The sequence below is a fragment of the Streptomyces sp. NPDC025618 genome (assembly GCF_055558795.1).
In genome coordinates, this window is sequence record NZ_JBVHLW010000047.1 from 1 (window position 1) to 42,751 (window position 42,751).

Sequence of the window (42,751 nt, forward strand, 5' to 3'; positions counted from 1 at the left end):
CTCATGACCCGCCGCCTCACCGGCGAAACCACCCTGAACTGGCGCGGAGCCTAAACCCCAGGACCAAACACGAATCAACGGACCAAACGCTCAGTGAGATGGAACTTCCCGAGACGGTGTACACCGCCTCCGCCTATCAGCGGATACTCATGGCCGCCGTGGACATCGTCTGCTGGACGAATGATTTGCACTCCGTGGAGAAAGAGACCGCCTGCGGCATCACGACCAATATCATTCTCGTGCTCGCCCACGAGCGGTATATCAGCTCACAGCACGCCTTCGCTGCTGCCCGCGAATGCATCACCGCTCGCATCGACGATTTCCTGGCAGCGGAAACCCGCCTGTTCATGTGGAGTACCGATGCCGACGCAAGCCTGCGGGAGATCATCGAGCGCAATGTGCGGGGACTGCGTGACTGGATCGCCGGATCCCAGCAGTGGCACTCGGAGGTGACCTCGCGTTACGCACTTCCGGGTGGAACACCACCAGTGGTCGAAGACCTGCTGGACACCCGCTCCGCTGGATGACATCCGCGGGACACCGCCCCGGGACTGCATCAACCGGTCTTCCGGTTTTTGAGGTCCTTGTCGTCAAGGTCGGTGGTTGAGAGACCGGGTCAGTTCACGGTTGGCGGCCCGGGCGGCTTGCAGTTCATCGGTCCGCTCGTCAAGCTCGCCCTGCTTGTCGGCGAGGTGCTGTTCCAGCATCGTGATGCGTCGCTGGAGCTGGTCGATGTCGGCGGGTGCCCCGAGACCGGATTCACGCCAGACGGTCTCGCCGAGGGTGTGGGAGAGGCGTTTTTCCAGCTGGCGGACGCGTGCGGAGAGGCGTTTGTTACGTTCGAGGGCGTTGGCCAGGTCGGTTTGGAGTGAGGCTCTGAGGTGCCCCCGGTGGTGTGGACAGTCTGGCAATGGATCTTGTGGGTCCGAGGAAGGGTGTCCTGGTGGGACGTAGGTCTCCGTATCCGGCGGAGTTCAGGAACGATGCCGTCGCGCTGTACCGCGCGGCGGGTGGGAAGCGCACGTATGCGGCGGTGGCGGCGGATGTCGGGGTGACCGGCGAGACGCTGCGGAGCTGGGTGCGCCAGGCTGACGAACAGGCCGGCCGTGACCACAGCCGCGGTGACCAGACCGGGGAGAGCCGGGACGAGGAGCTGACCCGGCTGCGTGCGGAGAACGGCCGGCTGCGCAAGGCGGAGAAGGAGTGGGAGCACGAGCGGGAGATCCTGCGCCGGGCGGCGGCCTGTTTCGCGAAGGAGATGAAGTGAAGAACCGCCGCTGGGACTTCGTCTCCGCCCATGCCGAGGCCTTCGGTGTCCAGCGGATATGCCGGGTCCTGGCGGTCTCGCGCTCGGGCCAGCTGCCGGTCCAGCCGGTCCAGCTGGGCAACCTGCCCCGCCAGGGCACGGTCCGGCCGCGCTTCGTCGTCCATGGGTTCCCTCTCGATCTGCCGCCCCTGGGCAGGCCCAGGGGCGGTGCGGACAGGGGTGGAAGGCGCGACGCGTCCGGCCGGATGCCCTGCGATCACCGGCAGGAGCCAGCTGTGGTGACGGGTCCCGTCGGCCGGACGCGGCGCCGCCATCAGAGTTGTCCCGTCGCGTCGGTGCAGGTAGTGAGAGGTCCCCGCCCCTCAAGGGCGGCGCCGCCGCCCTTGAGGGGCGGACAGGCCGCCCTGGAACAGAGGTTTGACCACTGTTCGGGGCAGGCAAGCAATCTTCGTCAGCACCAGCGGCGCAACCGGCGCCGCCAGCGTGCGCCCCCTGGGGAGGGTTCCCGTGAGAGCCGAGACGGCGAAGCGATCAAGGCCGGTCCACGACGTCTCCTGCGGCCGGGCCGTGCGCGAGCAGGCCCTGGGCCGGGCCGGATCCCCCGACCCCGTGCCAGCCCTCGTGGTCGCGATGATCGCCGCCGACATCGAGGCCCACTGCGGCCACCGGCCCCTCAAGTGCCGCCGCCTGGCCATGGGCTGGACCGTCGTCCAGGCCGTCGCCGCCGCCCACCAGTTCGTCACCGACGATGGCCTGCCCAAGGTCGGGCTGTCCGAACGCTCCTGGAAGGACTGGGAAGCCGGCGTCCTGCCCAGCCCCGACTACCAGGACCTGCTGTGCCGTCTGTTCGCCGCCAAACCCGTCCTGTTGGGCTTTGCCCGCGACTACTCACCCGCCCCCGCTGATCCACTTTGGAACGGAACCGCGCCGGGTGCGACACTCCCCGCAGGGCAGGCAAGTGCCAAGGGAACCAGCCCCGCCGACACGGTGGAGGTGGGAGAGACGAAACGTCGCGACGCGGTGAAGCTCGCCGGACTGGCCCTGGCAGCCCCGGCGGCCGCAGCCCAGATCCTGGAACAGGCTGCTGCCGAGGCCATGGAGTTCACCCGGCAGGCCGAGGCGACTTCACTCGGCTCCGGCACCCTCGACCACCTCGACCTCGCGGTCACCGAGTTCAACCGCGCGTACTCCCTCAAGCCGCCCAAGGCCGTCTTCGACGCCGTCCTGGACTACCGCCGCAAAGTCGACCGCTTCCTGAAGGACGACCACACCCACCGTCAGGAACGCGACCTGCGGGCGTTCGCCGGATGGCTGTCCGAACTCTTAGCATGGCTGGCCCACGACCTCGGGAACGCAGCCACCGGCCTGGCGTTCGCCACCGACGCGTTCGCCCAGGGCCAGCAGGCCGGACACGGCCAGCTGTGCGCGTGGGCCATGGACGCCGCCGCCTCCATCAATCTCTATGAACAACGACCCGCCAAAGCCCGTGAAGCCGCTCTCAAGGGCCTCCTTGAGGCGCCGGCCGGGCATCCGCTGACCGTGCGGCTGCATGCCCAGGCCGCCCGCGCTGCCGCTGCCGACGGCGACGCCGAAGGCTTCACCACCGCCTTCCACGCCGCCGAGGACGCCTATCGGGTCCTGCCGCCCCGCTCGCCCCGCCGCTTCGGCATGGACGTCCTGCCGCTCGCGGACTACGCACTCACCTCGTATCCGGCGACCTCGTTCATCTGGCTCGGCCAGGCCGAACAGGCCCGCCAGCACGCCGAACACGCGCTCGCGACTTATGAGGCGGCCCCCGCGGCATCCCGCTCGCCGAGCCGGGAGGCCATCGCCCGCATCGACCTCGCGCTCGCCCATGCCCAGCTCGGCGACCCGGACGACGCCGTGGCCCTCGGGCATCAGTCCCTGGACTCCGCCCGGGTCGTCGACTCTGTCCGCCACCGGGCCGGGGACCTCACCACCTTCCTGACCCGCCGCTAACCCCGCCAGGCGGCCGTCGAGGGCCTGCGCGAACGGCTCGCCGCCGTGAATGCGGCTGCCCGCCCCGCCCTGTCCGCAGCAGCACCGTCCGGAGCGTGAAGGAGACCATGATGGCCGACACCACCCCGCCGCCCGCTGAGCACACCCTCAACATCCGCAAGCCCTACTTCGACCTCATCGCCAGTGGTGCCAAGACCATCGAGGTCCGCGTCGGCTATCCCAAGATCCGCAAAATCTCCTGCGGATCAGCTGCGGGGCCGACACCCTCACCCGCCGCGTCACCGAGGTGAAGGAGTACGAGTCCTTCAAGGCCATGCTCGATGCCGAGGACGCGGCCGCGATCGGCGGCCCGGACATGACCCACGACCAGCTCACCGCCGCCATCCGCGACATCTACCCGCCTGAGAAAGAAGCCCTCGGCGTCTTCGCCCTCCACCTCGCCCAGGCCGACCACTGAGCCGGACCGTCCCCCCTCCTCGAGGAAGGGGGGGACGTACCAGTGAACGTACTCAGTCGCGTACGACTCCGTCGTGCACCACCGCGTACGGACTTATCTGCTCAGCCGCCTGTTCGAGCCGGGCGTCCGGTCATCGGCGCTGAGGCAGAACACGCACGATGCCATCGCTGTCAGCTGACTCCCTCAGCTGGTGGTTCTCCACTTCTAGGACGTGGACCACCCTGGCGAACTGCTTCGCTTGTTCCTTCAGCGCGTCGCGCTCCGCACGTACCTTTTTGAGCTGGTCTTCCAGTTCACGGTTCCGCTGCTGTAGGCGATTGGAGACCACTGGGCGGATGTCCTGGGCTCTCACCAGGGCATAGAACAGATCCTTGAGCGTCGTGTGTTTGTGGGTGAGCTTATTGCGCCTCAGCCCGGCCTCCTCGGCCAGCGACTTCGCCGTCAGATGTCCGTCGGACCGCAGCGGGACGCCGACCAGCAGCCTGACCATGGCGTCGGTGATGGCCTGGATCTCCGCCGCGTCCTGAGCACTGCGGGGCTCGGCTGCCGCCGCGGTCTGGGCCGGGTCGTTTGCGGCGGCCGGGGTGCGCGCCCCGTAGACGGCCGTCGCCGCTACCTCATGGGCGACCTCGACGAGATGCTGGAGCAGTACGACGAGATCATCAAACTCTCAGAGAGTGATCACGTCACGGTCCAGATCAGGCGCGCGAAGCCGTTCGGCTACCGGTTTCCGAGCGACTTCACCATCCTCGATCTGCCGGACGGTCTGCCCACGGCCGTGCAGGTGGACAACGCGTGGGGCTCTGTCTCCATGTCGGACAAGCCGCGTGAGGTCGGCCGGTTCTCCCGGAAGTTCTCGGCACTCCAGGCGTCGGCCCTGATGCCCGAGGACACCCCGGGGTTTCTGCAACAACTATCGCGAGAGATCAGGAATGAATAGTGTTCATGCCACTCCGTCCACTTTGGTCGCATCTGAAGGTGCCTGGTTCAAGTCCTCCTACAGTGGCTCGGGTAACGCCTGTGTCGAGCTCGCTGACCTAACAGGTCAGGTCGGCATCCGCGATTCCAAATGGAAGACGGGCCCCGCCCTTGTGCTGGCGTCTGCAGCCTGGGTCGCGTTCCTCACCGAGGTGCAGCGTGGCGGTCGGCTCGCCGACGGCTTCACCAACTGATCACCTGAACCGGCGCGGTGTCCTCCCCAACCGAAGTGGGGAGGACACCGCTTTGTCCGGACCGGGCCAGTTTAGGGTGCGGCGAGAAGCCTGTTACAGGTTCAGTGGGGGTTTGGTTGGCTGGCGCCGTGGCGGCTGAGCAGTGCGGCTGCGGCCTTCGTTGCTTCGACGACCGGTTCCGGCGCGGTGGGCATGATGGCTGCCGGCTTGAGGAGGAGTACGGCGCCCATGATGATCCCGTCCCACATGACGGGTGCCGCGACGGAGTTCCAGCCGACCATGCATTCCTGTTGTCCCAGGGCGTAGCCGAGGTCTTGGATGTCGGTCAGTGAGGCGGTCAGGGCGTCGTTGTCGGTGTAGACGCCGGGTCCGGCTTCGTCGGGTACGGGCTCGGCGAGGACGCGCTGCTGGAGCTGTTCGGGCAGGTAGGCGAGGATCGTACGGCCCGAGGCTCCCGTGCGCAGTGAGCGGGTGACCGACAGGACATCGCGTGGGGTCATGCCGAGCTCGGCGAGGTCGCTGTCGCCGACGGCCATGTCCACGCACTGTCGTGCGGCGCCGGAGAAGGGCGCGACCATGTAGAGGAAGGCCATGCCGCCGTCGGTGGCCACCCGCAGTTCTCGCAGGGTCTGGTGGACCAGGTCGTTGTCGAGTCGGTGGTCGAGGGCGGTGAATGCCAGTGCGGCGGCCTGGGCTCGCAGGCGGTACCGGCCGCGCCGGACCCGGTCGAACACGCCCTGGTAGATGCCGGATTGCAGAATTCGGCTGACGACGGAGTCGTCGAGGCCGGTAGTCCCGGCTATCTCGGCGGGGCTGTGGTCGGAGCCGCCGAGTTCGGCAAATGCCTGTTGCACGAGGAAGACGCGCTCCGCGTGGCCCGAACTGCTTCCGCTGACGTTGGTGACCATGGTTTGTGGTTCCTCCCCGGTGGCAGAGTCGTGCTCCTCTCGCGGTAGCACGACGTCCCCGTCCGTAACGGCCGCGAATAGGAAGGTCGCTCAGGGCGGTTACGGAGGGTGCTGCTGATACTACTGAGACTGGGCGGTGTCGAGGGAGATTTTCCCGGTGTGGGTGCGGGAGGCGAAGTCATGGTGGGCGCGGGCGGCTTCCTCCAGTGGGTAAGTGGTGCCGGGCAGCGGTGTCAGGGCACCGGAGCGGACCGCGGTGAACAGGGCTTCCACCGAGTCGGGGAGCGCGCTGCGGTCTGTGTAGAGGTGGGGGAGCCAGAAGCCGGCGACCGTGATGGAGCGCTCCATCAGCGCCCTGGTGGTCACGGTGGCGATGTGACCGCTGGCGTACCCGAATACGGCCAGTCGGCCGCGGGGGGCGACGGCGGCGAGGGTGGCGTCGAAGGTGCGGCCGCCGGTCATCTCCATGGCGGCGTGCACCGGGCCACCTGCCGCCTCCACGATGCGTTCGGTCAGGTCCTCCGAGGTTGAGTCGACGGCCGCGTATGCGCCCAGTTTCACGGCGAGGTCGCGCTTGTCCGCCGTGCTGGCGAGTGCGATGACCTTCGCCCCGGCGTGGGCGGCGAGCTGAACGGCGAGTGAGCCGAGCCCGCCGGCGGCGGCGGGGATGACGACGGTCTCGCCGCTGACGATCCGTAGCGACGTGTGCAGCAGGTGCCAGGCGGAGTTGCCTTGCAGGGCCAGGGCGACAGCTTGGTCGTCGGTGATGTCGTCGGGCACGTCCCAGCTGACGCGTGTGTGGACCAGTGCCTTCTGCGCGTAGCCACCGCCTCGGATCAGCCCGGCGATACGGCGGCCACCCGGGCCGATCGTCCCGACGACCTCGTTTCCGGGGATGTAGGGCAGCGGCACGTCCGCGAGATAGCTGTTGTCCCTCGCGTGGAGGTCCGCGAAATTCACGCCGGCGCGTGTCACGTGGACGAGGTGGTGGCCGCGACGGGGTTCGGGGTCCGGGGCTTCGGCGAGCCGTAGGACTTCCGGACCGCCGAATTCCGTCATGACGATTGCGCGCACAGGTGACTCTCCTCGGGGTGGCGGGTGTTGTGTGCACGCACAGGATATTCGCTGTCCAATTCGCAGCCCTTGTCGGCTCATTGGAGTCTCGTCTTCTCGTCACCCGAGCAATGGGGGTGCGCTCCGGCTCGTTTGCTCGCCTGGCGAGATACGGTGCGTGTTCGCGCGTATCCCCATGGTGAAATGGTGCTTGCATTCCCTTGATTCGTGAGTTGGAATGGTGGACCCGGAAGATCTTCCAACGCGAAGTCTTCCGATTCCAGGGCGTGTTCCGGCACACGGATTGTCGCGCCCGCCGAGAGCCCTGAGTTCCGTGCCCGCGCGTGGGAGGCCGCTGCCTGATGCCGTCTATGGGAAAAATAGCCAGACTGATTCTCAACCTCCCCGCGCCCCGGGAGGAGCAGACTGCCCGCACTTCGGATGCCGTATCGTCCGGGACTTCGCGGGTGGCGGAAGGTGCTCAGGCATGGGTGACCGCTGGCAAGCGCTTACAACAGGAGGCAATACCAAAGGGATTGCCGTTGCCTCGGCCCAGCCGCGCGCGGCCGCCGGATGTTGGTCGGGTCCCGTGGGCGGTTGAGAAGGAGAGCGGCGGCGCGAAGTTCGCGGCCCGCTTCGGCAGGGCTGTCTTGTGGCTGGTGGTGGGGCTCGCCGTGGTTACCGGCGTACGGACGTGGTTCTGGCCCCAGGGGAGTCCGTCACCCCCACCGGCGAAGGAGGAGACCGCCCCGGCGTACCCCGTACAGGAGGCCCAGGCGGTTGCCGCCCGCTACGCGCGCACATTCCTCACCTGGGACGAAGGCGCGCCGGAGGCGAGAGCGAGAGAGCTGGCACAGGACCTTCCCCCGGGAACGGACGCGTCCGCGGGCTGGAACGCCAAAGGACATCAGGACGTACTGGCCGCCCAGCCAGGGGCCGTGACACCGCAGCAGGACCCGACGCGGGCACGTGTCCACGTGGACGTTCTGGTGAACACTCCCGCTGGGGAATCCAAGGAGAAGAAGGACAAGTCCCTGGTGCCCGGGCAGCGGTGGGTCGGGCTCGAGGTGCCGGTGGTCGCCACCGGGGGACGGGTCGTCGTCACCGGGCAGCCCGGCATCGTGGGCATCCCCCGGAGCGCGCCGTCGGTGCCGGAGCAGGCCGTACCGGATGCCGACGCGCCGTTCAGTGACGCGACCAGGGGTGTCGTGGAGGGGTTCGTCGCCGCGTACGTGAACGGCACCGCCGATACCGTCACGGCGCCGGGCGTGTCCGTCGCGCCCCTGCCCGCCGGACTGACGCTCGTCGGCTTGCAGAGCTGGACGGCGGACAAGGGCAGCGGCGACACCCGTACGGGAACGGCCATCGTGGTGTGGGGCCTCTCCGGCGCTGAGATCACGCAGACCTACCGCATCGAGCTGACCCGCGTGTCCTCGGCGTCCGCCGCGCGCTGGCAGGTCGCGCAGATCCAGGGCGGCGCGGCATGAGCCGAGGCCGCCTGCATTTACCTGAGGGGAACCACTGATGGGCAATCAGACCCTGGCCGCGCTGACCAGCGGGGTGCAGCTCAAAGACTGGGTCATCACCGTCGCCGGGAACATCTTCCTGATCATCTTGATCGTCCGGGGGATCGGCCACTACGCGAAGCGCGAGTGGGGCGGGCTCATCAGCCACCTGATGGCCGGTGTCGTGGTCGCCGGATTCGTGTACGCGTCGGACGTCACCAAGACCGTACTGGTGGACGTCTGGACCAAGGTTGTCGGCACATGAGGGTCGGGCACACTTACACCCGGCATTTCGATCTGGAGACCCGGCAGCACGAACTGCTCGGCGTGGATCTGGGGGAGGGGCCTCCGCGCCGTCTGTTGGTCACCGGGTGCGTGATCTACGTGGTGTGGGTCGGCGTCCTGTTCCTGGTGTTCGGGTGGCCGTCGAGGATCTTCTTCGTCCTCTACTTCGTGCCGCCCGCTCTGATCGCCTACTACGGTGCGCAGCGCAGCAAGCGGATCGACCGCCGCCGGAACCTCACCCACTGGGCCCTGACGGCCCGCTACCTGACAGTCGGTCACCGGCCGGTCATCAACGGCGGACGGCGTGCGGCGGAGCGTGCCGAATGGCTTCCGCTGCGGGCCCGGCTGGGGGAGAAGGCCGGGCGTCTGGCGGAACTACCCGGCATAGGCGGTGCGGAGGGCCTGCTGGGAGGCGACGAGCCGAAAACGGCAGCCGGGCGGGCTGTGACGTTCGATATCCGTCCGCGCCTGTACGGGCCGGACGTCGTTTATCGCGCCCGCCGTCGCGGCTGCACCAAGCAGTCATAAAGGGAGGACGGGCATGAGGCTGTGGAAAGGAATGGCGAGGCTGGCCGGGGTGGCGGGGGACCGCTCGGCGCCGCCTCCGCGCTATGTCGCCCTCGCGGACGGGCTGATCGTGACGGAGACGCACGCCCAGGCGTGGTACGTCCTGGGCAGCTCCAACACGGACCTGATGAGCGAGGGCGCGCGCGATGCCGAGCACGACCAGGTGGCCGGGGCGCTGGCGCGGCTGCTGGCCGGGTACGACTGCCACTTGAAGGTGGTCTGGTCGCCGCTGGACGCGGAGGACTACCGCACCGAGGCCGGCCGGCTGTTCACGGCGGGAGACTTCCCGGCGTGGGCCGGTGCCCGGGTACGCCGGCTGCGGGACCTGGGGCTGTCGACCCGTCATCTGCTGCTGGGGGTGCGGATCGCCGAACGCTCCGGCCAGGCCACCGCCCGCGGCCGTGCCGGAGCGCAGAGCGCGTTCGGTATCGGCGCGTCCGCCGTGCCCGCGCGGGAGCTCGCGCACCTGGACGCGCTGGCCCGGCGGCTGGGGCGCCAGCTGGAGACCACGCCGTGGAAGGCACAGCCGGCCACGGTGGAGATGCTGGCCTGGTCGATCGCCCGTGAACAGCACCGCGGCACGGTACTGCCCGCTCCCGACGGGGACGGGGTGATCAGCGGGGCGAAGATCGCACAGCTGGTGCGCGGCCGCGTCCTGCCCTACCCCGACCACGTGCGCCTGCTCGACGGCCGGGGCGATGCCGTGGCCTGGACTGCGGTGCTGGCGATGACGGGTTTCCCCGAGCAGATGGAGTCGCCGGGGGCGGGGGAGTGGCTGCGGGCCGTCTCCGAGATCACCTACGTACCCGAGTGGGAAGGGGAGGACGTCGACCCGGAGGTGACGTTCCTGCCTGTCAACCCCGAGCCCTCCGTGCGGTTCACGGTGATGCACCGCCGGGACGCGCTGAAGAAGATCGACGAGGCGCGCCGCCTGGCCAAGGAGCAGCGACAGAGCGCCTCGGAGCACTCCGCGGGGGAGACGGGCCAGGAGATTGAGGAGACCGAGGAGACGATGGAGAGCCTCTCGCGCGACATGAAGCGGGAGGACATCACCCTCCTGGAGGACCACCCCCGGCTCGTCGTCAGCAGCGACGCCTCGCTGGAGGACCTGCGGGCGCGGGTCGACGCGGTGATCACGCACTACGGCGGCATGGGCATCGAGGTCAGTGTCCTGGAGGAGGAACAGCGCGAGGCGTGGCTGGAGTCACAGCCCGGCGACAGGGTCCGCATTCCCGATCTGATGCACACCCGCACCGTCGGCGCGCTCGCGGGCAGCTGGTTCTGGGGCGGTGCGTCCGTGGGCGATGACGAGGGCCCGATCATCGGCTTCCTCACCGGTACGACCCCCGGTGTCGTCCGGAACGACCTCACCGGTGGCTCCGACCGCGGGGACGCGACCACGACCGCGTTCATCGGCCGGTCCGGCAGAGGCAAGACGACCGCGATGATGCTGTCGCTGCTGGACGCCGCGTTCCGCGGATCGTTCGTGCTCGCCCTGGATTTCAAGGGCGACATGGGAGGCCTGGTCTCCGCAGGCCGGCACTACGGCCTGAACGCCCAACTGATCGAGACCGGGGCGCAGTTCGCCGGGGTCGCCGACCTGTTCACGCTGCTGACCGGCGAGGGCGCCGAGCGCGCGCAGACGGAGGTACCCGCTCAGCTGGGCATCGCCCTGCCGCAGCACCTGCGGATGCGCGGTGCGGAGACACCGATTCAGCTGGCGGTCAACGAGGTGATCGCCGCCGGCGACCCGCGTACCTGGAAGGTGATCGAGCACCTGCGGCAGTCGCGGGACGCGCTCGCTCGCGAGGCCGGTGACGCCCTGCTGGAGCTGTCCCGGACGGCGCTGGGAGCCCCCTTCATGGGCAAGCCCGCAGGCGGTGCCCTGTTGTCCCCGGAGCCCGGGCTGTGGGTCGTCCAGGTCCCCGGCATCACGCTGCCGTCCCCCGACGACGAGCGTGAGGACTGGTCCGTACACCAGCGGCTGAGCGTGGCGCTGGTCCACTCGCTCCTGGCGTACGGGATCAGCATGGCGGGCCGAAAAGACCTGCGTGGCCTGCGGAAGATACTTGCTGTACCCGAGGTGCACGTCCTGACCGCCACCCGCGAGGGCGCTTCCTTCCTGCAGTACGTGGCTCGGGTCGGCCGCGCCTTGCGGACGGCCCTGGTCGTGGACACCCAGGACCCCGAGTCACTGGCCGGACTGACCGGCTTGCTCGAACAGCTCACAACTGTCTTCGGATTCCAGCTGACCTCCGCGGAACAGCAGGACGCACTCGCGGCCCTTCTCGACCTCCCCCAAGGTCCTCACACGCGCGCTCTGATCCAGGCCATCGGCGTCGACAGCACCCAGGAGATCCGCCACGGCCACTGCATCATGCGCGACCGCCGGTTCAACAGCGCGACCGTGCAGTGGGACATCCCGTCCATGGAGCTGATGCGGCTGCTGAGCACGACTCCCGTCTCGGACGACGGAGACAGCGTGGACCTGACCGAACAACCCGAGGAAGAGGCAGCATGAAGCGCACCTTGACCGCCGCCGCGACGGCTGTCCTGCTGGCCGTCGCCGGATGCTCGTCCGAGGACAGCGTGCACGACGACAGTGCCAAGCCCTTGGCCGATGAGCCGAAGGCCATGATGGCGGTCGCCGTCGCGTACCAGCAGGCCCTGATGAACCACGACTGGACGCGCTCCTGCCAGATGGAAACCTCTCAGTACCGCTTCGGGCGCACGGTCCAGGAATGCGTGGCTGCTTACAGCCCTCACCACGACACCGCACCGTCGACCGGATCACCCGAACCGGAGAACACGGACACGGCACCGTCCGATAGCGCGGCCTCAGCCGGCCCGGTGACCGCGGAGCCATCGTTTGTGGACGTGCCTGGCAACAGCGAACACCAGGTCGGCACCGGCGTCATGGTGATGTTCACCGCCGTGGGGCCGAAAACTTCAACGACCTACCGGTACGCCGTACGACTCGTCAAGAACGGCAACTCCTGGCAGGTCGACCAACGCGAGACCGTGTTCGACTCGGACATCGCGCACGGTGACCCGGTCAGGTCCGCCCTGGGGAAGACCAAGTGAGGCCTTTTACATGGCGGCTGCCACGACTGCGGAACCTGGCCGTTCCACTGCTGGGAGTGCTCGCCACGCTCATGCTGTGCGGATCGGTGGCCAACGCGGCGGACAGCCCGCGCAAGGAGCACAAGACCTTCGAGGTAACGGGCGTCGGCGGCCTCCTGCCGTCCCCGGACATCCCCATACCCGGGGGAAAGGAGGCGGGCACCTTCTTCGAGACCTACAACAACGACGACCTCTACGACCTCGACACCGAATACGGCATGTTGGACACAGATGACTTCGTGGAGGTCTTCGCCGACATCTTCATGAGCCTGACCGTGACCGTTGGCCGTGCGGCAGTGGTCTGTGTCCAGTGGGCATTCAAGATGACCTCCCTGCCCGGCATAGAGAAGGCCATGACCACGGCGATATCCGGCTCGGCCGGAACAGTCACCGAAACGCTCCTGCCTTCAGCCCTGGTCGTCGGCGCACTCGTCGCCTGGGGGAGTCACCGAAAGTCCGGGTCCTCGCTGGGGCAGCTCGGCTGGGTCTTCGCCTCCGGAGTCCTGGCTGTCTCCCTGCTGACCGCACCCAATACCTGGGTGAGCGCTCTCGATTCCACCCGCACCATCGGAACTACGGTCGCGTTCAAGGCCACTGACGCCGGACTCGGCAAGGGTACGCAGGAGCCGATCGCGCTCGGCCACGAAGTCCAGTACACCAAGGACGAACGCGACACGATGCTGCGCAAGAGCGCTGACGCGGTCTGGCGCACCTACGTCGCCACGCCCTGGTGCATCGCCGAGTTCGGCAGCAAGGGTGCGTGCAAGGAGTACGGGAAGGAACTGCTCGACCAAGGACCGAGCACGAGCACGCGCAAGGCATGGCTGAGCCACAACGTCAACGGCAACCCCGACGGCGGTCAGGACACGCTGAAGTGGCGGGAAGGGCACCGGCCTCTGGGCCGGATGATGGTGACGTTCGCCGCCCTGCTCGGTGTGACCCTGTTCGCGGCACTGGCGATCATGCTGGCCTTCGCGTCCCTGGCCAGTCTGCTCGGTGCGCTGATGCTGCTGGTCTGCGGGGTGTTCTTCGCCTGCCTGTGGGTGATCCCCGGACGCCCCCGGCAGTGGGGCACCAAGTGGTTCGACCTCCTGCTGGGCTTCGCTCTGCAGAGCTTCATCAGCACCATGGTGCTGGGCTCCGCGATGATCATGACGAGCGTCACGACCGGCACGCTCGGTGAGTACGGGTACTTCGCCGGGGCAGGGCTGAGCATCTGCTCCGTCATCGCCGCTTTCAGGATGCGCAAGCTGATGGAGTCGATCGTCAGTGTCTCCAGGGCCATGGGGCCCGGAGCCGCCATCGGCGGTTTGCTCACCGCGCGCGGCGCGATGAGGGGTGCCGGGAAGATATGGCACGGAGCCCGCCGCCTCGGCCGCCGCATCCCTTCGAGGCCGCCGTTGAGATGGCCGGCCGCCGACGAGGCCGGCCCTGATTCCGGCCCCGGCCGTGTCTCTTACGCTCCTTTCCCTGGCAGCGGTAGGGGAGGGGGCGGTCGCGGAATCGCCGGATCGGGGATGCCCCGCAGGCCCCTGCCTCCTCCGCCCTCCGCGCAAGGAGCACGCGCTCCGTTGCCTCCCGGCAGCGGCGGACGCGAGGTGAGCCCGGCGGCGAGCAGGCCGGAACTGCCCCCGGCGAGCGCGCCCGTACGCGGCCGCAGCGTCGCGGACGGCCCCGGAACAGGCACCCCAGCACCGCGGCGCCGTGCCATCGAACCCGCCCCGGCCCGGCCGCGCCCGGCCTTGCCCGCAGGCCCGAACACCATCCCACCGGCCCAGCCCGCTCCGGCCGAGGCATCCGCCGGACGCCCCTCGCCGACACTGCGGCCCGAGGCCGACGCCCCGCCCGCCTTCGGCTTCCAGCGCCTGCCGCGCACCGGCGCCACCGCGCCGCGTGTGATCCGGGGTGAGGTCATCCGCAGCACCCCGGCCCGTCCGGGCGGACCCACCGGCCCGAACCCCGCACGCCCCGAGCTTGCACGGCGCCGCCGTCGCACGTCCATGCCTGGCCCCCGGAACGGGGGCGGGGGCAGGTGAGCAAGGACGACGACAGCAAGGTGAAATCCCCGCTGGAGTGGCGGGAGATGCTCAAGACCGGCTACGACTACCCTGAGGCGACACAGAAGGGCAGACGCGGCGAGCGCCGCCGCGCCCGCAAGCAATACCGGCAGCGCGAGCGGACCGAGCTCCAGCGGGTGCTGGAGGAGGAACGCCGTCGCGAGCCGATGACCGCGGGTGGGGCCGTGCTCCTACTCGTCGTGATCCTGGTCATCGGCTGGGCCTCCGCACGTTGGTTCCTCCACCAGGACGAGCAGCCCACGGAACCCGCCACAGCCTCGGGCACGCCCGCCGGCCCCGAACCGGCCGGACCTCACAGGACCCCGGGCACGACGATAGTGCCGCAGCCACCCGAGCCGTCAGCTGTTACCGAGCTCAGCAGCCCGGAGAAAGCCACCGAAGGGTTCGCCCGCGCCTACCTCACGATGAACCCGCCCGCGGACAAGACCCACGAGACAGTGATCCGCCGGGCGGCCCCGTGGATGACGGACGCCCTGGTCCGGAACCTGGTCATGACCCCCGACCGGGCCTGGAACGAACTGATCTCCAACGGAGGCATCTCCAAGGTCACTTCAGTCATGGTCAAGAACACCGAACACGGCATGCCCATCGACACCCCGCTCAGGGCATGGCGGACCGTGACCGTCGAAGCCGCCATCGACGGCTACAAAAAGTACCAGCAGACATACGTCCTGCAGACCGAGGCGACGCGCAGCAGCGACAACACCTGGCGCGTCGCCCGAGTCCTGGGGGTGTGAGCCCGTGGACGGACGCCAGGCCATGGACATGGCCGCAGGAGCGGCAGGGCGCGCACTGCTGATCAAAATCATCGTCCCCGTCGCCGTCCTCGGCCTGTTCGGCCTGATCGCCATCGGCCTGGTCGCCGGGATGTCCGGAACGAAGGCCCACGCCGCATCCGGATGCGGGAAGCCCGGCCGGCCCGACACCGAGTACGACACCACCGGCGGCGCAGCGACCGGCAGCGACCACGCCCAGCAACTGGCCAACGCCAAGACCATCGACCGCGTCGCGACGGAAGGCGGCCTCCCCGGACGCGCCACGCTCATCGCCCTGATGACCGGCCTCGCCGAATCATCGCTGCTGAACCTCGACCACGGAGACCAGGACAGCCTGGGCGTCTTCCAGCAGCGCCCCTCATCCGGCTGGGGCACCAAAGAACAGATCAAGGACGTCACCCACGCCGCCACCATGTTCTTCTTCGGCGGTGACACCGGAGACCCGCCCGGCCTCACCGGCATCAAGGGCTGGGAGAACAAGACGCTCAACGACGCGGCACAAGCCGTCCAGCGCAGCGCCTTCGCCGACGCCTACGCGGGCCAGGAGACCGAAGCGCGCAACATCGCCGAGGAAGCGGGCATCAACCTCGACCGCCCCGCCAGAGGCGACAGCGGCCGCCCCCGCGACGACGCCTCGTCCATCCCCTCAACAGGACAGCACGGCGCTCACGGGGCAACTCCCGCCACCTGTACGGACAGCAGCCCGGGCGAGCCCGGCCAGGCATTCCATGACGGCCAGGCATCCTGGCCCGGTAACGTCAAGAACCGACGGTCCACCCAGGACGCCATCCGGTGGGCACGGCAGCAAGCCTCCGGCGGCAGCGACCAGTGGTACCGCATGTGCCTGGCCTTCGTCGCCACCACGTACGGCTGGACCTCCTCCGGGACCACCTACGCCCAGGACCACTACCTGGACGTGATGCCCAAAGACATGCGGCACGACAAAGACCGCAACCCCCCGGCCGGAGCCCTCATGTTCTGGACCACAAGCAGCCGAGCCGGGCACGTCGCACTCTACATCGGCGACGGAAAAATAGCCTCGAACGACATCGAAACCCCAGGCCGCATCAGCATCGTGCCCGCAACAGACATCGAAACGAAGTGGGGCGCCACATACCTGGGCTGGAGCCCTCCGTACTTCCCGAACGGCGGATGACGAAGAAAGAAGAGCACCATGCCTTCCACCGACCCCGACCAGGTACCGCCCACCCCCCTCTACACCATCACCGTCACGGCATCCGGCAACACCACCCTCGACGGAGAACCGGTCCACGCAGAACCGGGCCAGGAGCCGCGCGTCGCCGCCCTCGCCGAAATCCGCATCAAAGCAGCCCTCTGCGACCGCACCGTCCGCGTCAACGCCAAAGAACCCGACGGAACCATCTGGCCCCTCCTCGTCGACACCGACGGCACCGTCACCGCCCTCAACACCCCGCACCCCACCCCACCCCGCACAGCCACCGACTGGCAGGCACCACTCCCCGTACTCCACCAGCCGCACTACGAGCACCTGCTCACCGCCATGAGGGCAGACGACCTCGACACCGCCATCACCACCGCAGCAACCCTCGAAACCGCACTGACACAAGAGCACGGCCCCCGCCACCCGCACACCCTCAACATCCTCACGCTGCGCACCTGGCTGACCCTGCGACGACAGCCCGACACGCGCGACACCCTCAAACTCCTGCTCCGCACCGCCGAGCACCGCCACAAAGCCCAAGCCCTCCCGCCGGAAGACACCACTCGCTGCGCCCGCAACGCCCACGCGGTGTGGAGCCGCCTGGCCGGTACCGACCCGACCGCAGCTGGAGCGCTGTACGCGGAGGTCCTGCGCGTGCTGGACCTCGTGGGGGAGACGGGCAGGGCGCGCGCCGTACGGGCCTGGGCCGACACCGCCGTCACCGGGCGAAGGGCACCCGGTGGCTGGCGTGCGAAGCAGAGGAGAAGCGCGCGATGACGAGAGGCCACATCGACAAGCGGGTCGAGGAGTTGGCCGAAGCCCTGGGCCTGGGACTGGGCCGATTCCTGGCCGGACGCGACATGGACGGGATCCGCCGGACCGACGCCACTTTCCTCACGTCCGGCAGCCATGTCCTGCCCGAGACCGAGGTCAGCGTCTCAAGGTCGGCCTACTGGCCGGGCTGGCAGCGCCTCGCAGCCCGCCTGATCACCCTCGGCCTGACCGGTGGCGGCAGCTACAGCTACTGGCAGGACCCGCAGCACACCCTCCAGGCCCTGGAGTACGGCGGCACCGCCGCGGCGGGCGCGGCCGCGGCCGGCGGCATCGCATACGCCGTGTGGAGCACGGAACGACGTGAACTGATGCGTGAGTGGGTGAGGCCCCTGCACCTGGCTCTCGCGGGCCCGCTGGGCATACCCGAGCAAAGCGATCCCCGCCGGTACCTGCACATCCCGCTGAACTTCTCCGACGACGACGCCAGGATCCGCATCGACCTCCCCGTGAACCTCAAGTTCAACGAGACAGCCGTGGCCGAGCTGATCGTCAAGAAGCTCGCCCTGGAAGGCGTCTCCTTCTCCTGGAGATACGCGGGCAAAGCCCCGTACGTCCTCGTCAAAAAGGCCCAGCGACCACCGGACAAGCTCCTCTTCAAAGACCCGCACGTACGCGAACTCGTGCGCCGCGCCCCTGAGCCCGCACCGCTGATCGGCCTGGGCAGCGGCAACAGAACCGTAGCGGTCAACCTCGACGACGACTCCCCGCACGTCCTCGTGGCCGCGGGCACCGGCGGCGGCAAGTCCGTCATCCTGCGCACCATCGCAGCCCAGCTGATCCGCAACGGAGCCCTCACCTACATCCTGGATTTCAAGCGGATATCGCACCCCTGGGCCCGCGGAGTGCCCGGCGTGACGTACTGCCGGGACATCTCCGAGATCCACTACGCCCTGATCCACCTCGGTGCGGAGGGCCGCCGCCGCATCCACCTGGCCGACCAACTGGGCGACGACGCGGACCACTCCCAGGTCGGCCCCAGGCTTGGCATTCTCCTCGAAGAGGTCAACGCCACCATGAAACAGCTCGCCCGCTACTGGGAAAAGATCCGGGAAAGAGCGGATCCCAAAACCTCCCCGGCCATCGACTCCCTCGCGGAAATCCTGTTCATGGGCCGCCAAGTACGCCTGCACGTCCTGCTCGTCGCTCAGTCCGCCACCGCCCGCGCCCTCGGCGGCCCCGAAATGCGCGAGAACTTCGCCACCCGTATCCTGGCCCGCTATACCCAGAACGCCTGGCGCATGCTCGCCCCCGAAGTCCACCCCGCCCCCAAAAGCACCCGCCACGCCGGCCGCGCCCAAGTCGTCCTCGGCGGCATCGCCCACGAAACCCAGATCCTCTTCATGACCCACGCCGAAGCCCACGCCTGGGCCATCGGCGCCACCAGTACCCAGACCCCAGCCGTGCCCCTCAAGAAAACCCGGCCTGTGCTGGCCGGCACCCCTGCCACACCGCCTGGCGGAGCCGCTTCCACAACGGAACCGGTGAACGATACGGACGCGCCCGTCATAGCGGTCTCAGCCGTAACTCTCACATCCCTAGCCGCATCGGTGCCGCCCGCCGACGAAAACTCCACGACCGTACCCGCGCATGCGGCAGAGGCCACAGATGAGGGGAGCCCGACCTCCATAGAAGAAATGGCTGACGACATGGTCGGTTTGCGTCAAGCTCAGCAGGAGTTCCTCCCCGATATCACTCTCACCACGCTCCGATGGGCGCGGGCCAACGACCCTGAATTTCCGGCCGCGTCCGGAAAACGGGGCGCGGAATTTCTTTACCAGGCATCGGACTTGCGCAGATGGGCCCGTAACCGTCCTCATGGCCATAGGGATCCGACCGGGACCAATACGGAAGGCCGTGTAGGCCCGTGATCTGAGAGTGCGGCGGAGACTGCTTGTGACGGTGGGGCAGCCGGAGCGGATCCGCCTGTTGTGGAGGTAGCACAGGCAGGTGCTCCCGCCCGTCCTCCGAAGGCGGTCCGCGATGAGGCGGACATCGTTGCGGGGTGCGGTGAAAGCTCACCCCAGCGGCTCGGACAGCAGAGTGCGGGGTTGTGAGCTGTGAGGCTCACAACCCGTTTCCCCTGGGAGACAGCGTGACTTGTGAGACTGTGAGCTGTGAGCGGCCCCACGGGTCACACCCCAGCCGCGGTGTGACCACCCCCTATGACAGCATCACGGATGGGGGCACGCCAGCAGGACAAGCGCGGAAGGCTGCTGGCCGTCAGTGCGGTGATGGTGCTCTCGGCGGCCTCCGGTCCCTCTGCCGGACCCCGCCGCCGTATCCGTCGCACTCTTTCGAGTATCAGCGGTTGTATGCCGAACAAGCTCGTGTCGTAATGCCACGGTGAAGGTCGCCGGCACGATGCCCTGTGGAATTCCCTCACCCAGCATGGTGAATTCCAGGGGATCTTGGAGGTTCCTGCCGCCACATCAGGGGTTCAAACTCGCCGGCCTTGATGCCCAGCGCTAAGGTGTGCAGTTCGCGCGCCTGTCCTTGATGACCTGATCAAGGTTGTCGACCTCCTCGGCCGGAACGCCTCGCTCACCGTTCGGCTCGTCGATGCTGAGCGCCAGTTCTGCGACTGAACCCCGGCATCGCCCGATATCGTAGAAGCTGGGACTCCGCGTATATGAACCTGGAATTGAGTGCACTATCGATCTAGGTCGCGCCCAATTGCCGGATCTGATCACCAGTGTACAGGGTGAAGCGGTGTGAGGAAGTGGCCTGCATATCCACGGGGCCCACAACTCCGTTAGCCGCACCACCTGTTGACGGTTCAGTTCCGGAACTGTTTCCCCGCCCCGGGGTCCGGGGAGCCCAACGGCACAAGGTCCGTCCGCTGCGGCTCATCACACACCCTCCGCATGACCGGCCCGCTGTCCACACAGCCGCCGGGCAGCGGCGGCATCAACAGGCGGTCGACCCCTACACCCAGAGAATTCCGGACCGGCGCGACGATGGAAGCAAACCCGACGGACGCGAACTCTCCCCATGCCACTGAACGTAGAGAATTCTCCGTGATCATAAAATCGTGCCCGTCCTGGCGCTGACTTTGCCGAGTCCATGACCCTGTCGGCGGATGCCTCAAAGGCAGCCACGACAGCGAATGCCGCCTACGGGGCCCAGCGGGCGAGCGCCGTCGCCACGGCTTCCTCCGGCGTCGCGGTGTGGACCAGCCCTGCGACGGGGGTTCCCGTCTGCTAGGTCACCTGCCACCCGGCGAGGCAGACCACGGGGATCTCGCCGCGCCGCGCGGCGAGCGCGATCTCGCTGAGGGTGCCCCAAGAACCGCCGACGGAGATCACCGCGTCGGCGCTGGCGACGATCACCGCGTTTCTGCTCTCTCCCATGCCGGTGAGGATCACGGCGGACAACACGTCGGGCGCTGCCGCCTGGTCCGTGTCCGGGCGGATTCCGACCACCAGTCCGCCTTAGTGATGGTCTGTAAAGTTTTCGGTGTAACTGAGTTGGTTTGTCGGTTAGATGTGGCTGCTGAGAGGCGTCCGTCGAAGGCGATGTCGAATGCCTGGAGGGCCCGCTTCCAGCGGCTGGTCCAGCGTTTGCGGCCCTTCCCGGTCGGGTCGAGGCTCATGACCGCGAGGTAGACGCACTTCAGTGCGGCGGCCTCCGAGGGGAAGTGGCCGCGGGCCCGGACAGCCCGGCGGATGCGTGCGTTGACGGACTCGATCGCGTTGGTGGTGCAGACGATGCGGCGGATCTCGGCGTCGAACTGGAGGAAGGGCACGAACTCGGCCCAGGCGTTCTCCCAGAGCCGCACGATCGCGGGGTACTTCTCGCCCCAGGTCTCGGTGAACTCCAGGAAGCGGGTGGTGGCCGCGTCCTCGGTCGGGGCGGTGTAGACCGGCTTGAGGGCCTTGGCGATCTGGTCCCAGTCCTGCCGGGTCGCGTAACGGAACGACGCCCGTAGCAGAGGGCGGGTCGACCCGACCGACGACCACTGGGGCGACACCCGCTCCATCATCCGGCTGGACCCCGCCTTCCCGCTCGAGGTCGTCCAGGGCCTGGAGGAGTTCTCCCACCTCATCGTCACCTGGCGGTTCCACCTCGCCTCGCCCCAGGAAATCGCGCTGCACGCCCGCAGCCCCAGGAACAACCCGCGCTGGCCGGCCACCGGCACCTTCGCCCACCGCAACCACCGCCGCCCCAACCAGCTGGCCACCAGCTTCCCCCGCCTGCTGGCGGTCGACGGCCTCGATCTCCACGTGGCCGACATGGACGCGGTCGACGGCACGCCGGTCATCGACCTCGCGCCGTACTTCCAGGAGATGGGCCCCCGCGGCTCGCTCCGGCAACCGGACTGGCCGGGAGAGATGCTGGAGCACTACTGGGACACGTCGGCCGGACACTGAGAGCCTGACGCTGTCGGGGATCTTGGGCGAGCGCCATTCTGAGAGATCATCGGGCTGAACGAACGGTTCCCGTGGGGTGCTGTGACAGGGGTGGAGCCGGTAGCCGGTCCTCGGACCGGTCTCGGACAAGATGATGGTCACTACCTTGAGGAGGATCACTTCAGCCTGCGGGGTGGGTGGCGACGCGCCAGGACCGGGGCCGGGAGATGTGCTGCCAGTCGAGGAATGTCGACGATCACGAAAAAATACGTGACGCTTATGCCGCATCAGCTGGGGAATTTCGTGATCGTCGACAAGCAGGCGCCTGCATCGTCTCCAGCGACCCCTTGGAGCTGGTCTGTATGTCGAAGACGGCTGGCAGTTCACCGTGTCCGGGACCATGGACTACTACGCCCGAAGGTTCTGGACCTGACGGCCAAGGGGCTCGACTGTGCACCCGGACTCCTCTCGCACTCATGGGGCAGCCTGCGCGACCACGGCAACCTGGGCGGCGTCGCCGTCCTGCACATCCTCAGTCAGACCCACGACGACCAGCCCCGCCACGGCAGCCGAACCCTCGTGCTCGGTGTCGGCCCCGGCCTCACCGGCGCTGACATCACCGGCCGATGGCACGCACCTGCCTCCTCCTGACCCACGCTGCGGAACTCAGCGACCGTCATCTTCCCTGGGCGGCCACCGAGCACCGCATGCCGGACGATGGTCCGCTCACCGGGCCCAGAATCGGCCGGTCGGCTGTTCGCGGGCGGTACCCCACCTGGAGCCGGGCTTCTTCCCGATACTCCTGCGGTGCGGGCGGCTTTGCGGAAGAATCGGAGGGCCATTTCGGGAGGGTGCAGGCTGTGGAGCGCATTGATGTCGCGTACGCCTTGGTTGCTGACGAGGCGGCGCGGCGGGTCTTGTTGGTCCGGAATCGGGATACTTGGAGTCTGCCGGGTGGGCGGCGTGAGGACGGCGAAACGCTTGCCGAGGCGGCTGTGCGGGAGACGAAGGAGGAGACGACCGTCGTCGTGGACGTCGGACCCGTTGTGCACGTGAGTGAGCGGGTCGGGCCGGTAGCGCACGACGTCTTCACTGTCTTCCGTGCGGCCTTGCTGTCCGGTGTGCCCTCGCCCAGCCCCGATGACGAGGACGTGTCCGAGGTCGCCTGGGTCCCTGTTGAGGAGGCTGACGCGCTGATGCCGTGGTACCCCGACGGGGTGGCGGTGCTGCTGGAGTGCGGTGGCGCTGGGTACAGCACTGCCCACGGGTAGCAGGGCTCTGGGGCCCTACAGCGGACGTGCGGGGTAGGCGTGGGCGCCGGCGGGGACGAGTTGGCGGAGGCGGGCGGCGGCCGTCGGCAGGCGCCTGCACACCCTGGCGGCAACCACCGCACAGACCGCCGGGTTTCCAGGGGTCAGATCATCGAGCCGGACGGTTGGGCCACGACGTCACCCGCTCGTGGCTGTCCAGCCCGCCGGGGAAGGCCACCCCCAGAGCGTCGAGCCGGTGCGGCAGCCGCGAGCGAAGCCGGCCCCACAGCAAGATCAGCCGGAGGGAGTCTGCGGGGCAGAACAACGCCTCGCGGCTTTGCGACCCCCGATCGCGCACGCTCGCTACCCTCCGATTCCGCTGCACACTGTAGCCAGATGACTGCAGATCAGGTAATTTCCCTGCCAGTAGTCGTGGTTCCGAAGTCTCATCGCCCGCGGTGCGCCGCGGGCTTCGTGCTGTGCAGCAGTGTCCGAGGACCAGGGCGATCACCTCACCCAGGGGACCGGCAAACCGGTACCCTCGAACCTGGATATAAGGGAAAAAACATGGCAAGCGGCACTGTGAAGTGGTTCAACGCCGAAAAGGGCTTCGGCTTCATTGCTCAGAACGGCGGCGGCCCGGACGTCTTCGTTCACTACTCCGCCATCAACGCCTCCGGCTTCCGGGAACTCCAGGAGAACCAGGCGGTCAACTTCGACATCACCCAGGGCCCGAAGGGCCCTCAGGCGGAGAATGTCACCCCGGCCTGACCGAACACCCCGGCACCCCGCACCCCACGGTGCGGGGTGCCCGGCCGGTTCAGGCGGGCGTGGTGGTCTCCGCGATGAGCGCGGCGAGGGTGGGCATGCGCTGGGGGCGGTGCTGGAGCAGGTGTACGTGGCAGCCGCCGCGCAGCACCGTCTCCACGCCATCGCAGTGCATACCGTCTCGGATGAGGCGCATGAGGCGGTCGGAGCGAGTGGTGCCGCGCAGCCAGTCCACGCCGCCCAATCGGGCCGCGTAATCCAGCGCCCACCACACCATGAGCCGGCTGAGGCCTCCGCCGCGGCATCTGGGGTCGGTGAACAGGCTGATCACGCCCAGCGTGGGTTCAGTAAACTGCTGGGTGGACCAGCCCTGTTCCGGGGTCGTGCCCAGCAGTGCGGTGCATCCCAGGAGACGCTCGTCCTCGCGTAGCAGCCACACGATCGGCCGTCCCTCCTCGGTCTGGTCCAGCAGGTCGATGAGCGTGGTCCCGGGGGTCTCGACGTCGGTGCGCAGCTTGTCGCCGAGCTGGAGGATCCGGTCGGAGATCAAGTCCGAGACCGCCCGCCGGTCGGCTGCGGTGCCCGGCTGCATTTCGTAAACCGGCGCTCCCCTCGGCGCCCGGACAGGGGTGTTCAGGGCGGGCGCCGGCGCGGTGGAGTGGTCGGTGTTCTTCATGCGGAGGCCTCCCATGCGGCGGCGAGATCCACAACGGTGACGTCGCACAGCCGGCGGATGAGTTGCGAGGCGAGGAACATGACAGCCGTCGGGTCCCCATAGGGCACGGTGACGTACCCGTCCGTGACAGGCTCCAGGCTGAACGTGCCGGTGAGCTGGTAGTGCGTCCCGGTCTCCCCGTAGAGGCGGGGCCGCCTGGACCTCAGCGGCGGCTGTGCGGGGGCGCCGGTCAGGCAGCCGGCTGCGTCGCGGGACTGGGAGGAGCAGCGTGCCCACAGCACACCGCGGCTGTCGCGGTCGCCGGGGCCCTCGTTCACGTAGCTCAGTCCCGTCCGGGGCAGCACTCCGAGTCTCGAAGCCACCTCGCCTTGCTCGCCCTTGCGCGCGGTGATGTACGGGATAGTGATGGGCATCGTCGGAATCGTGTGGTTCTGCACGTCATACGGCATGAGTAGTGGCCTCGGTGATGGTGAGCAGGTCGGTGACGGCGGTGGCCAGGCACGCCCCGTGCCAGACCCGCAGTTCCAGGTCCGCGGGCAGGGGTAACGCGGCTGCTTCAGCAGCCCGTGCGATCACCTGGCGGAAGCTGCGGGACTCGTCGCTGTCCGGTGGTAGGGCGGCGCCGTGTTCCTGCGCCTGGGGGAGCAGTTGCCGGGCGAACTGGTGGAGCTGGTCGAGCTGGTGGTCCAGGGTGGTGGGGTGCGGTATGAACCTGCTCTTCCACCAGGATCGGGCGATCCGGGCGCACTCGCGGATCGCTATCGGCCGGGTGTCCGGACCCGGGCTCTGCCCGTCGCGGAAGGCCAGGATCATCTCTTCGCCGGCCGTAGGAGCCTGGGCCGCGGCGGTCTTCGTCACCGTGGCTCGGGAGGCGTGGGGCAGCAGGACCAGCCCGTCGTCGGCGAGGAGACGTAGCGCGGCCGACAAGGGCGTGAGTGACACCATGAATGTTCGGGCGAGCTCGTGCCGGGTGGGTAACGGTGTCCCGGGAGGGTAGACGCCGGTGGTGATCTGTGCACGGATCCGGGCCGCCAGGCGCTCCGGCAGGTTCGCCTGCGGGGCACCCGGGGTGGTCACGTGCGGGCGGCTGCCGCGCCGTTCGACGATGCCCGCCGTCACCAGATCGGTGACGGCCAGCTTCACATGAGTCAGGGGTTCGTTCAGGTCTGTGGCGAGCCGGTCCAGCACAAGGCGGGATCCGGCAGGGTAGATGCCCGTCTCGATCGCGTCCGTGATTCGCTCGGCGATCACCGCCACGGGGACGCATGGCGGGGTGCTTTGGTGGATGGCGAGCAGCAGTGCACGCGCCTGCATGGTCAGCAGCACCAGGGCCTCGTACGGGCCGTCCGGGCTGACATCCTGCGCCGAGATGACAGCGCCGATGAGCGCGTCCCACCGGGCCTGATCGGCCGCTGAACCGGCTGCCGCTCCGCGCCGCAGCCGTGCCACCGGCACCCAGCGTTCGACGATCCGCTGCAGGTCCCGGAGGCGGTGCTCGATGAGCGCCGGTGACGCTGCGGTGCGGGGGGTAGCCGCGTGGGTCAGCCATGAACGGTCGGTGCGCAACTGGGTGCGCTCCCGCACCTCGGCCTCGGTAGGCAGCGTGGGCGGCTCCACCCTCGTCGGTCTTGCCGGTGTCGTCGTGCTCACGCTGCCCTCCACCCCGCCCCGGCGCCATGGCCCCGCGGGTAAGGGGGCTGGTTCTTGTCCGCATCGGTGGCGAACGGGGCGCCGCGCACGGTGGTCACCGTGCGCCTGCTGGCATGGGTGCGGGGTGTATGGGCGGCCATCGGGCGGATGTCTCCTTGGAATGGGTGGTCAGGGCAGGTACGCGTAAGCGGTGCGAACCTTCGTGCACATGGCGGGCAGGCGCCGGGCCACGGTTGCGGTGAGCGGCGAGAGGCAGCACCGGGACGGAAGCTGGCGGCACCGGTATGGAGAGGAGTTGGCGGCGTTGAGCCATGCCCGCCAGCCGGAGCCGTCCTAGGAAGCAGAGCCGCCGGCCTCGGGTAACGCCGGAGCGGCCGCTGGTGCACTGCGCGTACCAGCAGGGTCTGGTCACTGCGGAACTCCAAGGCCCTGGTGTTCCGCCGGGAAGGGGAGGGCGAGGACTCGGGGAGGGAGTCGTCGTCACCGCCGAAGAACATGCCGAAGGCGTCCTCGGTGCCCGGGACCGCGGTGTCCTGTACGTCGAGAGCGTCGGCTTCTTCCGGTACCGGTGTCATGACGCCCCGCTGACCGCGAAGCCCCGCGTGCGGCTGTCCAGCAGTACCGGGAGCTTCTCCAGGAGGACACCGAGTTCGAAGCCGACGTCACCGATGTCGGCGCCGCTCTCGGCGTAGAGGCCGATCACGTCGTTGTTCTGAGCGGTCGTGCCGAACAGGCACAGTCCGTGGTCGGCCTCGACGACGGACTGCCGCACCGGCCCGAGGCCCTCGGCCCGTGCCATCGCCGAGGCAACGCTCGCCAGCGAGCTGGCCAGGGCCGCGCGCTTGTCCGCCTCCCCGTCGTCGTTGAGGGGGCTGGCGGGGCTGTGGAACCGCAGCAGTCCGTCGACACTGACCACCAGTGCGTAGCGCAGTTGCGGCACCTTCGTGATGCTGTCGTCCAGGAGGGTCTGGACCTTCTCGTTCGTCACCGGTGGTGTCCTTGGGGTTGGGGCCGGCTGAGGGCCGGGAGTTGAGGAAGAGCCGGGGGCGGGCTGGCCGAGTGCTGGTCACCGTGTGCCGTGGCCTCGCAAGGGGCATGCCGTCGTGCCGGCGGAGGTGGACCGGCTGCCGCAGGCGTTTTCCTGCGGCAGCCGGGACGTGCGACGCTCGCCGTGATCGCGTTGCCGTCACTCCGGAATCACGAACCGCCGTCGCCCTGGTCCGGCGACCCGACGGTCCTCGGGGGTGAGGGGAATCCGGAGCCCACGGTGGACACCCGGCACGCGGGGAAATGGGAGGGAGAACCCGCGCGCCGGTGCCCGGTCTTGGAGAGCAGAACTGCCGTGATGCCTGTGAGCGGCAGGGGCTTCTACAGCGGGGGCGGCCTGTGCCGGTGCGCGAGGGACAGCGGCGTCATCACGGACTCCGAGGCGGAGGGGGAGGTCGGGGACACGGCTGACAGCCTTGCGGAAACCGCTGCTCATCGATACGCCATCTCATCCTCATTTCATCCTCATTTCGGCGCGCGACGACGCCAGTCCACCGCTCCTTCTGTGCGGGTTTGCTGGTGTCTGTGCGGCGGGGCTGAGCCGGGAAATGAGGATGTAATGAGGAACGGATGCCGTATCGATGAGCGGCTGTACCGGGGGAGGCTGGGGCCGTGCCGTACTCGGATTGCGAGGAGACGCCCGTGCCTCCGGCCAACATCGCCAGCGCGTCCCTGGGAGACCTGCTGGCCCACCATGCCGTCGACCTCGAGGGGGTGACTGCCCCTCAGCAGGTGGCACGGGACGAGGTGCGGGCGACGTGCCGCGAGTATGGCGGCTACTGCCGCGATGACGTCGCTCTGGTGGCCGATGAACTCGTGGGCAACGCCGTCCAGCACACCGATGACGGCCCCCGTGAACTCCTCGTCGACGTCTACCAGCGGGGCATGATCGTGGGCGTTGCCGATGGCGACCCCGATGTCACGGCCGTCCCCGCGCGGCCCGCCCAGCGCCCTGCACCCCCTGGTGCCGACGGCGAGAACGTCCCCGACGGCGGGCGCGGGCTCTTCCTGATCGACGCGTACTCCACCACCCGGACGGTGGAGGAACACGACGACGGCAAGATCGTCAGGGTGTTCATCGCCCTGGCCGGTGCGAGCTGATGGCGGCAACCTCCCTCACGGCCCGCCGTTTATGCCGGCAGATGGTCGTGCACCCGCTCGGCGTGCACTGCGCCGCCGTAGGCGACCGCCCCGGTTCCCGCGATGAGCTCCTGCGCGGCGGGCTGTGGAGCGCGGCCGAACACGGCGCGACCCTCCTGGACACCTCCGACTCCTACGGCCTGGGCCACTCCGAACGCATCATCGGCCAGTTCCTGCGCGAGTGGACCGGCCACCGCCTCCAGGTCAGCAGCAAGGTCGGCCTGGTCCGCGGCACCGCACCCCACCCCTACGCCGGCCGTCACATCCACCACCAATTCGAGCAGACCCTCGAGAACCTCTACATCGAGCCTCCCCTTGACCTCTACACCCTGGCGTCACTGGACTTCGGCCCCGGCGACCGGTACCTGGACAGCGCCATCGAGCAGATGCGCATCCTGCGCCGCAACGGCGACATCACCGCGATCGGCATGCGCGGCCCCCACGCAGCCCTCGGCGCGCCCCTGGCAGAGTGGCGCCGGCAGGCCGCACGCTTCGTCGCCTTGTTCCGCTGGATCCAGCCGGACGTGGTGTGGACCCATTTCCACGGCCTCACCCCGGCCGTACCCCTGAACGACGAGGGCGAGGACCTCTTCACCTTCACTCGCCGACGGGGAGCCGGCCTCGTGCTCGCCGCGCCCCTGGCCCACGGAGTCCTCGTCGGCCAGCCCTTCGGCCCGCGCGATCCCGGTGCCCGGGCCGCCGGCCCGGTCGCCACCGGACTGAAGGAACTGCGCGACCGCTTCGGTGACACGCCGGGGACACTCAGCCGTCTGGCGCTGCGACTGTCCCTGCAGAAGGCCGGCCACGCCGTCGTCATCGCCGGCTTGCGCACCCCGGAGCAAGCCGGGGAGAACTTCGGCTGCCTCGGCGACCCGCTGACCGACGACGAACTCTCGGCCGCGGAGGCCGTCTACGCCCGGATACGCGCCGAACTCCAGGACGCCGATGCACCGCCGGCCCAGGAAGCGGCCGTATGACCATTCACTGCCGTCATCCGTGACCACCACCCGGGCCCGTACGGCCCGCCGACGCACAGCAGATGAGGACCACCTCCACCCGCCTGATCGGCAACCCTCCGGAGGCTTGCAATGCACGTGGCACTGGTATACCCGGAAGTACTCGATTTGGCCCGATTCAAGCAAAAGCGCCGGGAGTTCCCGCCCTTCGGCGTGCTCTACCTCGCCGCGGTCGCCGAGCAGGCCGGCCACGACGTCTCCATCGTCAAGGTCTCCCACGGTGACCACGTCCGCGATTTCACGGGCGCCGACGCCGTGGCCTTCACCATCCCCTCCTCGGCGACCTACGGCGTCATCCGGGACTGCCGGCGCGACAGCCGCTACGCCGGCGACCCGCTCATCCTGGTGGGCGGGGTCCACCCGAATTTCTACCCGGAGCAAACCCTCGCGGACATCGAGCCCGACGCGGTGGGCATCGGCGAAGGCGAGGAGACCTTCCTCCAACTCCTGGACCACGCCCGCAGCCGGCGGTTCGACGACGTCGACGGCATCTGTTACCGCCACGGCGGCCAGGTCGTCCGTACCCGCCCGCGGACGCTGCTGCGCAGCATCGACACCCTGCCCTTACCGGCCCGGCATCTCCTGCCGGCTGAGGACCTGGTGATGAGCGACCGCCTCTCGGACACGGACCTGCGCATGGCGCACGTGATGTTCAGCCGGGGCTGCCCGTTCCCCTGCCGCTTCTGTGCCGCGGCCCAGACCCGGATCCAGTACCGCTCCGGCGCCAGCGCCCGCCGCGAACTCCTCGACCTGGTCGAGCGGTACGGGGTCGAGGGGTTTGCCATAGTTGACGATAATTTCATCGTCAATAAGAGCAAGGTCCGTGACATCGCCGCGAACATCGCTGACCTGGGCCTGCGCTGGTCGGCGCTCTCCCGTGTGGACACGGTTGACGAGGCGCTGCTGGCGGACATGGCCCGCTCCGGCTGCCTGGAGATCAAGTACGGCATGGAGTCCGGCAGCGCGGCGATCCTGAAGGCCATGCGGAAGAACATCACCGCCGCCCAGATCCGCCGCACGCTCCGCTGGAGCCGGGACGCGGGCATCAACGTCAAGCTGTTCCTCATCCACGGCTACCCCGGCGAGAACCGGCAGACCACCGGCGAGACCATCGACCTGCTCACCGAGCTCGCCCCGCTCATCGACCGCGTCAGCCTCTTCCGGTTCGTCCCCCTGCCCGGGACCTACGTCTACGACCACCCGGCCGAGTTCGGCCTCCACGGCACCAGCAGCCAGCCCGGCTGGAGCGGGGACTGGAGCCAGTACCACATCCACCACAACGACCGTCACTGGTGGGGCAGCGAGGAAGAGTTCGCCGCCGTGCAGGCCGGCTACGACGAGCTCGCCGCGCTCGTCGCCACCCTGTGGCCCGACCGCCACGAATCCGGCCCTTCCACCCCCGCGGCCCGGTAGCTCCCACTAGGCTCAGGTGCCGCCCTGGCACCTGAGCACCGGCCGACCCCTTTCAGCGCAAGGAGCCCCCGCCCGTGGCCGCGAGCGTGACCCTGCCCGCCCCTGCCGAACGCGCGGCCATCGCCGCCCGCCACGGCTGGGGCCCCGGCTCCGCACCCGCCCCCCTCGCCTCCCTCGCCTCCGCCCAGGCCGGCCTGCACGCCGCCCGCCTGCTCACCCCCTACGTCACCGCCCACACCCGCAACCCCGCCTTCACCCCCGACGGCCTGCGTACCGCCCTCGCGCCCGGCGGGACCCTGGCAAAGATCCGGTGCATGCGCCGCACCCTCCACCTGTGGCCCCTCGACCAGGCCCCCGACGCTCACACCGCCACCCTGCGCCTGCGCCAGGGCGCCACCATCGCCACCGCCCGCCGCCACAGCCTGTCCCCCGCGGCGCTCCGGCGCTGGGGGCAGCGGGCCGTCGACGCACTCGCGGGCGGCCCGCTGTCCTACCGCGACCTCCAAGACCACCTCGCCAAGCAGCGCCACGCCGCCGCGGACATCCCGGCCGTACGGCTGGGCATCAAGTGGGCCTGGGAATCCGGGCACCTGGCCTGCCGCAACACCGCGACCTCCCTTCACCGGGAAGAACGGCAGTTCGCCCTCCTCGACCACGCCCACCCCGGCCTCGCCCTCACCGGCCTCGATCCCCGGGCGGCCACCATCGCGCTGGTCCGCCGCTACCTGCACGCCTACGGGCCCGCGGCCGAGGGCGACCTGCTGTGGTGGACCGGCCTGACCCGCGCCGAGATCTCCCCGGCCCTGGCCGTCCTCGGCCGCGAACTCGTCCGCGTCCGCATCGACGGCCTGCCCGGTGAACTGCTCGCCATGGAGGAAGACCTGGACCGCATCCGCTCCACACCCCCGCTCCCGGCCGGCCACGTACGGCTGCTCGCCTTCGAGGACCCCACCTTCAAGGGGTACTTCACCACCCGCAGCCGCTACCACGACCCCGCCCACACCGCACTCGCGTTCAACACCATCGGCGAGGTCCGCGCCACCATCACCGTCGCCGGCCGGATCGCCGGAACCTGGGCCTGGGACAAACGCACCCGCACCGTTGACTCCGCCCTCTTCACCGCCCAGCCCGCATCCATCCGACGCCAGATCCGCGAGCACCTCCAGCAGGCCGAGACGTTCCTGCGCACCGAGCCGTGCTGACGTCCCGCCACCAATGACGCAAAACCGCCCCACCCGGGCGCAGGGCGACGCCATAATCGGTGACTCCACCGGCCCCGCGAGGAATCGACTGACACCGTGACCGCACAGCGCCACCGCCGTATCTGCGACGTCCATATCCTCCTCGTCCGTGACGAGAAGGTCCTCCTCAGCCTCCGCAAGGGCGGCTACGCCGCCGGCCTGTGGCAGGTGCCCAGCGGCCACCTCGAGGAGGCCGAACCCACCGATGACGGCGCTGCCCGCGAGGGCCTGGAGGAGATCGGCGTCCGCGTGCCTCCGGGCGGGCTCGAGTTCGTGCACTTCCTCGACCACCGTGCACCGGGCGAGGAGCCGCGGCTGGGGGTCTTCTACCGCGCCCGCTCCTGGGAGGGCGAGCCGTACAACGCCGAGCCCGACAAGTGCGGCGGCGTGCGGTGGTTCCGGTTCGACGAGATCCCCGACAACATCGTCCCGTATCACGCTGCCGCCCTGGAGCGCATCGTTCAGGGCACGGTGCGCTCCCGCTTCGGCTGGGAGCCCGCGCTGACGCCCTGAGAACCCGGCCCCGCAGCACCGCACTCGGCCGTGACGTCCTCGACGGCCTGGTCCGCGCGTACCCCGACGCCCCGCAGGCCGTGGCCGATGCCCTGGCCCGCGCCGCTCAGACTGACGCGACCGGATACCGGGCCGGCGCCACCGTCGTAGTGCTCGAGCACCGCATCAGCCGGACGACGGGACGTCACCCGGCCCCGTCAGACACCGGGGGTCGGCCGGCCGAGGGCTATCGCCCAACGGCCGCCTCTGGCCTGCGGGCTCATGGGGCGGGTGGGGCGAGCGGGACGCGGTGAAGGGTCGTCCACCGGTATGTCCGGTTCTCGCGGCGCAGTTCGACCAGGTCGATGGCATCGACGTCCAGGGGGACAGGCGGCAGGGTTCGCAACGCGGCGGCAGCGTTTATGACAGGGCGGGCGTCGCATGGCGTGTTGCTGTAGAGGATCCCGAGGTGAGGCCGGAAGCCGGAGGTCGGTTTGCCCGGGGGCAGGCCGATGTCACGGGCGGCAGCGCTGAGCTCCGCGTGCAGGTGGACGAGCGGGGTCCAGGGGGAGACGGAGAAGCGGACGGCGCCGCGGGAGCCGGCGAGCGGATGGGCGTCCAGGCGGAACGCGGGAAGAGCGCGTTGGCGAACCGCGGTGGCAAGGCGGCCGAGGTCGGTTGATGTCACCCGGCTGAGCGGGCCGATGCGGGTCAGGGTCACGTGGAGACCATCGTGGGGGACGGCATCCATCTTCAGGTGCTGCAGTGTGTCCTGGCAGTGTCCCGCCCGGTCGATCAGGTCCTGGGCGTGCGGGAAGGTCAGCAGCCAGTAGTACGCGCGCCGGCCGTTCTCCCAGCCCGGACGGTCCCAGTGGCTGGCCATGCGGTCCACGGCCGCGAAGGCCGCCCAGTCGTGCCGGACGATCGCGTGCGGGTCGTCGAGCACGGCGGGTGGCACGGCGGGGAAGGCGGCCTGGTCGGTGGCCAGGGCCGGGTGCTGTGCCACTAGCGGGTCCTCCTCGTTACGGGACGCTCGCCGTGGGGGTGCTGACGGCGACGGGCGCGGCCTGCGGCTGAGTACGCCAGATCCGCAGGTCCTCGGCATAGTCGCCCACGACGGGCTCGCCGCGCCACCGCTCGGCGGCATGACCGTACAGTTCGCTGGCTCGTTGCCATACCGAGCGGATGGGTGCCGTGGTGCCGGCGTGCAGGGCACGCCGGCCGAGGAGCATGGCGTGTTCGAGCTCGGGGGTGTCCTGCCTGAGCAGCGCGGTGGCCACGTCGAGGCGTACGAGGGCGCGGCTCCAGTCGGAGTCGGAGGCTTCGATCAGCTCGTCGATTTCGGCGGCGTGGGTGTGGACGTGGTCGTAGTCGCCCAGGGACAGGCGGGCGGTGATGGCGTTGGCCAGGGTGCGGGCCGGGGAGTAGGCAACGAAGTCGATGCAGGAGGTCAGGCCGGTGGGCAGGTGCGGCTGCCGGTCGGAGAGGGCCATGGCGGTGCCGATGGCGGCCTCGGCCCGGGAGCGGTCGCCCGTGCGGGCCAGGGCGCGGGCGCATCCGTTGATGAGGAGCCGGATGGCCTGGGGGTTGCCCGGGGCCAGATCGACGCCGGCCTGCGCGGCGGCGTGCGCTTCGGTGTAGCGCTGGTTGTAGTAGAGGGCCAGGGACCGGGTGCCCGCCGCCCACATCCGCAGGCCCAGCACCGCGTCGTCCTCCTCGTCCGGTCTCCCGGCTGCTTCGGCCAGTTCCTCGGCTTCGGCGCAGTACGCCTGCGCAACCTGAAGGGGCGCGTTGGCGTTGACGGCCATGTAGGCGAGCAGCCCGGAGGTCTGCGCCGCCATGAGGAAGAGAGCGGCGCGCAAGCCCGCAGGCTGCTGCCCGGCGATCAGCGTCTGCAGCATGGTGCGCAGCATCCGTGCCTCGCTTGCCAGCTGCTGCGGGCCGAGCACTTCGTAGCGGTCGATGATGCGGCGGATCGTGGTGGAGGCCATCGACAGCAGCCCGGGATCGGTGTTCGAGCTCGTCAGGGTGCGGGCCTGGGCGATGACCTGGAGCGGGTTGTCGAATTCGACGCCGGGGACCTGCGGGAGGCTGGTGTTCTCCTCGCTGACGGTTTTGAAGAGGCGCTCGACCGACATCCCGAACATGTAGCGCAGCACCGTGGCGGCCGCGGTGTTCGGGGTGCGCTGGATCTGTCCGCTCATCCACCGGTCGAAGGTCGCACGGGAGATGAGCGTATGGGCCAGTGCCGGGTCCTTCTCCTCCTGTGCCGCGTGCTGGGCCGTCTTGCGGAACGCGGCGCTGAACCGTTCGAACGACCCCAGTTCGCGCTCTTGGACCTCGAGGTAGAAGCGGGTGATCCGTGTCATCGGGGGCATAGCTCAGCACCCGTCCGGACCGGCGGCATCGGCGAAGTCCAGCAGCGGTACGCCGTAGAGGTCCGGGGCCCGGCGGCGGGTGAGGCCCGGGTCGTTGATCTCCTGGACGACGAGCTCGGTGATGAACTGGACGCGACCGTCCAGCAGGTGGCTGGTGCGCCCGTCGGCGGAGTCGGCCTTCAGCCCTGCCGTGATGTGGATGTGGGGCGACAGGCGGTCGGTCTCGGGGTCCCAGGCCAGCGTGCCGCCACCGAGGACTTCGAGGCTCTTGACCGTGATCGCGTCCCACAGCGGGGCCTCGGGGTCGGCCAGGGGCTGGCAGCTGCCGACAAGCCGGGCCGTGCGGAAACCACCGATGAACGTGGGGACATGGGCCGATCGGACATCGTGCTCCTGGCAGAAGTCTCCCAGGGCGGTGAAGAAGTCCTCTCCGTGGTCCAGGGCCACGACGAAGGACCGTCCCCAGGCGATCGAACGGGCTCGCATACGGCAGTCTCCTTGGCTGTAGGGCAGGTCAGGACTGGGCTGCGAAGGCGGCCTCGACGGCCGCCCGGCCGGAGCCGGTGGTGAGGTGGGCCCACAGCAGCAGCCGGGCCTTGAACGGATCCAGGGAGCCCCCGCTGATCAGACCGCGGCCCAGCAGGTCGCTTTCGGACCCGCGGAAGCTGTACGTCGCCCCCAGCACGCTGCCGGAGCCGGTGCGGGAGGTCAGGACGACCGGGATGCGGGCCGCCAGCTGCTCCAGGCGGTCGACCCAGCTGCCGGGGACGTGCCCGGCACCGAACGCGGCGATCACCAGCCCGTCGAGCCGGTCCTCCAGCCCCTCCAGCAGCATCCCGTCGCTGCCGAGCACCGCGTGGAGGACCTCCACCCGGGCAGGAGGGACCTGCAAGGACAACGGCGCGGCGATACCGCCCGGGCGCAGCGGAGTGACGTGCAAGCGCACCGTACCCTCGAGGATGTGGCCGATGGGCCCGGTGCCCGGGGACGTGAAGGCCGCTGGGCTTGTGCTGTGGATCTTGCGGACGTGGCGGGCCGCGTGGATCTCGTCGGCGAAGACCACCACGACGCCCAGGTCCCGGACGGCGGGGCTGGAGGCGGTGCGCACGGCGGCCAGCAGGTTCGCCGGCCCGTCCGCGCCCGGCATCTGCGGGGGACGCATGGCACCAGTCATTACCACCGGCGTCCGGCCGTGGTGGAACAGGTCCAGAAGGAACGCTGTCTCCTCCAGGGTGTCGGTGCCCTGGGTGACCACAATGCCGTCGACGCCCGAAGCCTCGGCCGCACCGACGCGTGCGGCTACCGCGGCGATGTCCTCGAAGACCAGAGAAGCGCCGGGGACCTGCCGGACGTCCTCCACGACGATCTCGGCCTCCGCGTCCAGCCCGGGCACCGCCGCTACGAGGTCGGCGCCGGTCAGCCGGGGCGTCACGCCCTCTTCCCCGGCAGCGGCCCGGGTCATCGCGATTGTGCCGCCCAGGGTGAGGACAAGGACACGGCGACGGGCGGCAGATTTCACAAGAAGTCCTTTCACAGACGGGACTGACAATGGCGTACAACGGGGGAGAGACCTGGGCATGGGGCTCACCGGCCGGGCACGAGAGCGCCGACGAACCGCAGGGCCTCGTCGAGGGCTTCCACGCCCAGCAGACGGCTGCGAGGCCGGATCAGCTGAGCGACGCCCAGCGCGCCGAGCTCGCGACAGCGGCAGACAAGCCACTCCCAGTCGAGGCCGAGGTAGTCCGCCAGCGCCCGCAGACGCTGCTGCGGATCCCGGCCGACGGCGACCGTGTCGGTGCACGCATCGGCGACGACGTCCCCGAAGCGCCGAAGGTCGGCCGGCGCGGTGGAGGTGTCCGTCTTCCACAGCGCCTCGGTACGGACCCAGGTGGCCAGGACAGCGCGCTGCCCCGGGACCAGGGCGAAGCCGTCCACCGCCCCGAACTCCGGACGCGGCGTCACCCACACCCGCACCCCAAGACGTTCCATCAGCGCGACGGCCAGGAACAGCAGAATCCGTTCGTACGAACCGCTGCGCCGCACCACCGCCTCGGGAATACAGAAGACCCGGGACAGGCTTCCACCGGCGAAGCGCCGGGCCTGGGAGCGTAAGTAGTCGGCCTTGTGACGGTAGAGCAGCCAGGCTGCCGCTTCCTCACCGGTCTGCTCCCGGGTGAAGCACACCGGCGGGCCCGCGACATCGAGTAGCTGCCGTCCCAGGTGCTGCGCACAGAACAGGCTCCCGAGCCAGCTGGTGCCCACCGAGGAGAGCCCGGGGACGGCCATGTGGCTGGGCGCCGACCGGTCCTGCGGCAGATAGGCCGCCAGGACTTCCCGCCCGGCGTCGAGAGCCTGGTCATCGGCAAGGAGCCCGTCATCGAGCTGGACCAAGGCCCACAGGACACCGTAGGTCAGATCATCCAGCTCGTGGGCCGTCGGCAGCGCCACCCCGTCCTTCCTGGCGCCAAGCACGTTCCGGGCGTTCCGCGAATCCACCACATACAGCCGTAAGTCCTCCCCCCGGTCGTCAACACCGAGCAGAAGCCCGCGACGCGCCGGACGGAGGAAGCCCTCCAGCGACGCAGGGTCAAAGACCTGGAAGACGGCATTGCCGTCCCGGACAGTGACCGGGTGCAGCTGAACGGCAGCCGTCGTTCCATCCAGCACCCGGCGCCCCAGCAGCTCCCAGGAGTCCGCCACCTCGGGCGCGGCGGACAGAAACAGGCGGGACGTCGGCCAGCGCCGGCTGATCGCCAAGGCCGCCCGGAGATCTCCACGGCCATGTGCCTGCGACAGCCGGGGCAGCATCGTCTCCGGAGCCGGACCGAACAACTCGGCGACCGGAAAACCGAACAGCTCCTCCAGCACCCGTGCGGCGTCGCGATGAGGACGGCCGAACCAGTCGCCGGAGTACCAGCGGTCGAAGGTCGCCCGGCTGACCGTGACACTGCCCAGACGAGGGTCATCCACGGCGAGCTGTCTCGCCATGGCCTCGAACTTCTCACAGAAGGCGATCCACGTGTCCCACGCGCGCTCCTGGAGCAGCAGGCGGAACAGGGTGGGGGCCATGGCGACCTTCCTCCGGCGGAGAGGCGGGGACGAGCGTCGACCGGTACGCCAACGGCATATGCAGCACTGGGCAATTGAGCGCACACACCTCGTGACGTCTGGCTAGGATGCTCCCCGTACCGCGCCCTTAGCAACATGGGTCAACAAATTGTCGGAAGGATTGGTTGTCGGGTGACGGCGGCAGCCACCACACTGGCGCACATGACGGACGGGACCCGCGCCCCCGGCTCGCTGACCCTCAGCGAAGTCGGCCAGCGCCTCGCAGAGCTCCGCAACCGCGCCGACCTCACGCTCGCGCAGGTCGCCGACCAGCTGCGCAGCCGTGGCCTCAAGATCGACGCGAGCGGGCTCAGCCGACTCGAGCACGGCCAGCGCGCCCGCGTGCGCGAAGACCTGGCCAACGCGATCCTGGACTGCTACCTGGTAAGCCCAGCGGAACGGACGCAGATCCTCGGCCTCCTCGGCACGGACACAGCGACCGCCGGCCGCCCCCGGCCCAAGCTGTGGCTCCGCCACGCCGACCTGCTCACGCCCATGCAGTTCGAGGGATACCTCAAGCAGGAACGGCAAGCCGCGGCCATCTGGAACTGGGAACCCTTCATCATCCCGGGCCTGCTGCAGACGCCGGACTACGCCCGCGCGGTCATCGAAGGCCTCCGCCCCGAACTCAGACCACCCGCCGTCCGCGCACTGGTCGACATCCGCGTCGACCGCCAGCACAAGGTCTACAGCGGAGCCCTCACTGACTTCCGCGCCCTCATCGGCGAAGAGGCCCTCCTCAGCACGATCCAGGACACCGCGGTGATGCACGGCCAACTGCAGCGCCTGCTCGACGAATCCACCCGGCCCACCATCGACATCCGCATCCTGTCAAGGAGCACCGGATGCCACCCCGGCATGGCCGGACCCTTCGTACACATGCGCTTCCCGCAGACCGACAGCAGCGCCGTGTGGGTCGAGACGATGGCCACCTCGATCTACCTCGACCACCCCGACGAGACCACCCGCTACGCCTTGGCCTTCGAAGCCCTCTGGCAGCGGGCCCTCAGCCCGGACGAAACCCGGACGTACATCACCCAAAGAGGCAAGGAGCAGCACGCGTGACAGCCGAGAAGCCGAACCCGGCCGAGCTCGACCTGACCAACATCGACTGGGTCACCGCCAGTGGGGGTGGCGGCAACTGCGTTCTGCTGGGCAGGCAAGGGGAATTCATCCTCGTGGGTGACTCGAAGAACCCCGACCGCCTGCCGCAGATCTACACCCTCGACGAAGCGCGCACATGGGTCCAGGGCGCCAAGGACGGAGTCTTTGACGCCCTCCTCTGCCCGTAGCCGCGAGGGCACGCACCGGGAGCCCTGGGCATACCAAGCCCAGAGATCGGCCAGGCCTTTCGGCGTGAGGGCGGGTTGGGCGGGTGGCGGCCTCGGCGCGCAGGGCATCGGTGACCGGCGGCATCGGCGTGGGGCTGTCGGCAGGATGCTGGAGTACCGCCCGGACGACCTCCTACCGACGCTCGGTGCAGCCGACGGGCGGTCACCCGGCCGTGTCGGCATACTCGAACACATCATCATGAACGAACTCACATCATCGTCGCCCGCACAGCCTCGCGGCTCCGGCCGGCGTTCGCGGAGCCGGGTGCCCCATGGCAGCCCGTCCTGCGCCGACTACGGATGCCGGCGCGCCGAGTGTCTCCGTGCCGCGCGCAGGGCCCGCTCCCGGCGTGAGGCCGATCGGGCGGAAGGCCGCCGAGCCCATGTCGGCTCCTCGGCGGCAGCTGCTCACGTCGCCCGGCTGCGCGCGGCCGGTATGTCCGCCGGCGACATCGCGACACGCTCCGGCGTCTCCGCCACACTCGTCCGCAGGCTCCTCCGGCCGGAGGAGGAACGTCGGCCGCAGAGGATCCTCCGGCCGACGGAAGAAGCGCTGCTCCCCGCGACACGGACAGGCCCCCGCGTTCCCGGCCGGGCACCGGCTGCCGGTGCGTCAGCGCGTATCCAGCACCTCGCCGAACGCGGTTGGCCTGCCACGTACTTGGCCCGGCAGCTCGGCACGAGCGTCTACACCCTCGCGGAAATCCGCTACCGGCGTCGTCGCACCATCGACCTGCGTCTGGACCAGATGATCCGCCTGCTGCACCAGAACCTCGTGATCACGACCCCGGCCAACCGCGGCATCCCCCGAGGCCATGCCGTGCGGGCCCGGGCCGCCGCCTCCCGTACCGCCACGGGGACCCCGGTCTCGGCCCCATAGCGGTCGTCGCCCCGGCCACGGCCGGGCTACCCCGTCCTACGTGACCCGCGATGATCAACACGAACACCCGGAAGGTGACCCACGCACCCCACGCCCCGGGAACCCTAGTCGAGGGGAGCAGCGCATCGCTGACCTCCAGAATCAGGACCTCGCGATGGAGTGGACCACCTCGCGATGGAGTGGACCACTCCCTAAAACGAGCCAAGGACAGACTCCACCGCCGTGCGCCCAGTAGGACCTGGTCAGGTTCATCCTGCGGTGGCGTGTCCTGATGATCGGCTGTTGCGTTGATCGGATACGGGGCCTGGGGAGCTGGCTGCGGTCCGGTCTGATCTGGAGGATTTCGCGGCGGATGTGTTCGAGCCGTTTGCCCGTGCGGACCAGCGCCGGTGGGGATCGGTGTATCTGCGCTGACGGGCGGTGGGCGCAAGTCGGTCGAGCCGATGGCCGCCCGGCTGGGTGAGGACGGGAACCGGCAGGCCCTGGCTCACTTCATCACCTCCAGCCCGTGGGACCCGGCCCATGTCCGGGCCGTTCCCCGGCCGGGCCAGGCTCGTTGACCCGGACATGGACGTCATCGCGCTTGCCCGTGCCGGCTCCCGCCTCGAGTACGCCAGCCGGCTGCTCACCCACGTCCGCGACTGCCCGGCCGTGCCGGGCCGAAGCAACGTGAGCGGCGGCGAGAAGGCGGCCGCGCCCGGTGGCGTGCACCAGCCCGTCGTGCAGGCCCGTGACGATGTCCTCGTCGCTTACGCCCTCGCAACGGTCACCGCGGCGCCGAAGGCGGAGGCGCGGGAGCGGGCGCTGACCGCCTACGGCGCGCTCGCTGACCTGGCGGACAGCTTCGGTAGCGTGATCGAGGCGCTCAGGGTGCGGGGCTGACGTGTCTGGTCTCCCCCGTGTGTGCCAGACGGTGGGCCAGGCCGTGGTCCAGCTCGCGCGCGGCATCGGCGACGAGGACCTCGCGGCCGGCGGTGACGGGCGCACCCCCGTGCGACTCGCCATGCAGTTCACCGTTCACGCGGAAGCAGCAGCCATTCCGGGTGCTCTGCCTACCCGTTGAACGCGGCGGGCGTGCCAGGGACCGTCGGGCCCCGGCGGGGCGGGTTAGGGCGACCAGCTCGGCCGACGCGGTCCGGTTCAGTGGTGCGGAGTGGGTGATCAGACGCAGCCCGCCCGTGGAGTCGATGTCGCCGAGCAGGAGAGTGTGCGGTGCGCACGGCGCCGGTCACCGCGCTGATGATCCCCTCCGCCGCGGGGCCCGCAGCTTCAGCCACCCGTGCTCACCCGGTCGGCGTGAGCCCACTTCCTTGATCATGATGCCTTGACCGTCCCGCCTGCGTCGGCGCCGTCGGTGCCTCGGTTTGGCCTCAGCGGACTATTGGCCTGGACCGATCCAGAGGGCATCCGGGCGCTTGTTGTTGGCACCGGTCTCCACCTGGAGTTCCTTCGCCCCTTGGGGCGGGACAGAGTAGGTGAACTGGCTCTCCGCCTGCTGGCCGGGCAGCAGCGTCCCGGAGAACGCCTTCGTCGCGCCGTGGCCGTCAAAAATCTCTGAGGCCCGGGCACCGTTGGCGTCCCGCACGCTCGGCACGTGGGTGACGAGGTCGACCGGCGTCTTGCTGCCGTTGACGATGGTGACCTTCATCTGCAGAGCCAGGTCGCCTTCTTCGTGACCGTAGGAGATCCCGTCCAACTCGTACGGTTCGGGCTTGGTGACAGTGACGGTGACCCCGTCCTCGTACGTGTACGTATCACCGAACCGCAGAGCCTTCTTGGCGGCCGGGGCCGACGCTGAGGGCGAAGGAGAGGCAGGCCCGGTGACCCGCCCCCGGTGGCTCATGTCCTTGGCTTCGGTGGTGTCGTCCTCCAGGAACACCACGATGAGGATCAGGCCGACTATCGACATCACCATGGCGACGCCGCCCAGGATCGACCCGGCCAGCGCCATCCCCTTGTTCGTGGCCTGGCCCATACGGGCCCGGCTCTGGCCGATCAGACCGAAGACCAGGGCCAGCACACCGAGGACACCTGACAGGAAGAACAGGAACGGCACGACCCCGAGAAACACGCCGACGATACCGGTCACCAGCGACGCGACCCCCAACCCATTGCGCGCCTGCCGCGCCGGGTAAAACGGCCCCGGGAAGGCAAGACGCGGGTCCCACTGAGGCTGAGGCGGGCCGGAGGGGTGTTCAGGCATGGTCATGTGCCGTCCTTCACTGGGCGATGAGGCGGATCACCATAACAAGGCATTTACCCTGCCATTACTATGGACAGACGGTCACATCGCCGACGCGATAACTACCCGTCAAGCCCCGCCGGTGTAGGCCTTCCACAGGCGCACCCGCATCAGGCGTTGTCCCTTGATCCCGTTGGACCTGCCTCCTGGCGTCGGGCGCCTGGTTGAGCAGCACCGCCCGACATAGCCTGATCCCTGCTGCTCAGCCTCGCTGGGCCCGCAGACCGTCCCCGACACAGTCGTGCGCAGGTTCCTCTGGCCGGAGGAGAAACGGCGGCTGCAGAGGATTCTCCGGCCGATGGAAGAAGCCCTGCTCGGCACAGCCGTCCCTGTTGCTCGGAAAGGCCCCGGCGTTCCCGGGCCCTGGCGCGGGCCGCTCCGGGCTCCGTGCTCCGCGTCGTGGACGTCGCTGATGGAGCACGGGTACGTCGGACCAGCTCAACTCGCGGGCCGCTCGGGCAAGAGCTCAACTGGCCGCTGGCCGCGTCTAGTGACCTGAGTCGTTGATGCGTCGTTTGATATGCATGGGGCGTCCGGGGCCGCGGTTGGCCGAGCTGGTGTTGTCCGAGCGTGAGCGTGAGG

General features: G+C 69.3%; 44 protein-coding genes and 4 pseudogenes. 33 read left to right on the forward strand and 15 right to left on the reverse strand.

Features of this window, described 5'->3' with window-relative positions; all coding sequences use genetic code 11:
- Positions 1-98 precede the first annotated feature (98 nt).
- The 6 genes and pseudogenes from ACZ4A5_RS27395 to ACZ4A5_RS27420 all read left to right on the forward strand — a co-directional run bounded on the left by ACZ4A5_RS27395 (position 99) and on the right by ACZ4A5_RS27420 (position 3,704).
- Entirely contained in the window at positions 99-527 is a 429-nt protein-coding gene (locus tag ACZ4A5_RS27395) for a terpene synthase family protein (RefSeq protein ID WP_467589767.1), read from the forward strand.
- 72 nt (positions 528-599) lie between these two features.
- On the forward strand, positions 600-872 hold the full coding sequence (locus ACZ4A5_RS27400) for a hypothetical protein (RefSeq protein ID WP_467589771.1): 273 nt from the start codon (positions 600-602) through the stop codon (positions 870-872).
- A gap of 71 nt (positions 873-943) precedes the next feature.
- Positions 944-1,353: pseudogene (locus tag ACZ4A5_RS27405) on the forward strand (transposase); the annotation flags it as partial.
- A 421-nt stretch (positions 1,354-1,774) separates the two neighbouring features.
- Entirely contained in the window at positions 1,775-3,247 is a 1,473-nt protein-coding gene (locus tag ACZ4A5_RS27410; protein ID WP_467589893.1) for a tetratricopeptide repeat protein, read from the forward strand.
- Positions 3,248-3,342: 95 nt separating this feature from the next.
- Entirely contained in the window at positions 3,343-3,537 is a 195-nt protein-coding gene (locus ACZ4A5_RS27415) for an ASCH domain-containing protein (RefSeq protein WP_467589774.1), read from the forward strand.
- Positions 3,534-3,704, forward strand: coding sequence for a hypothetical protein (locus ACZ4A5_RS27420; protein WP_467589777.1), 171 nt, complete (start codon positions 3,534-3,536; stop codon positions 3,702-3,704). The genes ACZ4A5_RS27415 and ACZ4A5_RS27420 overlap by 4 nt, the downstream gene beginning before the upstream one ends.
- Positions 3,705-3,834: 130 nt before the next feature.
- On the opposite strand, the gene ACZ4A5_RS27425 is transcribed toward ACZ4A5_RS27420, so the two are convergent.
- Complete coding sequence (locus ACZ4A5_RS27425) at positions 3,835-4,194, reverse strand: hypothetical protein (protein WP_467589780.1); 360 nt, start codon at positions 4,192-4,194, stop codon at positions 3,835-3,837.
- Positions 4,195-4,323: 129 nt separating this feature from the next.
- Between ACZ4A5_RS27425 and ACZ4A5_RS27430 the strand changes: the two genes are divergently transcribed.
- A complete protein-coding gene (locus ACZ4A5_RS27430; RefSeq protein WP_467589783.1) occupies positions 4,324-4,644 on the forward strand; it encodes a Scr1 family TA system antitoxin-like transcriptional regulator in 321 nt (106 codons plus the stop codon).
- Positions 4,637-4,876, forward strand: coding sequence for a DUF397 domain-containing protein (locus ACZ4A5_RS27435; protein ID WP_467589786.1), 240 nt, complete (start codon positions 4,637-4,639; stop codon positions 4,874-4,876). The genes ACZ4A5_RS27430 and ACZ4A5_RS27435 overlap by 8 nt, the downstream gene beginning before the upstream one ends.
- Positions 4,877-4,977: 101 nt before the next feature.
- Here the strand turns inward: ACZ4A5_RS27435 and ACZ4A5_RS27440 are convergent, their stop codons facing one another.
- Positions 4,978-5,784, reverse strand: a complete 807-nt coding sequence (locus ACZ4A5_RS27440; RefSeq protein ID WP_467589789.1) for an IclR family transcriptional regulator domain-containing protein — start codon at positions 5,782-5,784, stop codon at positions 4,978-4,980.
- Between the two features lie 120 nt (positions 5,785-5,904).
- Complete coding sequence (locus tag ACZ4A5_RS27445; RefSeq protein WP_467589792.1) at positions 5,905-6,858, reverse strand: quinone oxidoreductase family protein; 954 nt, start codon at positions 6,856-6,858, stop codon at positions 5,905-5,907.
- Positions 6,859-7,826: 968 nt separating this feature from the next.
- Here ACZ4A5_RS27445 and ACZ4A5_RS27450 point away from each other — a divergent pair.
- The 10 genes from ACZ4A5_RS27450 to ACZ4A5_RS27495 are packed head-to-tail and all read left to right on the forward strand — an operon-like array spanning position 7,827 to position 19,056.
- Complete coding sequence (locus ACZ4A5_RS27450; protein WP_467589795.1) at positions 7,827-8,324, forward strand: hypothetical protein; 498 nt, start codon at positions 7,827-7,829, stop codon at positions 8,322-8,324.
- 37 nt (positions 8,325-8,361) lie between these two features.
- Positions 8,362-8,607 (forward strand): hypothetical protein, encoded by a 246-nt coding sequence (locus ACZ4A5_RS27455; RefSeq protein WP_467589798.1) that lies wholly within the window; start codon positions 8,362-8,364, stop codon positions 8,605-8,607.
- Positions 8,604-9,155, forward strand: coding sequence for a hypothetical protein (locus ACZ4A5_RS27460; protein ID WP_467589801.1), 552 nt, complete (start codon positions 8,604-8,606; stop codon positions 9,153-9,155). Before ACZ4A5_RS27455 ends, ACZ4A5_RS27460 begins: the two co-directional genes overlap by 4 nt.
- A gap of 13 nt (positions 9,156-9,168) precedes the next feature.
- The gene (locus ACZ4A5_RS27465) at positions 9,169-11,715 is read left to right on the forward strand and encodes an ATP-binding protein (protein ID WP_467589804.1); all 2,547 of its coding nucleotides are present in this window, start codon (positions 9,169-9,171) and stop codon (positions 11,713-11,715) included.
- Positions 11,712-12,278 carry a hypothetical protein gene (locus tag ACZ4A5_RS27470; protein ID WP_467589806.1) on the forward strand — a complete coding sequence of 189 codons (567 nt, stop codon included), beginning with the start codon at positions 11,712-11,714 and terminating at the stop codon, positions 12,276-12,278. Before ACZ4A5_RS27465 ends, ACZ4A5_RS27470 begins: the two co-directional genes overlap by 4 nt.
- A 56-nt stretch (positions 12,279-12,334) precedes the next feature.
- Complete coding sequence (locus ACZ4A5_RS27475) at positions 12,335-14,353, forward strand: hypothetical protein (RefSeq protein ID WP_467589809.1); 2,019 nt, start codon at positions 12,335-12,337, stop codon at positions 14,351-14,353.
- The gene (locus ACZ4A5_RS27480; protein ID WP_467589812.1) at positions 14,350-15,132 is read left to right on the forward strand and encodes a hypothetical protein; all 783 of its coding nucleotides are present in this window, start codon (positions 14,350-14,352) and stop codon (positions 15,130-15,132) included. Before ACZ4A5_RS27475 ends, ACZ4A5_RS27480 begins: the two co-directional genes overlap by 4 nt.
- Positions 15,133-15,136: 4 nt before the next feature.
- Complete coding sequence (locus tag ACZ4A5_RS27485) at positions 15,137-16,327, forward strand: NlpC/P60 family protein (protein ID WP_467589815.1); 1,191 nt, start codon at positions 15,137-15,139, stop codon at positions 16,325-16,327.
- Positions 16,328-16,345: 18 nt separating this feature from the next.
- A complete protein-coding gene (locus ACZ4A5_RS27490; RefSeq protein WP_467589818.1) occupies positions 16,346-17,131 on the forward strand; it encodes a hypothetical protein in 786 nt (261 codons plus the stop codon).
- Between the two features lie 32 nt (positions 17,132-17,163).
- Positions 17,164-19,056: a pRL2-11 gene (locus ACZ4A5_RS27495; protein ID WP_467589821.1), complete on the forward strand. Its 1,893-nt coding sequence runs from the start codon at positions 17,164-17,166 to the stop codon at positions 19,054-19,056.
- 1,332 nt (positions 19,057-20,388) lie between these two features.
- Here the strand turns inward: ACZ4A5_RS27495 and ACZ4A5_RS27500 are convergent.
- Positions 20,389-20,610, reverse strand: a complete 222-nt coding sequence (locus tag ACZ4A5_RS27500; protein ID WP_467589824.1) for an SLOG cluster 4 domain-containing protein — start codon at positions 20,608-20,610, stop codon at positions 20,389-20,391.
- A 65-nt stretch (positions 20,611-20,675) separates the two neighbouring features.
- Positions 20,676-21,119, reverse strand: a pseudogene (locus ACZ4A5_RS27505) (transposase); the annotation flags it as partial.
- Positions 21,120-21,138: 19 nt separating this feature from the next.
- Between ACZ4A5_RS27505 and ACZ4A5_RS27510 the strand changes: the two are divergent.
- The 4 genes and pseudogenes from ACZ4A5_RS27510 to ACZ4A5_RS27525 all read left to right on the forward strand — a co-directional run.
- Positions 21,139-21,558 (forward strand): annotated as a pseudogene (locus ACZ4A5_RS27510) (SAM-dependent methyltransferase); the annotation flags it as partial.
- A gap of 225 nt (positions 21,559-21,783) precedes the next feature.
- Positions 21,784-22,188, forward strand: a complete 405-nt coding sequence (locus tag ACZ4A5_RS27515; protein WP_467589827.1) for a hypothetical protein — start codon at positions 21,784-21,786, stop codon at positions 22,186-22,188.
- A gap of 209 nt (positions 22,189-22,397) precedes the next feature.
- Positions 22,398-22,808: an NUDIX hydrolase gene (locus tag ACZ4A5_RS27520; RefSeq protein WP_467589830.1), complete on the forward strand. Its 411-nt coding sequence runs from the start codon at positions 22,398-22,400 to the stop codon at positions 22,806-22,808.
- A 546-nt stretch (positions 22,809-23,354) separates the two neighbouring features.
- The gene (locus ACZ4A5_RS27525) at positions 23,355-23,558 is read left to right on the forward strand and encodes a cold-shock protein (RefSeq protein ID WP_467589833.1); all 204 of its coding nucleotides are present in this window, start codon (positions 23,355-23,357) and stop codon (positions 23,556-23,558) included.
- A gap of 49 nt (positions 23,559-23,607) precedes the next feature.
- Here ACZ4A5_RS27525 and ACZ4A5_RS27530 read toward each other — a convergent pair whose 3' ends face one another.
- The 4 genes from ACZ4A5_RS27530 to ACZ4A5_RS27545 form a co-directional block, all read right to left on the reverse strand.
- On the reverse strand, positions 23,608-24,231 hold the full coding sequence (locus ACZ4A5_RS27530; protein ID WP_467589836.1) for a GNAT family N-acetyltransferase: 624 nt from the start codon (positions 24,229-24,231) through the stop codon (positions 23,608-23,610).
- The gene (locus tag ACZ4A5_RS27535) at positions 24,228-24,644 is read right to left on the reverse strand and encodes a hypothetical protein (RefSeq protein WP_467589839.1); all 417 of its coding nucleotides are present in this window, start codon (positions 24,642-24,644) and stop codon (positions 24,228-24,230) included. Before ACZ4A5_RS27535 ends, ACZ4A5_RS27530 begins: the two co-directional genes overlap by 4 nt.
- A 25-nt stretch (positions 24,645-24,669) precedes the next feature.
- A complete protein-coding gene (locus ACZ4A5_RS27540) occupies positions 24,670-25,881 on the reverse strand; it encodes a winged helix-turn-helix domain-containing protein (RefSeq protein WP_467589842.1) in 1,212 nt (403 codons plus the stop codon).
- 571 nt (positions 25,882-26,452) lie between these two features.
- On the reverse strand, positions 26,453-26,869 hold the full coding sequence (locus ACZ4A5_RS27545) for a roadblock/LC7 domain-containing protein (RefSeq protein WP_467589845.1): 417 nt from the start codon (positions 26,867-26,869) through the stop codon (positions 26,453-26,455).
- A 671-nt stretch (positions 26,870-27,540) separates the two neighbouring features.
- On the opposite strand from ACZ4A5_RS27545, the gene ACZ4A5_RS27550 reads away from it, so the two are divergent.
- The 5 genes from ACZ4A5_RS27550 (at position 27,541) to ACZ4A5_RS27570 (ending at position 32,251) form a co-directional block, all read left to right on the forward strand.
- The gene (locus ACZ4A5_RS27550) at positions 27,541-28,029 is read left to right on the forward strand and encodes an ATP-binding protein (RefSeq protein WP_467589848.1); all 489 of its coding nucleotides are present in this window, start codon (positions 27,541-27,543) and stop codon (positions 28,027-28,029) included.
- Positions 28,029-29,045 (forward strand): aldo/keto reductase, encoded by a 1,017-nt coding sequence (locus ACZ4A5_RS27555; protein WP_467589851.1) that lies wholly within the window; start codon positions 28,029-28,031, stop codon positions 29,043-29,045. The genes ACZ4A5_RS27550 and ACZ4A5_RS27555 overlap by 1 nt, the downstream gene beginning before the upstream one ends.
- 147 nt (positions 29,046-29,192) lie before the next feature.
- Positions 29,193-30,497 (forward strand): B12-binding domain-containing radical SAM protein, encoded by a 1,305-nt coding sequence (locus ACZ4A5_RS27560; RefSeq protein ID WP_467589854.1) that lies wholly within the window; start codon positions 29,193-29,195, stop codon positions 30,495-30,497.
- 74 nt (positions 30,498-30,571) lie between these two features.
- On the forward strand, positions 30,572-31,699 hold the full coding sequence (locus ACZ4A5_RS27565; protein ID WP_467589857.1) for a DNA glycosylase AlkZ-like family protein: 1,128 nt from the start codon (positions 30,572-30,574) through the stop codon (positions 31,697-31,699).
- Positions 31,700-31,795: 96 nt separating this feature from the next.
- Positions 31,796-32,251, forward strand: coding sequence for an NUDIX hydrolase (locus tag ACZ4A5_RS27570; RefSeq protein ID WP_467589860.1), 456 nt, complete (start codon positions 31,796-31,798; stop codon positions 32,249-32,251).
- 259 nt (positions 32,252-32,510) lie between these two features.
- Here the strand turns inward: ACZ4A5_RS27570 and ACZ4A5_RS27575 are convergent, their stop codons facing one another.
- The 5 genes from ACZ4A5_RS27575 to ACZ4A5_RS27595 form a co-directional block, all read right to left on the reverse strand.
- Positions 32,511-33,236 carry a 2'-5' RNA ligase family protein gene (locus tag ACZ4A5_RS27575; protein ID WP_467589863.1) on the reverse strand — a complete coding sequence of 242 codons (726 nt, stop codon included), beginning with the start codon at positions 33,234-33,236 and terminating at the stop codon, positions 32,511-32,513.
- Between the two features lie 16 nt (positions 33,237-33,252).
- Positions 33,253-34,599 (reverse strand): hypothetical protein, encoded by a 1,347-nt coding sequence (locus tag ACZ4A5_RS27580; protein WP_467589865.1) that lies wholly within the window; start codon positions 34,597-34,599, stop codon positions 33,253-33,255.
- A gap of 12 nt (positions 34,600-34,611) precedes the next feature.
- On the reverse strand, positions 34,612-35,094 hold the full coding sequence (locus ACZ4A5_RS27585) for a PPC domain-containing DNA-binding protein (RefSeq protein ID WP_467589868.1): 483 nt from the start codon (positions 35,092-35,094) through the stop codon (positions 34,612-34,614).
- A gap of 28 nt (positions 35,095-35,122) precedes the next feature.
- Entirely contained in the window at positions 35,123-36,127 is a 1,005-nt protein-coding gene (locus ACZ4A5_RS27590) for an asparaginase (protein WP_467589871.1), read from the reverse strand.
- Between the two features lie 65 nt (positions 36,128-36,192).
- Positions 36,193-37,677: a transcriptional regulator, XRE family protein gene (locus ACZ4A5_RS27595; protein WP_467589874.1), complete on the reverse strand. Its 1,485-nt coding sequence runs from the start codon at positions 37,675-37,677 to the stop codon at positions 36,193-36,195.
- A 201-nt stretch (positions 37,678-37,878) separates the two neighbouring features.
- Between ACZ4A5_RS27595 and ACZ4A5_RS27600 the strand changes: the two genes are divergently transcribed.
- The 6 genes and pseudogenes from ACZ4A5_RS27600 (at position 37,879) to ACZ4A5_RS27625 (ending at position 40,990) form a co-directional block, all read left to right on the forward strand.
- Entirely contained in the window at positions 37,879-38,781 is a 903-nt protein-coding gene (locus tag ACZ4A5_RS27600) for a helix-turn-helix domain-containing protein (protein WP_467589877.1), read from the forward strand.
- On the forward strand, positions 38,778-39,008 hold the full coding sequence (locus ACZ4A5_RS27605; protein WP_467589880.1) for a DUF397 domain-containing protein: 231 nt from the start codon (positions 38,778-38,780) through the stop codon (positions 39,006-39,008). Before ACZ4A5_RS27600 ends, ACZ4A5_RS27605 begins: the two co-directional genes overlap by 4 nt.
- A 700-nt stretch (positions 39,009-39,708) precedes the next feature.
- Positions 39,709-39,927, forward strand: coding sequence for a hypothetical protein (locus ACZ4A5_RS27610; RefSeq protein WP_467589883.1), 219 nt, complete (start codon positions 39,709-39,711; stop codon positions 39,925-39,927).
- A gap of 312 nt (positions 39,928-40,239) precedes the next feature.
- Positions 40,240-40,460 (forward strand): annotated as a pseudogene (locus ACZ4A5_RS27615) (transposase); the annotation flags it as partial.
- Positions 40,450-40,809: a hypothetical protein gene (locus ACZ4A5_RS27620; RefSeq protein ID WP_467589886.1), complete on the forward strand. Its 360-nt coding sequence runs from the start codon at positions 40,450-40,452 to the stop codon at positions 40,807-40,809. The pseudogene ACZ4A5_RS27615 and the gene ACZ4A5_RS27620, both read left to right, overlap by 11 nt.
- Position 40,810: 1 nt before the next feature.
- Complete coding sequence (locus tag ACZ4A5_RS27625; protein WP_467589888.1) at positions 40,811-40,990, forward strand: hypothetical protein; 180 nt, start codon at positions 40,811-40,813, stop codon at positions 40,988-40,990.
- A gap of 315 nt (positions 40,991-41,305) precedes the next feature.
- Here the strand turns inward: ACZ4A5_RS27625 and ACZ4A5_RS27630 are convergent, their stop codons facing one another.
- The gene (locus ACZ4A5_RS27630; RefSeq protein WP_467589891.1) at positions 41,306-42,136 is read right to left on the reverse strand and encodes a DUF4190 domain-containing protein; all 831 of its coding nucleotides are present in this window, start codon (positions 42,134-42,136) and stop codon (positions 41,306-41,308) included.
- Between the last annotated feature and the right edge of the window lie 615 nt (positions 42,137-42,751).

What these genes read in the sequence shown, in the direction of transcription:
- ACZ4A5_RS27470 (WP_467589806.1), top strand. Translation starts at nt 11,712, where the DNA reads ATGAAGCGCACCTTGACCGCCGCCGCGACGGCTGTCCTGCTGGCCGTC.
- ACZ4A5_RS27395 (WP_467589767.1), top strand. Translation starts at nt 99, where the DNA reads ATGGAACTTCCCGAGACGGTGTACACCGCCTCCGCCTATCAGCGGATA.
- ACZ4A5_RS27430 (WP_467589783.1), top strand. Translation starts at nt 4,324, where the DNA reads ATGGGCGACCTCGACGAGATGCTGGAGCAGTACGACGAGATCATCAAA.
- ACZ4A5_RS27460 (WP_467589801.1), top strand. Translation starts at nt 8,604, where the DNA reads ATGAGGGTCGGGCACACTTACACCCGGCATTTCGATCTGGAGACCCGG.
- ACZ4A5_RS27465 (WP_467589804.1), top strand. Translation starts at nt 9,169, where the DNA reads ATGAGGCTGTGGAAAGGAATGGCGAGGCTGGCCGGGGTGGCGGGGGAC.
- ACZ4A5_RS27595 (WP_467589874.1), bottom strand. Translation starts at nt 37,677, where the DNA reads ATGGCCCCCACCCTGTTCCGCCTGCTGCTCCAGGAGCGCGCGTGGGAC.
- ACZ4A5_RS27585 (WP_467589868.1), bottom strand. Translation starts at nt 35,094, where the DNA reads ATGCGAGCCCGTTCGATCGCCTGGGGACGGTCCTTCGTCGTGGCCCTG.
- ACZ4A5_RS27600 (WP_467589877.1), top strand. Translation starts at nt 37,879, where the DNA reads ATGACGGACGGGACCCGCGCCCCCGGCTCGCTGACCCTCAGCGAAGTC.
- ACZ4A5_RS27630 (WP_467589891.1), bottom strand. Translation starts at nt 42,136, where the DNA reads ATGACCATGCCTGAACACCCCTCCGGCCCGCCTCAGCCTCAGTGGGAC.
- ACZ4A5_RS27435 (WP_467589786.1), top strand. Translation starts at nt 4,637, where the DNA reads ATGAATAGTGTTCATGCCACTCCGTCCACTTTGGTCGCATCTGAAGGT.
- ACZ4A5_RS27515 (WP_467589827.1), top strand. Translation starts at nt 21,784, where the DNA reads ATGTCGACGATCACGAAAAAATACGTGACGCTTATGCCGCATCAGCTG.
- ACZ4A5_RS27455 (WP_467589798.1), top strand. Translation starts at nt 8,362, where the DNA reads ATGGGCAATCAGACCCTGGCCGCGCTGACCAGCGGGGTGCAGCTCAAA.
- ACZ4A5_RS27425 (WP_467589780.1), bottom strand. Translation starts at nt 4,194, where the DNA reads ATGGTCAGGCTGCTGGTCGGCGTCCCGCTGCGGTCCGACGGACATCTG.
- ACZ4A5_RS27620 (WP_467589886.1), top strand. Translation starts at nt 40,450, where the DNA reads ATGTCCGGGCCGTTCCCCGGCCGGGCCAGGCTCGTTGACCCGGACATG.
- ACZ4A5_RS27530 (WP_467589836.1), bottom strand. Translation starts at nt 24,231, where the DNA reads ATGAAGAACACCGACCACTCCACCGCGCCGGCGCCCGCCCTGAACACC.
- ACZ4A5_RS27525 (WP_467589833.1), top strand. Translation starts at nt 23,355, where the DNA reads ATGGCAAGCGGCACTGTGAAGTGGTTCAACGCCGAAAAGGGCTTCGGC.
- ACZ4A5_RS27555 (WP_467589851.1), top strand. Translation starts at nt 28,029, where the DNA reads ATGGCGGCAACCTCCCTCACGGCCCGCCGTTTATGCCGGCAGATGGTC.
- ACZ4A5_RS27580 (WP_467589865.1), bottom strand. Translation starts at nt 34,599, where the DNA reads ATGACACGGATCACCCGCTTCTACCTCGAGGTCCAAGAGCGCGAACTG.
- ACZ4A5_RS27535 (WP_467589839.1), bottom strand. Translation starts at nt 24,644, where the DNA reads ATGCCCATCACTATCCCGTACATCACCGCGCGCAAGGGCGAGCAAGGC.
- ACZ4A5_RS27440 (WP_467589789.1), bottom strand. Translation starts at nt 5,784, where the DNA reads ATGGTCACCAACGTCAGCGGAAGCAGTTCGGGCCACGCGGAGCGCGTC.
- ACZ4A5_RS27490 (WP_467589818.1), top strand. Translation starts at nt 16,346, where the DNA reads ATGCCTTCCACCGACCCCGACCAGGTACCGCCCACCCCCCTCTACACC.